We start from the raw sequence: 56,581 nt of genomic DNA, 5'->3' as shown, positions 1-56,581 counted from the left end.
TCGGGTTCCGAGACGCGCAGGGCGCCGATGACACCGCGCTGGAGCATGCCGTTGCCGTCCTGCTGTTCGTACACGTACAGGCCCGGCTCGGGGTCGGCGGTGAGGATGCCCTCCCGCAGCCAGCGGCGCAGGGTGTCGGCGGCCTGTTCGGTGCGGGCGCTGGGGGTGCCGGCCTGGGGCAGGATCAGCCGGACGATGTTGTGCGGGTCGGCCGACTGGAGGTGGTGCACCCCGTCGGGGCGCACGACGACGTCGTACGGCGGAGAGGTGACGGAGGCCAGGCTGCCGACCCGGTCGGGGTCGTAACGAAGGCCGCGGAACGGGGTGAGTTCCAGGCCCCGGCGCGCCATTGCTTCCGAGTGACCTGCAGTGTTCATCCCGGCATCGTACGTGTGTGAGCGGCATGCGGGATGATCGGGGGAAAGGCGAGTCGACGAGGAGCGATGCGGAAATGAGCCAAGGCGTCAGGACGAGGCCCGAGGGCAGTGGGCAGCCCCTGAGCGAGGCGTACGACACGGCGCTGCTCGATCTGGACGGGGTGGTGTACGCGGGCGGGAACGCCATCGCGCACGCGGTGGACTCGCTGGCGGTGGCGCGGGCGGGCGGTATGCGGCTGGCGTACGTCACCAACAACGCGCTGCGGACGCCGGACGCCGTGGCCGGGCATCTGACCGAGCTGGGCATACCGACGGGGGCCGAGGACGTCATCACCTCCGCGCAGGCCGTCGCGCGGCTGATCAGCGAACAGGTGCCGGCGGGGGCGCGGGTGCTGGTCGTGGGTGGTGAGGGGCTGCGGGTGGCGCTGCGCGAGCGGGGGCTGACCCCGGTCGAGTCGGCGGACGACGATCCGGCGGCGGTGGTGCAGGGGTACGGCGGTCCCGAGCTGCCCTGGGGGCGGTTCGCGGAGGCCTCGTACGCGGTGGCGCGCGGGGTGCCGTGGTTCGCGTCCAACACCGATCTGACGATCCCGAGCGGGCGGGGCATCGCGCCGGGCAACGGGGCGGCCGTGCAGGTCGTACGGATCGCGACCGGCGCCGAGCCGCAGGTGGCGGGCAAGCCGCTGCCGCCCATGCACAAGGAGACGATCATCCGGACGGGTGCGGAGCGGCCGCTGGTCGTCGGCGACCGGCTGGACACGGACATCGAGGGCGCGTTCAACGGCGGGGTCGACTCGCTGCTGGTGCTGACCGGCGTCACCGACGGGGCCCTGCTGCTCGCCGCGCCGCCGCAGCACCGGCCGACGTACGTGGACGCGGATCTGCGCGGGCTGCTCACCGGGCAGCCGGAAGTCACCGGAAAGGGTGACGGGTTCCGCTGCGGCGGGTGGACGGCGAGCGCCGGCGCGGACCGGCTGGAGCTGGACGGGGACGGCGAGACGCCGGACGGGCTGCGGGCGCTGTGTGCGGCGGCCTGGACGGCGGCCGGGGAGGGCTCCTGCGAGCTGGACGGGGGGAAGGCGCTGGCCCGGCTCGGACTCTGAACCGGGCCTGTGGGACCCGGGGATCGAGAAAGTATGCGAGGGTAGGCTAACCTAACCTCGTGTTGGTCGACAGTCCTCCGGAACAGCGCGCGGCTACCGCCCCCGCGCCCCCAACCCGCCGGGCGGCCAGGGCCTTTGGGCTCCTGCTCGCCGTCACGATCCTGGTGCTCGTCGCTCTGGCGAGCATCGCGGTCGGGGCGAAAGCGCTGCCGTTGGACCAGGTCTGGCACGGCCTGTTCCACGACACGGGGACGTACGGCGACGTCGTCGTGGACGAGCGGCTCTCGCGCACGGTCCTCGGCCTGCTGGTCGGTGCCGCGCTCGGCCTGGCCGGGGCGGTGCTGCAGGCGCTCACCCGGAACCCGCTGGCCGATCCCGGACTGCTCGGGATCAACGCCGGCGCCTCGGCGGCCGTCGTCACCGCCATCACCTTCTTCGGCGTCACCAGCCTCACCGGGTATGTGTGGTTCGCCTTCCTGGGCGCCGCGGCGGTCGGCGCGCTGGTGTGGTTCCTCGGCGGCAGCCGGGGCGCCACCCCGGTGCGGCTCGCGCTCGCCGGTACGGCGATCAGCGCGGCGCTCTACGGCTATCTCCAGGCCGTGATGATCCTGGACGACGCGGCGCTGGGCAAGATGCGCTTCTGGACGGTGGGTTCGCTGGCCTCGGCCACGAACTCGACCATCACGCAGGTGCTGCCGTTCCTCGCGGTCGGCACGCTCCTCGCGCTCGTGCTGGCCCGGCCGCTGAACGCGGTGGAGATGGGCGACGACACCGCACGCGCCCTCGGCGCCGACCTCAACCGCACCCGCGCCCTGGCCATGCTGGCCGCCACCGTGCTGTGCGGTGCCGCCACCGCCGCCTGCGGGCCGATCATGTTCGTCGGTCTGATGGTCCCGCACGTGGTGCGCTCCTTCACCGGCCCCGACCTGCGCTGGATCCTGCCCTACGCCACGGTCCTGTCGCCTGTGCTGCTGCTCGGCGCCGACGTCATCGGCCGGGTCGTGGTCCGCCCCGCGGAACTCCAGGTCGGCATCGTCACCGCGATCATCGGCGGCCCGGTCTTCATCTTTCTCGTACGACGGCGGAGGACGGCCCAGCTGTGAAGACACACTCCAGGAGCCGTGCCGTACGCGCCCCCGGTGGGCTCTCCCTGCGTCTGGACCCGCGGGCCCTGATCGTCGTCGTCCTCCTCCTGGCCGCCGCGCTCGCCGCCGGAATCGCGCTGATCGGCACCGGCGACGCCCAGATCCCCGCGGCCGACGTGCTCAGGACGCTCGCCGGGAACGGCACCGCGTACCAGGACTTCATCGTCAACGAGCTGCGGCTGCCGCGCGTCCTCGTCGGCCTGCTGGTCGGCGCCTCGCTGGGCCTCGGCGGGGCGCTGTTCCAGGCCATCTCCCGCAATCCGCTGGGCAGTCCGGACGTGCTCGGCCTGTCGCAGGGCTCGACGGCCGGCGCGCTGATCGTGATCGTGCTGATGTCCGGCAGTTCCACGCAGGTCACGGTCGGCGCGCTGGTCGGCGGACTGGCGACCGGTCTCGCGATCTATCTGCTCGCCTGGAGACAGGGGGTGCACGGCTACCGGCTGGTCCTGGTCGGCATCGGCGTCTCCGCCGTCGTCACCGCGGTCAACGGCTATCTGCTCACCAAGGCCGACCTGGTCGACGCGGCCCGCGCGGTCGTGTGGATGACCGGCTCGCTCAACGGCCGTGACTGGTCCCAGGTCTGGCCCCTGCTCGGCCTGTGCGCGGTCCTCGTCCCGCTGGTCCTAGCCAACGCGCGCGGCCTCAGGATGATGGAGATGGGCGACGACGTCGCGGGCGCCCTCGGCGTGCGCGTCCAGCGCGTCCGGCTGCTGCTGATGGTCTGCGCCGTGCTGCTGACCGCGGCCGCCACCGCCGCCGCCGGACCCGTCAGCTTCGTGGCCCTCACCGCCCCGCAGCTCGCCCGGCGCCTGACCCGCTCGCCGGGACCGAACCTGGTGCCCTCCCTCTGCATGGGCGCCGCCCTGCTCGTCGCCGCGGACTGGGCCTCGCAGCGCGCCTTCGGCGCCGACCAGCTGCCCGTCGGCGTGGTCACCGGCGTCCTCGGCGGCGGCTATCTGCTGTGGCTGCTGGTCACCGAGCGCAGGGCGGGCCGGATATGAGGCGCGCGCGGGGCGGGCCGGATGCGAGCGGCACGAACACGAACACGACGAGGAGCACTGTGAACCGCCTGTCCGCCGAGAACGTCACCCTCGCCTACGACCAGCGGGTGATCGCCGAGCAGCTGTCGGTGGAGATCCCCGACAACTCCTTCACCGTGATCGTCGGCCCGAACGCGTGCGGCAAGTCGACGCTGCTGCGGGCCCTGTCACGGATGCTCAAGCCCAGTCGGGGCCGGGTGCTGCTCGACGGGCAGGCCATCCAGTCGATGCCCGCGAAGAAGGTCGCCCGGACCCTCGGCCTGCTCCCGCAGTCGTCCGTCGCGCCCGACGGCATCACGGTCGCCGACCTCGTCGGCCGGGGCCGCTACCCGCACCAGGGCCTGCTGCGCCAGTGGTCCGCGGAGGACGAGCGCGTCGTCCAGGAGTCGATGCGGCAGACCGGGGTCGCCGAGCTGGCCGACCGGTACGTGGACGAGCTGTCCGGCGGGCAGCGGCAGCGCGTGTGGATCGCCATGGCGCTGGCCCAGCAGACCCCGCTGCTGCTCCTGGACGAGCCGACCACCTACCTCGACATCCAGCACCAGATCGACGTCCTGGACCTGTGCGCGGAGCTGCACGAGACCCAGGGCCGCACCCTGGTGGCCGTCCTGCACGACCTGAACCACGCCGCCCGCTACGCCACCCACCTCGTCGCCCTGCGCGGCGGCGAGGTGATCGCCGCGGGCGCGCCGAACGACATCGTGACGGCCGAACTGGTCGAGGAGGTGTTCGGGCTGCGCTGTCAGGTCATCGACGACCCGGAGACGGGGACCCCGCTCGTGGTGCCGGCCGCGCGCAAGGCACGGGCGCAGCGGGTCACAGCAGCTTCCTGAGCCGGAACAGGTCCAGCAGGCTCGCCTCCAGTCTCACGTGGCCCCTGCCCCAGGCGGTCGCGAAGTTCAGTGCGCCGTCCACCAGGGCCACCAGGTCGTCGCCGGTCAGGGCGAGCCTGATCTGCGCCTTCTCGCGCGGCGGCCCCGGACGGGTCTCGTCGACCTCGATCCGGCCGCCGGTCATCCGGCCCGCGAAGGTGATGTCGAGATCGGTGATGTGGCAGCTCACCGAGCGGTCCAGGGCGGCGGCCGCACGCACCTCGCCCTCGGTCCCCTGCATGTTGTCCGAAAGCTTTCCCAGTGCGGCGCGGCACTCCTCGATCGTGGCCATCGCCACCGACGGTACCCCAGGGGTTCGAGGTAGCGTCTGGGCATGAGCGAGTCCGTGTCCGAGGCCGTCCCGCAGGCCGCCGCGATCGTCACAGAGCCGGGGCCCGAGCCCGAGTACGATCCCGCCGCCCCGGCCCCCCTGAACGTCCCGCGTACCCCCACCGGCGACGCCGAGGTCGACGCCCGGCTGGAGCGGCTGGCCGACGCCGACCACCTCGCCACCGACGGGCATCTCGAGGTGTACGAGGATGTACACCGGGGGCTGCGCGACGCGCTCACCGCGCTCGACGCCCGCCCGGGACCTTCGGCTCCCACCCGTCACCCGGCCGCCCCTCAATGAGACCCTTCGGGTCACACCTTCAGATCGTCGTACCACCAGAGCAGGAGCTGAACCGAACGTGGCAGGAGTCGCACGCCGCCGTCTGGACGCGGAGCTGGTCCGCCGGAAGCTCGCGCGCTCGCGCGAGCACGCCAGCCAGCTGATCGCCGCCGGGCGGGTCACCGTCGGCAAGACCGTCGCGACCAAACCGGCCACGCAGGTGGAGACCGCCGCGGCGATCGAGGTGCAGTCCGACGACAGCGACCCGGACTACGTGTCCCGGGGCGGGCACAAGCTCGCCGGCGCGCTGCAGGCGTTCGTGCCGCAGGGGCTCGCCGTCGAGGGCCGGCGCGCGCTGGACGCCGGCGCGTCCACCGGTGGCTTCACCGATGTCCTGCTGCGCGCGGGCGCCGCCCACGTCGTCGCGGTGGACGTCGGATACGGACAGCTCGCCTGGTCTCTGCAGAGCGATGAACGCGTCACCGTCAAGGACCGTACGAACGTACGCGAGTTGACGCTTGAGGCGATCGATGGGGAACCTGTGGATCTTGTCGTGGGCGATCTGTCCTTCATCCCGCTCGGGCTGGTGCTGCCGGCCCTGAAGCGGTGCGTGAAACCGGACGCCGACCTGGTGATGATGGTCAAGCCGCAGTTCGAGGTGGGTAAGGAGCGGCTCGGCAGCGGGGGTGTCGTACGGAGTCCGCAGCTGCGGGCGGAGGCCGTGCGGGGAGTGGCCGAGAAGGCCTGGGAGCTGGGGCTCGGGGTGCGTGGCGTCACCGCGAGCCCGCTGCCCGGCCCCTCGGGGAACGTCGAGTACTTTCTCTGGCTGCGGGCGGGGGCACCCCAGGTGGACCCGGCCGACGTCGACCGTGCAGTGGCGGAGGGGCCGCGTTGACACAGAACCTGGCGCGTACTGTTTTCCTGCTCGCCCACACCGGGCGGCCCGCGGCGATCCGCAGTGCGGAACTCGTCGTCAAGGGCCTGCTGCGGCATGGCATCGGGGTGCGGGTGCTGGAGGAGGAGGCGCGCGACCTGCCGCTGCCGGACGAGGTGGGACTGGTCAAGGAGGCGACTCCCCAGTGCCTCGACGGCTGCGAGCTGCTGATCGTCCTCGGCGGCGACGGCACACTGCTGCGCGGGGCCGAGTTCGCGCGTGCCTCCGGGGTGCCGATGCTCGGCGTCAACCTCGGGCGCGTCGGGTTCCTCGCGGAGGCCGAGCGGGACGACCTCGACCGGGTGGTCGACCGGGTGGTGGCGCGGTCGTACGAGGTCGAGGAGCGGATGACCGTCGACGTCGTCGTGCACCGCAACGGGGACATCGTGCACACCGACTGGGCGCTGAACGAGGCGGCCGTGCAGAAGGCGGGCGCCGAGAAGCTGCTGGAAGTCGTGCTGGAGATCGACGGGCGGCCGGTGACGGGTTTCGGCTGCGACGGCGTCGTGCTCTCCACGCCGACCGGGTCCACCGCCTACGCGTTCTCCGCCGGGGGGCCTGTGGTGTGGCCCGAGGTGGAGGCGCTGCTGATGGTGCCGATCAGTGCGCACGCGCTGTTCGCGAAGCCGCTGGTGACCTCGCCGGACTCCGTGCTCGCCGTGGAGGTGCTGCCGCACATTCCGCCGGGTGTCCTGTGGTGCGACGGGCGGCGGACCGTCGAGCTGCCGCCCGGGGCGCGGGTGGAGGTGCGGAGGGGGGCTGTGCCGGTACGGCTGGCGCGGCTGCATCACTCGTCCTTCACCGACCGGATCGTGGCGAAATTCGCCCTGCCGACCACCGGGTGGCGGGGGGCGCCTCACTAGCGCCGCTCGTGGGGGTGGTTCCGTTTCGGCGGCGGGTGCGGGTGCTTCGTGGCCGGTCGCGCAGTTCCCCGCGCCCCTTCGGACGGGACCACTCGCCGGAGTGATAGGGGCGGCCTGTGTGCACTCCCCGCCCCGGACCTCGTATGGTCTGTTCCGTGTTGGAGGAGATGCGGATACGGTCGCTCGGGGTCATCGACGATGCTGTCGTCGAGCTGTCGCCGGGGTTCACAGCCGTCACCGGTGAGACGGGTGCGGGCAAGACCATGGTGGTCACCAGCCTGGGACTGCTGCTCGGTGGCCGGGCCGACCCGGCGCTCGTGCGGATCGGGGCCGAGAAGGCGGTCGTGGAGGGGCGGATCGCCGTGCCCGCGGACGCCGCCGCCGTCGTACGCGCGGAGGAGGCCGGGGCCGAACTGGACGACGGGGTCCTGCTGATCAGCCGTACCGTCTCCGCAGAGGGCCGCTCGCGGGCCCACCTGGGCGGTCGCGGGGTGCCCGTGGGGCTGCTCGCCGAGCTGGCCGACGAGCTGGTGGCCGTGCACGGGCAGACCGACCAGCAGGGACTGCTGAAGCTGTCGCGGCAGCGGCAGGCGCTCGACCGGTACGCCGGGGACGCGGTCGCCGTGCCGCTCGCCAAGTACACGGAGGCCTACCGGCGGCTGCGGGCCGTCTCCACCGAGCTGGAGGAGATCACCACGCGCGCGCGTGAGCGGGCGCAGGAAGCCGACATGCTGCGGTACGGGCTCGACGAGATCGCCGCCGTGGAGCCGCGGGCCGGGGAGGACGTCGAGCTGGCCGAGGAGGCGGAGCGGCTGGGGCACGCCGAGGCCCTGTCGTCCGCCGCGACGGCCGCGCACGCCGCTCTCGCGGGCAATCCCGAGGACCCCGAGGGGATCGACGCCTCCACCCTCGTCGCGGGCGCCCACCGGGCCCTGGAGGCCGTGCGGTCGCACGATCCGGCGCTGGCCGCGCTCGCCGACCGGATCGGCGAGGTCGGCATCCTGCTGGGCGATGTCGCGGGTGAGCTGGCGGGATACGCCGACGATCTCGACGCGGATCCGCTGCGGCTGGCCGCGGTGGAGGAGCGCAGGGCGGCGCTGGGCGGCCTCATGCGCAAGTACGGCAACAACGTGGATGCCGTCCTGGCCTGGGCCGAGCAGAGCGCCGCGCGGCTCACCGAGCTGGACGGCGACGACGAGCGGATCGAGGAGCTGACCGCCGAGCGGGACGCGCTGCGCGTCGAACTGGGCGGGCTCGCACAGGCGTTGACGGACGCGCGGACGGAGGCCGCCGAGCGGTTCGCCGCCGCCGTGACCGCCGAACTGGCCTCCCTCGCCATGCCCCACGCGCGCGTGTCCTTCGACCTCCGGCAGACCGAGGACGCCGAGGGCGTCGAGGTCGGCGGCCGTACGGTCGCCTACGGGCCCTCGGGCGTCGACGAGGTCGAGCTGCTGCTCGCCCCTCACCCGGGCGCCCCGCCCCGGCCCATCGCCAAGGGCGCGTCCGGCGGTGAGCTGTCCCGCGTGATGCTGGCCGTGGAGGTCGTGTTCGCGGGTACCGACCCCGTGCCGACGTACCTCTTCGACGAGGTCGACGCCGGTGTCGGCGGCAAGGCGGCGGTCGAGATCGGCCGGCGGCTGGCGAAGCTCGCCAGGACCGCGCAGGTCGTCGTGGTCACCCACCTGCCCCAGGTCGCCGCGTTCGCCGACCGGCAGCTGCTCGTCGAGAAGACCGACGACGGGTCCGTCACCCGGTCCGGTGTGAAGGTCCTGGAGGGCGAGGAACGCGTCCGGGAGCTGTCCCGCATGCTGGCCGGCCAGGAGGACTCCGAGACGGCCCGCGCCCATGCGGAGGAACTCCTGGCGGCGGCCCGGGCGGACGCCTAGGAGTGCGGTCGGGACGAAGGACCGGCTTCGCGCTGGCCGCCGGTGTGACGCGGGCGGGCATGGCGGTCCTGCGCAGGACCGCGCCCGGCGGGCGTGCGCGCTGGGAGCGGCGGAACCACGCCGGGCGGAGCGTCGGGATGTATGCCGGGCCGGCGTCGGCCGGGGCGGCGGTGGTGGGGGCCGCGCGGGTTCACCCCGGCGCCGGGCTCGCGGTGCTGGCGGCCGGGGTCTGCGGTGCGTACGACGACGTCGCCGGGGATCACCGGCGCGGGTTCCGGGCGCATCTCGGGGCGTTGCGGGACGGCGAAGTCACCAGCGGGGCCGTCAAACTGTTCGGGATCTCGGCCGCGGGGCTGGCCGCGGGGGCCCTGCTCAAGGAACGGCCGGCCGACAAGGTGCTGGCCGGTGTCGTGATCGCCGGGGCCGCGCATTTCGTCAATCTCGTCGACGTACGCCCCGGGCGGGCGGCTGGCGCGGTGCTCGCGTTCGGGGCGCCGGGCCTGCTGCGGAGGGGACCGGGCGGCGAACTGACCGCGGCCGTCATGGGGGCCGCAGCGGCCGTGCTCCCCGACGACCTGGGTGAGCGCGTGATGATCGGGGACACGGGGGCGCACGCGCTCGGGGCGGCGCTCGGTACCGCCGTGGTCGCGTGCAACCAGCGCGCGGGACTGCTCGCGCACGCCGCCGCCGTCGTGGCCGCCGCCGTCTACGGGGACCGGGTCACCGCGTGGGCACGGGCGCTGTGAGGCGCTGAGCCGGTCGCCCGCGCTGCCCTGCGGGGCGGAGCTGATCGCCTCCGGGGCCGCGGTCGGCCGACCGCGCCGGATCCGGTCCGTGCCGTTCGGCCGGGCCGGGGTTGCTTTCACCCGTGTGGGTGACGTGCTCCGGCGCATTGCCCCGGTTCGCCGCACGGTGCGCCCACCCACGTTTCCCGGAACAGGCGTACGTCCTGGCATGCTTGGCGGGGAACGCGGGGCGGGCGGCAGGCCGGGACGATCCGCGCCGCAGGCGCGCGGGGTACGTCCTTCCACCCCCCTGACCCCGCTACCTTCTGTACGTTTCCCCGTGACCACACCACGCCGAACCAGGAGCCCCGGCCGTGAGCCCCGTGAGCAGCAACGCACCGCACGGCCAGTCGCCGCTGCGCACCGTGCAGGTGCTGGGCGGAGGCAACGCCGGCAGCAGCGCGCACGTGCGTTCCCTCGCCGAGGGGCTCGTGGCGAGGGGCGTACAGGTCACGGTGTGCGCCCCCGCCGAAGCCGACCACGCCTACGACTTCACCGGGACCGGCGCCGAGCACGTCCACGTGCCACGCAGCAGCGACCCGGCCTCCGTGGCCGCGCTCCGATCGGCCTGCGCCGACGCCGACCTCGTGCACGCGCACGGACTGCACGCCTCCTTCCGCGCCGTGCTCGCACTCGGCGGACGCAGCACCCCTCTGGTGGTCACCTGGCACAACCGGGCGCGGGCCGAGGGGGCGCGGGCGCATCTGCTGCGGCTGCTGGAGCGGCGGGTGGTGAAGACGGCGGCCGTCGTCCTCGGCACCAGCTCCGACCTGGTCGACCGGGCGCGCCTATGCGGCGCGCGCGACGCCCGGCTCGCGGGCGTCGGCCTGCCGGGACAGCACCCGATCTCCGCCCCTCCCGGCCGCGCTCGGGCGGGGGGACCCGCCTCCCGGGACGACCTCGACCGGCTGCGCCCCAAGATCCGGGCCGAACTCGGCACCACCGGCCGCCCGATGCTCATCGCGGTCGGCTCACTCGACCGCCACCGCGGCTACGACGTCCTGCTCGACGCGGCCCGCGCCTGGCGGGACCTGGACCCCGTGCCGCTCGTCGTCGTCGCCGGGGAGGGCCCGCTGCGGCCGGTGCTGCAGCGGCGGATCGAGGACGAGGAGCTGCCGGTGCGGCTCATCGGCCGCCGCGAGGACGTGCCCGAGCTGCTCGCCGCCGCCGACCTGGCGTTGCTGACCAGCAGTTGGGAATCGCGGTCCGTCCTCGCCCAGGAGGCGCTGCACGCGCGCGTGCCGCTCGTCGCGACCCGCGTCGGCGGCATCCCGGACCTCGTCGGAGACGCGGCCGAACTCGTCCCGTACGGCGATGCGGAGGCGCTCGCCGACACCGTCGTACGCCTGCTCGTCGATCCGGAGCGGCGCGAACTGCTGCGGGAGCGGGGCCTGCGGCAGGCCGCCACCTGGCCGACGGAGGACGAGACCGTCGCCCAGGTGCTCAGCGTGTACGACGAGTTGACCCAGCCCCGGCCGCTCGCCTAGGGGACGTGGCGGCGGGCGCGGAGGGCCAGGCTCAACGCCAGGACCGTCTGCGGGTCGTCGAGGTCGGTGCCGAGCAACTCCCCGATGCGGGCGAGCCGGTTGTACAGGGTCTGGCGGTTGAGGTGCAGTTCGCGGGCCGTCTCGGCCTTGCGGCCGGTGTGCGCCAGATAGGTCTCCAGGGTCGGCAGCAGCGGCGGCCTGGAGCGGTGGTCGTGGTCGCGCAGCGGGCCGATCGCGCGGTCCACGAAGGCAGCCAGGTCCGGGTGGTCGCGCAGCCGCCACAGCAGCAGGTCGATGTCCAGGCGGCGGGCGTCGTACCAGGGGCGGTCGGTCAGTCCCTGGGCCGCCGCCGCCGTCTCCGCCGCGTGCCGCAGCCCCGCCGAGGCGGCCGCCCAGCCGCCCGCCACGCCGACCACCACCACCGGCGGGGGAGAGCCCGGCCGCCGCATCCCGGCCCGCTCCACGCCCGCGCGCAGCGCCGCCGCCACCCGGTCCGCGACCGCCGACCGCTCCGACTCCGAGCGCAGCCCCAGCAGCACCAGCACCCGGCCCTCCAGCGGCCGCACCCCCAGCAGCACCGGCACGCCCACCGCGGCCAGCTCCTCCGAGACCGCCCGGGCCAGCACCGCCCAGCCGCCGCCGGGAGACAGGGAGTCGCCGACCCGCATCACCACGGGCAGCAGCGGGCTGTCACCGGGCTTGAAGCCGAGGACCCGGGCCTGCGCCGGCGCGTCCTCCGCCGTGATGCGGCCCTCGGCGAGATCGGTGAGGAAGTCACCGCGTCCGCGCGCCGCCAGCTCCTCCTCCTGCCGGGCCTGCATCAGCACCACGGCCAGGATGCCCGCGGCCCGCTCGGCGGCGATCCGGTGCACCGGAGCCAGCGATGAGCGGACCGGCAGCAGCACGAGCCGGGCGCGCACCGAGCCCGCCGTACCGGGACCGCCGCCGGGGACGTCCACGAGCACCGAACCGGCCGGCGGCGGGACGTCCTTCTGCGGGCCGCGCAGCCCCTCCCACACCTGCAGCGGATCCGCACCTTCCGGACCGGACCCGGCGGCGTACAGCAGCCGGCCGTCCGCCGTCTCCAGGAACACCGGATTGGCGCTGAAGTCGGCCAGGATGCCCAGCACCTGCGGCACCCCGCCACCGCTCAGCAGGGCCTCCGTGCAGCGCCGGTGCACCTCCTCCGCCCGCTGCAGCAGCGCGTAGTGGCCGTTGACGATCTCCGTGTGGATCTCCTCGGTCACCGTCACGAACGGCACCTCGCGGTGCAGCTGGACCAGCGGGAGCCCGGCGCTGCGGGCGGTGTCCACCAGAGCGGCGGGCAGCCGGGCGAAGCGCGGGCCCAGCTCCACCACCAGGGCGGCGATCCCGCGCTCGGCGAGGGTCCGTACGAAGGCCCGCTGCTCGGCGGGGCGGGTGCCGAGGCCGTAGCCGGTGGTGAGCAGCAGTTCGCCGCCCTTGAGCAGCGAGGCGATGTTCGGCACCTCGCCGGCGTGCACCCAGCGCACGGTCCGCCCCAGCCGGTCGGCGCCCGCCAGGATCTCCGGCAACCCGCTGCGCAGGCCGGGCAGCTCCAGGGCCCGCTGCACGGTGATGCCGGCGCCCTGGGTGTCGAATCGGTTGTCCGTACGGCTGTCCATGCAGCGGACGCTACCCGCGCACACGTTCCGGCGACATCTCCGCGCGGTCACGAAGACGATCTTGGCGCCCTCGCGCGCGTCACGAGGTCACCGGTGGGCGGTGGGGTCAGACGGGCCTGATGTTGTGGTTGAAGCGGAACACGTTGTCCGGGTCGTACCGCCGCTTCACCTTCTCCAGGCGCAGGGTGTTCCCCTCGCCCAGACCCGCCCTGACCCGCTCCGGGCCCTCGTCCCCGATGAAGTTCAGGTAGACGGCGCCGGTGCTCCAGGGCCGGACGTCGGCGCGGACGTCCCGCACCCACGTGATCGCCCGCTCGTCGTCGGCCGGATCCGTCCAGATGGCGAACGGGTGCGCGGCCCAGGCCGCGTCCCGGTACGGCACCGGGTACTCGTGCGGACCGGAGGCGATCGCCCCGCCCTGCGGGAACAGCAGATGCTGGGTGCTGGTCGGCACCGGCATGCTGTCCGCGCGGGCGCAGAAGACCCGCACCAGGTCGTCCGGGAGAGCGGTCAGGTACTCCGCCGACCAGTAGTTCCGCTGCCCAGGCGGATCATCGAGCATGCACTGCACGTCGGCGTACGGCATGTCACCGGCCAGCTCCACCTCGTGCGGCAGCGCGAGCAGCGGCTCGGCGAGCTTGCGCAGCTCGTCCTCGCCGCCCGCATACGTCAGCAGCGCGGCGCAGACCAGCTTGCCCACCAGCTCCGCGGGCATGAAGTCCTCGGGCGGACCGGTCAGGTACAGCACCGCACCGCTCACCTCGTCCGGCCCGGTACGGATGATCTCGCGGAAGGTGCGGGTCACATCCGGTCCGGACTGCGGCAGGAACATCAGCAGGACGATCGAGAACTCCGGCAGCTCGTACAGCCGCAGGGTCAGCGCGGTGGCGATGCCGAAGTTGCCGCCCCCGCCGTGCAGGGCCCAGAACAGCTCGGGGTTCTCATCGGCGTTCGCGTGCACCCGCTCGGCGTCCGCGGTCACCAGTTCCACGCCCAGCAGATTGTCGGCGGCGAGCCCGAAGGCCCGGTCCAGCCAGCCGGTGCCACCGCCCAGGACGAAGCCGCCGACACCGGTGGTGGACGCCCGACCGCCGGTGGTCGCGAGACCGTAGGGCTCGGTGGCCCGGTCCAGATGGCTCATCGTGGCGCCGCCCTCCACCCGGGCCGCCTCGGCCGCCGGGTCCACGGTCACCTGATGCATCCGGCGCAGGTCCACCACGAGCGCACCGTCGCCCAGCGCCGTCCCGGCCACGCTGTGACCGCCGCCGCGCACCGCGATGTGCAGGTCCAGCTCCCTGCCGAAACGCACGGCCCGCACCACGTCGGTGGCGTCCGCGCACTGGGCGATCACGGCCGGCCGCCGGTCGATCATCGCGTTGAAGACGGTCCGGGCCTCGTCGTAGCCCGGGTCCCCCGGGGCGAACACGTCGCCGACCAGATCCTCGCGGAGCGCGGCGAGGGCCGCGCCCGCCTTCGACGGGGGAGCCATGGCCGCCCCCTTCCGTGCAGGGGCTGGGTGACTCTCCCAGCGTAGGCGCGCGCGGCCCGCCGCTCCTGCCGTGGGCCGCAGGATCCGGCTCAGACGACCTCTGTCCCGCCGGCGTCCGTCACGGTGAGGCCCGTGTGAGGGCGGTCCCGGCATGATCCCTGGTGTGCGAGGGTGGCAAAGCATCGGTGTCCGCTCGTCCACTCGTCGGTGATGCCGAGGGCAAGGTCGGCGGCAGTCCTGTGGAGCGCTCGTCGTCCGAGCCGTGCCCAGGGAAAGAACGGACCGCTCTGGCCCTGGAGGTTCTCGAACCTGGCAGTGCACTGCTCTTCGACGTCGTCGATGTCGACCTCGACGACGAGACGTCCGGTGGGGGCGATGAGCCGACCGCAGCGGCGCAGCAGGCCATGAGGATCGCCTCCGATGCCGATGTTGCCGTCGATGAGGAGGACCGTCTGCCAGCCTGTCTCAGCCGGCAGCCGGTCGAACACCGATCGGCAGAGTGCGAGTCCGCCCAGGGCGGTGGTCAGGGCGATCGCACGAGGCGCGATGTCGACCCCGAGGGCGAAGACGCCCCGGCCCAAGAGTGCCCTGCACATGCGGCCCGGGCCGCAGCCGACATCGAGGACAGGACCGATGCAGCGTTCCAGCACTGTCTTGTCGGTCGCCGTGGGCTGCTCGTGCCACCGGTGGACCGGCACCCGGATTCGGCGCCCATCGGCCAGCCGCAGGTACACCGGTTCCCGGCCGGGGCGCAGGGCGAGCGCGTAAGGATCCTCGTCGGCGTCGTACAGCTCGTCCTCGTCCGTCGTCACGGTGCTGCGCCATGTCCTGCGGCGGGTCGGCTCTCGTCGCCGTGGCCGGCCCGCCTCACGCGGCGCAGTCTCATCGCGAAGGCCAGCGCGGAGGTCGCGAAGAGTACACCGGTGATCGCCAGCCATCGGCCGAGGTAGACGCTGTCGGACAGCCCGGTGTCACCGGGGTAGGGGACCGCCAGACGGAAGATGAGGGGAAACCAGACCAGCAGGAGCAGACCCGAGAGGAAGGCGGGGACACGCAGGTGGTTGATCCACGGCACCGACGGTCCGTCGGCGGCTCGGTGCCGCAGTACGGAGAGGGCCGACAGGTCGGCCACCGAGTACAGGGGCAGCAGGATGAGGTCGTGGAGGATCGCCGCGCCGACGAACCAGATCGCCACCTCCCAGGGCTGGACCGCGAAGAGGCGCACCATGGCGTAGCCGGCCAGTGCGAAGGAGGCGATCAGGACGAGCAGGTGCAGAGGACCGGAGCCGTACCAGCGGACGAATCGTGCCATGGTCACGCCCTGAAGGTGAGCCGGTGCACCCACTTGGTGTTGTTCACGCCGGGGTTGGCCGGGACGATGATGCGGGCCGGGTAGCCGTGGTCGAGCGAGAGGTCCGCGCCGTTGACGCGTAGGGCGAGCAGCGCTCGGGGGTCGTGGATCTGGTTGCCCCGCAGCACCACCTGGGTGAAGGGGCCGGGCGGCTGGATGGACTTGACCAGAACGCTTCCCGCGTCGGGCATTCCGGCCAGCGCGGCGAGGTCGGCCAGCCGTAGGCCGCTCCAGTGCTGGTCTTCGGTGGACCATCCCTCCACGCAGGCGATCGGCAGTGCGGCGGCGTGCTGGGACATCGCCAGAAGCTGATCGCGGGTGAAGATCCGCGGCGCTCCGCGCCCGAGAACCTCCAGCCGCCAGTTCGGTCCGACGAGCGCGGGGGTGACGCCCACTTTCGCCGCCGTCTTGTTGATCTGGAAGCTGTTCGGGCCGCTCCCCGGATCGCGGTTGTGCGGCGCGAGCAGCGCTGTGCCGCGCAGCCGCCCGCCGATGCTCTGTCCGGCCGTCACGACGAGGAGGAGCAGCGATCCCGCTCCCACCATGCCCACCGCGCCGCGGCGGGTCATCGTCGGCGGGCCGGGAGCCGCTGCCACCAGGCCGTCGGGATCGGGTGGTTCGGGCACGGTGTGGGCAAGGTCGGTGCGCAGTTCGGCGCCCAGGCCGCGCGAGCGCAGCGCCCGTGTCATCCGGCCGAGTCTGAGGCACACGTGGACGATGAAGGCGGCGATGAACACCCAGGCGCCGTAGAAGTGCAGGCGGTAGAACGAGCCTGGGAAGACGTAGTAGAGCTGGATGTTGAAGATGCCGGTGACGAATTCGAAGATGACGCCGCCGACCAGCATCAGCAGGGACAGCCTCTCCAGGCCGTGGGCGATGGAGCGTACCGGCAGCCATTCGAACAGCTTCGGGATCACCGACCACAGCTTGGCCAGCAACACCGGCACCAGCACCACGCCCAGCGTCACGTGCACGCCCTGGAGCAGCCGGTACAACCAGTAGGGATGCGTGGGCCAGCTGAAGAGGTAGAAGCCCAGGACGCCCTTGTCGGGGGTCTCGTCGTTGATGGGGCTCAGCCCGGGGTTGTAGGAGGCGTAGGAGAGCAGTCCGGTGATGAAGAGCAGCGGAATGCCGATCAGGAGGACCAGTCCGAACACCGATGTCAGCCATGGCCCGCGGATCGGACTGCGCCAGAATCCGGGACGGAACGGCCCCGGGGGCGGGGGAAGCCGCCCGATGCGCTGTGCCGTTGCACGAGTCCGGGCACGGCCCGCGGCAGCGGCGGCAACCGCAGTGCCACGTAGGCGCTTCAGTCGCTTCTGCGGTGGCTTCTCTTGCGACCTGCGGCGTCGAGACCCACCGGTCGGGGCCGGACCCGACGGCCGTTCGCCACTTGCCATCGGCCCGTCTCCTCCAGTCTTCGAGTCGTGCTCGCATGGTCCGCGACGCGTCCGGGCCGGGATTGCCGCGCTTGTCGCGTCCACGGGCCCCTGCTCCCGGCGGACGCAGCCGTCCGGGTTGGTGTCCCTACCGGTGTTCGGGGTTCTCGTAGTCGCGGCGGCAGCCGGCATCCCAGGCGGTGCGCTGGTTGCCGTAGGCGGGGATGCCGCCGAGGTCCTTCAGTGCCCGGGCCAGGTGCAGGAGGTTCCAGGTCATGAAGGTGGTGTTGCGGTTGGTGAAGTCGTTCTCCGGGCCGCCCGAGCCGGGGTCGAGGTAGGAGGGGCCGGGGCCCGCCTCGCCGATCCATCCGGCGTCCGCCTGGGGCGGGATGGTGTAGCCCAGGTGCTGCAGGCTGTAGAGGACGTTCATGGCGCAGTGCTTGACGCCGTCCTCGTTGCCGGTGATCAGACAGCCGCCTACGCGGCCGTAGTAGGCGTACTGGCCCGCCTCGTTGAGCAGGCTGGAACAGGCGTAGAGGCGCTCGATCACCTGCTTCGTCACGGAGCTGTTGTCGCCCAGCCAGATGGGGCCCGCGAGGACGAGGATGTCGGCGGCCAGGACCTGCTGGTAGAGGTCGGGCCAGGCGTCCCTCTCCCAGCCGTGCTCCGTCATGTCGGGCCACACACCGGTGGCGATGTCGTGGTCCACCGCCCGTACGACATCGACGTGCACCCCCTGTGCGCCCATGATGGCGGTGCTCCGGTCGATCAGACCCTGGGTGTTGCTCGTCTCCGGCGAGCGTTTGAGGGTGCAGTTGATCACCAGGGCCCGCAGGTCGTCGTATCGGGCCGGCGGTGTGTCGGTGGCGGGCGACGAAACGGTCACACGGTCCTCCAGAACCCCTCTGCGCAGCACGATGCTCGGCGGCGCGCGTCCACATCCGGCTCCAGCCTGCGGGCAGCCCGCGGCAGCCGCCATCACAGTGCCGCCGAACGGCCTCGGCATGCTTGATGCATCGGTATCCGCACGGCCACCATGGTCGGCGGCCGATCAGTGGCCGGGGCCGGTGGGCGTGCCTACGTTCGGCGCTCAAGCCACCGGGAACGGGCGAACCGGCAGGAGCGAGGTATGAAGCACCGAATCAGCGTCCTCGGCGCCGGCTATGCCGGGGCCTACGTGGCCGGGACCCTGGCCCGCCGGCTGTCCCCAGCGGACGCAGAGGTCACCGCCGTCGGCCCCGAGCGCCATGTCGTCCGCGTGGCCGACGCCGACGGCGGCGGCGAACCCGGCTACGACACGCTTCTCTGCGCGCTCGGCAGCCACGGCGACGACCGCAGTCCCCGGTGCGGCCGAGCACGCCTTCGACGTCGCCGCCAGGCCCTCGGCCCTGCGCCTGCGCGAGCGTCTGGACAGGCTGGACGGCCTGTTCCTCGCCGCCGCCTCCTCGGGCCGCACCGAGCGGCTGGTGGCGCTGGGCCGGCTTCAAACCCACACCCGCGAAACGGCGCCTTGCCGGCGGCACGCCCTCCGCCCACTACGCGCTCGTCAACGGCGCCCCCGCCATCCTCTACGGCAAGATCGCAACCGTGCGCGGCATCGCCGCCCCCAACCCGCCTCGTCCGCCTCACCGAAGCCTGGCGGCAGCACGAACCGGACACGCCGCTCATCACCCAGTGGTGACCACGACGCCGACCGGGGCCACGCGCAGTACACGCGACTGCACCAGCCGTATGCGGACAGCGAGGTCAGGCGCCTTACTCCCGCACCCGCTCAGCCGCCGTAGGCCCCGGAGGCCGTCAGCCGCAGCGCGGTGTCGATCAGCGGAACGTGGCTGAAGGCCTGCGGGAAGTTGCCGACCTGGCGCTGCAGGCGCGGGTCCCACTCCTCGGCGAGCAGACCGAGGTCGTTACGCAGCGCGAGGAGCTTCTCGAACAGCTTGCGGGCCTCGTCCACCCGACCGATCATCGCCAGGTCGTCCGCCATCCAGAACGAGCAGGCCAGGAAGGCGCCCTCGTCGCCGGGCAGGCCGTCGACGCCCTCGTCCTCGCCCTCCGTCGGGTAGCGCAGGATGAACCCGTCCGGGGTGGACAGCTCGCGCTGGATGGCCTCGATCGTGCCGATCACGCGCTTGTCGTCCGGCGGCAGGAAGCCCATCTGCGGGATCAGCAGCAGCGAGGCGTCCAGTTCCTGGGAGCCGTAGGACTGGGTGAAGGTGTTGCGCTCCTTGTCGTAGCCCTTCTCGCACACGTCCCGGTGGATGTCGTCGCGCAGCTCCTTCCAGCGCTCCAGCGGGCCGTCCGCGTCACCGGACTCGATCAGCTTGATGGTGCGGTCCACCGCGACCCAGGCCATCACCTTCGAGTGCACGAAGTGCCGGCGCGGGCCGCGCACCTCCCAGATGCCCTCGTCCGGCTCCTGCCAGTGGTCCTCCAGGTAGCGGATCAGCTTCAGCTGGAGGAGGGAGGCGTAGTCGTTGCGGGCGAGCCCGGTCATGTGGCCCAGGTGCAGGGCCTCGGTGACCTCGCCGTAGACGTCCAGCTGCAGCTGGTGCGCGGCGCCGTTGCCGACCCGGACCGGGGCGGAGTTCTCGTAGCCCGGCAGCCAGTCCAGCTCGGCCTCGCCCAGTTCGCGCTCGCCGGCGATGCCGTACATGATCTGCAGGTTCTCCGGGTCGCCGGCGACCGCGCGCAGCAGCCACTCGCGCCAGGCGCGGGCTTCCTCGCGGTAGCCGGTGCGCAGCAGCGAGGACAGGGTGATCGCCGCGTCCCGCAGCCAGGTGTAGCGGTAGTCCCAGTTGCGGACGCCGCCGATGTCCTCCGGCAGGGAGGTGGTGGGGGCCGCGACGATGCCGCCGGTGGGGGCGTACGTCAGCGCCTTCAGGGTGATCAGCGAGCGGATCACCGCCTCGCGGTACGGACCGTGGTACGTACAGTGCTCGACCCACTCGCGCCAGAAGTCCTCCGTCGCCTCCAGCGAGGTCTCCGGCTCCGGCAGCGGCGGCGGCTCCTTGTGCGAGGGCTGCCACGAGATGGTGAACGCGATCCGGTCACCCGGGGCGACCGTGAAGTCGGCGTAGGTGGTCAGCGCCTTGCCGTAGGTCTCCGCCTGCGTGTCGAACCACACGGAGTCGGGACCGGCGACCGCCACCGTCCGGCCCTCGTGCTTGTGCACCCACGGCACGACCCGGCCGTAGGAGAACCGCATCCTGAGGGCCGAGCGCATCGGCACCCGGCCGGTGACGCCCTCCACGATCCGGATCAGCTGCGGGGCGCCGTCACGCGGCGGCATGAAATCGGTCACGCGGACCGTGCCGCGCGGGGTGTCCCACTCCGACTCGAGGATCAGCGAGTCGCCGCGGTAGCTGCGCCGGGCGGCGGTGGGGGGCTTGGCGTCGGCGGCGTGCGCCGGGCCGAGCCGCCAGAAGCCGTGCTCCTCGGTGCCCAGCAGGCCGGCGAAGATGGCATGCGAGTCGAAGCGGGGCAGGCACAGCCAGTCCACCGTGCCGTCCCGGCAGACCAGTGCGGCGGTCTGCATGTCTCCGATGAGTGCGTAGTCTTCGATGCGCCCGGCCACGTGCAACTCCAGTCGAACGGCCACGTCACCCCCGCGCAGGGGGGCTGTCGCTAGTGCGGTCAAGGGGTCGTTGTTATGCGTCGTTGAGCGGTGAAGCAAAGCAGCCCGCCGAGCCCTGAGGCAACACGACAGTCTTAGCTCAACGAACTGCCGCGCTCTCGTTGTTCCGGGTGATGGTGGCGGGGGTGTGCCGTCGTTCCGGCCGGGCTCGGCAGCGAATGTCCGAGCAGGATACGACGCACGTAGATGATCTGCGTGCTGCTCCGGACAACCTGTGTGAGCCGAACGAGTGAGCAGGGGGTGACGGCGGTGTGACCGGAGCGCGCCACGGTGACAGGTGTGGCGTCGTCGCGTGCCCGGCCGAGCGCGGAGCGTGGCCGGAAGCCATCTCCTCCGGGCGCTGATACCCTGGTAGCCCGTGGACCGGTGGGCCTGAAGCCCCCGAACCGCAGCGACGGCACCCCCGGAAACCTCCGGGCGGAAGCCGCCCCGCATCACCGCCAGCGACCACGGGAGCCCCCTCTTGGCCATGCCGCCCCCTGTTTTTCGAAACAGCACAGCCACGACGACCAAGCACATCTTCGTCACCGGGGGTGTCGCCTCCTCTCTCGGCAAGGGCCTGACGGCCTCCAGCCTGGGCATGCTGCTCAAGGCCCGCGGTCTGCGCGTCGTGATGCAGAAGCTCGACCCGTACCTGAACGTCGACCCGGGCACGATGAACCCCTTCCAGCATGGTGAGGTGTTCGTCACCAACGACGGCGCCGAGACCGACCTGGACATCGGCCACTACGAGCGCTTCCTCGACCGGGACCTGGACGGCTCCGCCAACGTCACCACCGGTCAGGTGTACTCCACCGTGATCGCCAAGGAGCGGCGCGGCGAGTACCTGGGCGACACCGTGCAGGTCATCCCGCACATCACCAACGAGATCAAGCACCGCATCCGGCGCATGGCCACCGACGAGGTGGACGTCGTCATCACCGAGGTCGGCGGCACGGTCGGCGACATCGAGTCGCTGCCGTTCCTGGAGACCGTTCGCCAGGTCCGCCACGAGGTGGGCCGGGACAACGTCTTCGTGGTGCACATCTCGCTGCTGCCGTACATCGGCCCCTCCGGCGAGCTGAAGACCAAGCCGACCCAGCACTCCGTCGCCGCCCTGCGCAACATCGGCATCCAGCCCGACGCGATCGTGCTGCGCTGCGACCGCGAGGTCCCGACCGCCATCAAGCGCAAGATCTCGCTGATGTGCGACGTCGACGAGGCCGCGGTCGTGGCCTGCCCGGACGCCCGTTCCATCTACGACATCCCGAAGGTCGTGCACACCGAGGGCCTGGACGCCTACGTGGTGCGCAAGCTGGACCTGCCCTTCCGGGACGTCGACTGGACGACCTGGGACGACCTGCTCGACCGCGTCCACAACCCCGACCACGAGATCACCCTCGCCCTGGTCGGCAAGTACATCGACCTGCCCGACGCCTACCTGTCGGTCACCGAGGCGCTGCGCGCCGGCGGCTTCGCCAACAAGGCCCGCGTCAAGATCAAGTGGGTCACCTCCGACGACTGCAAGACCCCGGCCGGCGCCAAGGCCCAGCTCGGTGACGTCGACGGCATCTGCATCCCCGGCGGCTTCGGCGAGCGGGGCGTGACCGGCAAGGTCGGTGCGATCCGCTACGCCCGCGAGAACAAGGTCCCGCTGCTGGGCCTCTGCCTCGGCCTGCAGTGCATCGTCGTCGAGGCCGCCCGCAACCTGGCCGACATCCCGGACGCCAACTCCACCGAGTTCGACCCCGCCACCGCCCACCCGGTCATCTCCACCATGGCCGAGCAGATGGACATCGTCTCCGGCGAGGGCGACATGGGCGGAACGATGCGCCTGGGCATGTACCCCGCCAAGCTGGCCGAGGGCTCCATCGTCCGCGAGGTCTACGACGGCAAGGAGTACGTCGAGGAGCGGCACCGCCACCGCTACGAGGTGAACAACGCCTACCGCGCGGAGCTGGAGAAGAAGGCCGGCATCCTCTTCTCGGGCACCTCCCCGGACGGCAAGCTCGTCGAGTACGTGGAGTACCCGCGCGACGTCCACCCCTACCTGGTCGCCACGCAGGCGCACCCGGAGCTGCGCTCGCGTCCGACCCGGCCGCACCCGCTGTTCGCCGGGCTCGTGAAGGCCGCCGTCGAGCGGAAGAATTCGAAGTAGCACACCAGTTGTACGGTGGCCGGGGTGCATACCTTCAAAGGTGGGCACCCCGGCTTCCGTATGAGGCCGGTTCTTTACCTGCACGTGTGGAAGGACAGGGCATGACGATCAAGGACACCCCCGAGGAGTGGGAGATCCGGGCGACGGAGACCCCCTTCACGGGCAACAAGACCTCCGTCCGCACGGACGACGTGGTCATGCCCGACGGCTCCGTGGTCCGCCGCGACTACCAGGTGCACCCCGGTTCGGTCGCCGTCCTCGCCCTGGACGAGGAGGACCGGGTCCTGCTGATCAACCAGTACCGCCACCCCGTGCGGCACAAGCTGTGGGAGATCCCGGCCGGCCTGCTCGACGTGCCCGGCGAGAACCCGCTGCACGCGGCCCAGCGGGAGCTGTACGAGGAGGCCCACGTCAAGGCCGAGGACTGGCGGGTGCTGACCGACGTGTACACCACCCCCGGCGGCTGCGACGAGGCCGTACGGGTCTTCCTCGCCCGTGATCTGTCCGAGGCCGAGGGGGAGCGCTTCGAGGCGGAGCACGAGGAGACCGACATGGAGTACGCGCGCGTGCCGGTCGACGAGCTGGTGCGCCGGGTCCTGGCCGGTGACCTGCACAACAACTGCCTGGTGGTGGGCGTCCTGTCGCTGGTCGCCGCCCGCGCCGGGGACGGGCTGGACGCTCTGCGGCCGGCCGGCGCGCCCTGGCCGGCGCGCCCCTTCGAGTCCTGAGCCGAGCCCGTCCGGCGTACTGGTGTGACCATCGCCTGATCCGATCGGGCGATGTGTCCGCCGTGCTCCTCACGGAACGTCGCAGAGAGTGAACTAGGCTCTGGCAACGCCCGTACCGGAAGATCCGGCGGGCTTGCGCGTGCGGTGGGACGGGAGTGTGGCCCGTGACGGATCAGGCGGTGGACACAGACGATGCGCGACTGTCCGCGCACCCGGCCGTGGACGGTCATTTCCTGGGCCGTACGCGGGAGTTGAAGGAGCTGCGCGCCGACATCGAGCGCGCGGGGCTGGACACCCTCTCCGGCCGCAAGGCGCCTCGCGCGCGCGTGCTGCTCATCGCCGGCCGCCCCGGATCGGGCCGGACCGCACTCGCCGAGGAACTCGTCCGGCAGGTCGCCGAGCGTTACCCCGACGGGGTGCTGCGGGCCCGGCTCAGCGAACCCGACGGCACCCCCGTCCCGGTCGAGCGGACCGCCCGCGAGCTGCTGGCCGCGCTGGAGCTGCCCGCCCCGGCCGGAGCCGCCGAGGACGACCTGACCGAGGCGCTGCGCTCGGCCCTCGCCGACCGGCGGGCGCTGCTCCTGCTGGACGACGCGGCCGGCGCCGACCAGGTCGACGCGCTGCTCCCGGAGGCCCCCGGCTGCCTGGTGGTGGCCGTCTCCGGCGGCCCGCTCACCGGGATCGCCGACGTCCGCCCCTGCACCCTCGGCGGCCTCGACACCAAGTCCGCGGTGGAACTGCTCACCGGCTTCACCGGCTCGGTCCGCGTCACCGTCGACCCGCGCTCCGCGGAGAGCCTGGTCGAGGCCTGCCAGGGCCACCCGGCCGCACTGGTCCTGGCCGGCGGCTGGCTCGCCGCGCGTCCCCAGGCCGCCGTCTCCGACCTCGCCAAACGGCTGCACGGCGGCACCGACGACAGCGCCGACGCCAGCCCCCTGGCCCGCGTCCTGCGGCTCGTGTACGCCCAGCTGCCCGGCGCGGCCTCCCGGATGGTGCGCCTGCTCTCCCTCGCCCCGGCCGGCCTGGTCGACCCGCACACCGCCTCCTCCCTCGCCGGCTGCTCGGTCGACGCGGCCCGCGCCGTCCTGGACGACCTCGTCGCCCTCGGCCTGCTGCGCGCGACGGACTCCCCGCTGCCCCAGTACGACGTCCCCGGCTGCCTGCACCCCCTGCTGCGCGCCCTCGCCCAGAGCCAGGAGCGGCCCGCGGAGCTGCAGCTGGCCCGGGCCCGGATGCTGGAGCGGACGGTGCGGCTGCTGCAGTCCTGCCGGGCGATCACCGAGACGGACAGCCCGCAGTCCCGGGAGAAGCTGAGCGCCATGCCCCGCGAGGTGCGCTTCCCGAACCCCCGGGCCGCCGCCGACTGGCTGCGCATCCGGCGGCCCGCCCTGCTGGCCTCCGCGCGCCTGGCGGTGGCCGACGGGGAGCTGGACACCCTGGCCAGGAGGCTGCTGTCCCAGCTGGTCAGGGCCATCGTGGCGCATGAGGGCACCCAGGCCGCGGCTCCCGACCTGTACGGCGTCCACGGCCTCGTCCTGGATGTCGCCGAGCGGCGCGAGCTGCCCCGGGAGAAGGCCGCGGCCCTGCTGAACCTGGGCGATCTGGACGCGCAGACCGGCCGCACCCGGGACGCGCTGGCCCGCTACCGGGCCGCGCTGGACGCCGGACGCGAGGCGAACGACCCGTACGCGACCGGCCGGGCGATGGAATCCGTAGGCGGGGCGTACCAGGAGCTGGGGGACTACGACCGCGCCGCCGACTGGTTCGGCCGGGCCCTGGCCGAGCGGCTGGCCCGGGGCGAGCGCGAGCCGGCCGCCCGGCTGTACGGCCGGATCGCCACGGCCCACACCTACGCGGGCCGCTACGGCGAGGCGCTCAGGAACTGGCGGGCCGCCGTCGCAGGCCATCGCAAGAGCGGCGATGTCCCCGCCCACGCCCGGGCGTTGAGCGAACTGGCCCGGGTGCAGGAGTACGCGGGGCGGCCCGAGGAGTCGCTGCGCACCTGCCAGGAGGCGGTGGAGTGGGCGCGGCGCGCCGAGGACGTCCGGTTGCAGGCCGCGCTGCAGCTGCGGCTGGCCGACACCCTGGAGCGCCTCGGCGACCCCGCCTCGGCCCACCTGCACCGCGCCGCGGCCGAGCGCATGCTGGTGGAGGAGCCATCGGAGAGCGAGGAACGGCCGGAAGTCGACGTGAGTGCCTGCGAAATCCGCAGTGCATCCGGCGAAGATTGATGCAATGAAAGGCTAGACAGTCGGAACACCTTCATTAAACTGGCTCTGCCGCACGTTCTCCTGCGGTGTCTCCCGGTGTGCCCCCGCATGCCTGGGTATGTCATGTAATGCACCCCCCATACCCTCTGAGCCAAGGACCGTGATCCACGTGAAGGTCGGCATCCCCCGCGAGGTCAAGAACAACGAGTTCCGGGTGGCCATCACCCCCGCCGGTGTGCACGAGCTGGTGCGCAACGGCCACCAGGTCGTCATCGAGCGGGGCGCCGGCCTCGGCTCCTCGATCACGAACGAGGAGTACGTCGCCGCCGGTGCCACGCTGCTCGACACCGCCGACGAGGTGTGGGCCACGGCCGACCTGCTGCTGAAGGTCAAGGAGCCCATCGCGGAGGAGTACCACCGCCTCCGCAAGGACCAGACGCTCTTCACCTACCTGCACCTGGCCGCCTCCAAGGAGTGCACGGACGCGCTCATCGAGTCCGGCACCACGGCCATCGCCTACGAGACGGTGGAGCTGCCGAACCGCGCGCTGCCGCTGCTCGCCCCGATGTCCGAGGTCGCGGGCCGCCTGGCCCCGCAGGTCGGCGCCTACCACCTGATGCGCGCGGCCGGCGGCCGTGGCGTGCTGCCGGGCGGTGTCCCGGGCGTGACCCCGGCCAAGGCCGTGGTCATCGGCGGCGGTGTCTCCGGCTGGAACGCCACCCAGGTCGCCGTCGGCATGGGCTTCGACGTGACCCTGCTCGACCGCGACATCAACAAGCTGCGCGAGGCCGACAAGATCTTCGGTTCGAAGGTCAAGGCGATCATGTCCAACTCCTTCGAGCTGGAGAAGGCCGTCCTCGACGCGGACCTCGTCATCGGCGCGGTCCTCATCCCGGGCGCCAAGGCCCCGAAGCTGGTCACCAACGAGCTGGTGTCCCGCATGAAGCCCGGAAGTGTCCTTGTCGACATCGCGATCGACCAGGGCGGCTGCTTCGAGGACTCCCGCCCCACCACGCACGCCGAGCCGACCTTCCGCGTGCACAACTCGGTCTTCTACTGCGTCGCCAACATGCCGGGCGCGGTGCCGAACACCTCCACCAACGCCCTCACCAACGCGACGCTGCCGTACATCGTCTCGCTCGCCAACAACGGCTGGGTGGAGGCGCTGCGCCGCGACGCCGCGCTCGCCAAGGGTCTCAACACCCATGACGGCAAGGTCGTTTACAAGGAGGTCGCCGAGGCGCACGGCCTGGACCACGTCGAGCTGGAGTCCCTGCTCGGCTGACGCCCGACCGACCCCCGCGACCTGGTGGGTCGCTAAGTCACCCACAGGTAAAAGGCGATTCGTCAACACGTCTCGTCAACATCGCGCACCCGGCCGGACCTTGCCCGACAAGGTCCGGCCGGATGTGTGTATGGTCACTTTGCGACTCTCGGTCAACTCGCCTCGAACGTAACCCTTCGACCGATTCGCACACCGGTGAAACCTGCTGTGCGACGGCCGTACGCCCTTGACAGCGAGATGTTTCATTGCCGACACATCCTGCCGGGTCCGGCGGATTGTGTTGCTGCGGACCGCCGACACGCCATAGAGTCGCCAACCGTCGGCATGGTGCCACGCTGACCTTGTCTAGAAGTTTCCTGGTCACCAAGGAGGTAAGACGACTTGTGAATGAGTCGACATTTTCTCCCGGGGGTGGTCAACCAGGAATGCCGGTACGGGGCCAGGGCCCCACGGGATTCGAGGCTGTCGGCTCCGTAGCTGTGCGCACCTTCGCAGCCCACCAGAGTCCGGTACCGCAACCGGTCCGGACAGCACACCAGAGCATGGATGGCCATCACGTGAACGCCATGGCCGGCGACGGAAGTGGCGCGCCCCACAACCACTTCGCCGACTACGACGAACTGCCCGAGGGGCACTTCTACGACCCCGACGCCGAGTACGAGCCCGATCCGGAGTACGCGGCGACGCTGGCGCCCGACGCGGCCCGCCAGCGCCGTGAGCGCGTCGGTCCGACCGGCCGCCCGCTGCCGTACTTCCCGATCCCGGGCCCGCTGACCGACCACGGCCCCGCGAAGATCATCGCGATGTGCAACCAGAAGGGCGGCGTCGGCAAGACGACGTCGACCATCAACCTGGGTGCCGCGCTCGCGGAGTACGGCCGGCGTGTGCTGCTCGTGGACTTCGACCCGCAGGGCGCGCTGTCGGTCGGTCTCGGCGTCAACCCCATGGAGCTGGACCTCACCGTCTACAACCTGCTCATGGAGCGGGGCATGTCCGCGGACGAGGTGCTCCTGAAGACGGCGGTCCCCAACATGGACCTGCTGCCCAGCAACATCGACCTGTCGGCCGCCGAGGTGCAGCTGGTCTCCGAGGTCGCGCGCGAGTCGACGCTCCAGCGCGCCCTGAAGCCGCTGCTGCCCGACTACGACTACATCGTGATCGACTGTCAGCCCTCGCTCGGGCTGCTCACGGTCAACGCCCTGACGGCCGCTCACAAGGTGATAGTGCCGCTGGAGTGCGAGTTCTTCGCGCTGCGCGGTGTGGCCCTGCTGACCGAGACCATCGAGAAGGTCCAGGAGCGGCTCAACCCCGACCTGGAGCTGGACGGCATCCTCGCCACGATGTACGACTCGCGCACCGTGCACAGCCGTGAGGTGCTCGCGCGGGTCGTCGAGGCGTTCGACGACCACGTCTACCACACGGTCATCGGGCGCACGGTCCGCTTCCCGGAGACCACGGTCGCCGGTGAGCCGATCACCACCTACGCCTCCAACTCCGTCGGTGCCGCCGCCTATCGCCAGCTCGCCAGGGAGGTGCTCGCCCGGTGTCACGCCGAGTGAGTCTGCCCGGGGCCGACGAACTGTTCCGTACGACAGGGGGAATGGCGCTCCAGCCGTCCAGTCCCCGGCGCGGGACCAACGGTGAGGCCCGGGTGCCGGCTCCCGCGGGGGAGAGCGACGAGGTGGCCGCCACCGAGGACGCACCGCAGGCGGTGCCGGTCCAGAGCGGTGACGGAGAGGGCGCGGAGCATGTCGCGGCGGAGGCCGAGCAGGCCGAGGCCGGCGAGTCCCGCACCCGTCCGGCCAGGCGGCAGGCGGCGCAGGAAGGTTCTGCCGCCGCACAGCCGCGCAAGCGCGGGCGGGCGGCGAACCGGCGGCCCAGCGGGCGTGAGCGGCACGACGAGAAGATCACGGTGTACGTGTCGGCCGAGGAACTGATGGACCTGGAGCACGCTCGTCTCGTGCTCCGCGGCGAGCACGGTCTCGCCGTCGACCGCGGGCGGATCGTCCGCGAGGCGGTGGCCGTGGTCCTGGCCGACCTGGAGTCCCGTGGGGACGCGAGCATCCTCGTACGACGGCTGCGCGGACGGTAGCGGTAGCCTTCGGGGGCCATGACCTCGAACGAATCCGGCTCCGCCGGGCGCCGCCGGGTCCTCGGGCGGGGTCCGGGGGCTGTGGTTCCGCCTGCGCCGGACGGCCCGTCCGTGGCCGGGCCCGAGGCTCCCGCGCCTGCCGGTGGGGCGTTGCGCCCGCCCTCACCGCGCCCACCCTCACCCGCTCCCGGCCCCGCCCGAGCGGAGGAGCCCCCCGCGCCCGGTGGAACGGTCGTCCACGACGCCGGCGAGCCCGAGGAGGCGCCCGCAGCCGCCGTACCCCCAGAACCCGCGGCCACCGGGCCCGACGAGCCTCGTGACGGCGTCTTCAAGGTCCGCCTCGCCAACTTCGAGGGCCCCTTCGACCTGCTCCTCCAGCTGATCTCCAAGCACAAGATGGACGTCACCGAGGTCGCCCTGTCGAAGGTCACCGACGAGTTCATGGCGCACATCCGGGCTATGGGGCCGGACTGGGACCTGGACCAGACGACCGAGTTCCTGGTCGTGGCGGCCACCCTGCTCGACCTGAAGGCGGCCCGGCTGCTGCCGGCCGCCGAGGTGGAGGACGAGGCCGACCTCGCGCTGCTGGAGGCGCGGGACCTGCTGTTCGCGCGGCTGCTGCAGTACCGCGCCTACAAACAGATCGCGGACATCTTCAACGAGCGCCTCGACGAGGAGGCCCGCCGCCGGCCCCGTACCGTCGGCCTGGAGCCCGAGCACGCCGAGCTGCTGCCCGAGGTCGTCATCAGCATCGGCCCCGAGGGCTTCGCCAGGCTCGCGGTCAAGGCCATGCAGCCCAAGCCCAGGCCGCAGGTGTACGTCGACCACATCCACGCCCCGCTGGTCAGCGTCCAGGAGCAGGCGGGGATCGTGGTGGCGCGGCTGAAGGAGCTGGGCGAGGCGAGCTTCCGGGCCCTCGTGGCGGACACCGACGACACCCTGACGGTCGTGGCGCGGTTCCTCGCCCTGCTGGAGCTGTACCGCGAGAAGGCCGTCGCCCTGGAGCAGGAGGCCGCGCTCGGAGAGCTGACCGTGCGCTGGACGGGCGGGGACACGGACGCGGCGCCGATGGTCACCGACGAGTTCGACCGGCCGCCCGAGGCGCCCGGGGAGGAGAAGAAGGCATGAGCGAGGAGACCGCGGAACTCCCGGCGGGGCTGCGCGGCGTCGCCGACCTCGAGCTGAAGCCCGCCCTGGAGGCGATGCTCATGGTCGTGGACGAGCCCGCGACCGAGGAGCACCTGGCCAGGATCCTCGACCGGCCCAGGCGGCAGATCGCGGACGCGCTGCGCGAGCTGGCCGACGAGTACACCGTGCAGGGCCGCGGCTTCGAGCTGCGCTTCGTCGCCGGCGGCTGGCGCTTCTACACCCGTGCCGCGTACGCGCCGGCCGTCGAGCGGCTGGTGCTGGACGGCCAGACGGCCCGGCTGACCCAGGCGGCGCTGGAGACCCTGGCGGTCGTCGCCTACCGCCAGCCGGTCAGCCGCAGCCGCGTCTCCGCCGTGCGCGGAGTCAACTGCGACGGCGTCATGCGCACCCTCCTGCAACGGGGTCTGGTCGAGGAGGCGGGCGCGGAACCCGAAACAGGTGCGATCCTGTACAGGACGACGAACTACTTCCTGGAGCGGATGGGCCTGCGCGGCCTGGACGAACTTCCCGAGCTGGCGCCCTTCCTCCCGGAGGCTGAGGCGATCGAGGCCGAGACCCAGGAGGGAGTCCCGTCGTTCGACCCGGACGCGCCGGACGCGCCCGGCGGTCAGGACGCAGACGACTAAGACGGAAACCTTGATGCGAAGCAGCGGCAGCGGTAAGAGCGGCGGGCGCGGTAACTACCGCGGTGCCGGCAACGACAGGGACCAGAAGCAGGGGCAGGGCCGGCCCCGCAAGCCCCGCCCCGAGGAGCGCCGCTACGACGTGGGCCCCGGGGCCACCCAGGACGGCCCCAAGTCCGGGCGCGGCGGCGCGGCCCGCGGCGGCGCCAAGGGCGGCCCGAAGAAGCCCCAGCAGGGCGGCCGTACGGCCCCCGCACGCTCCCGCGAGTACGAGACGCGGGTCGAGGAGCGCAACCGGGAGCGGTACGCGGGCAAGAAGGACGTCAAGCTGCCCAAGACCTTCCCCGGCGCCGAGCAGGAGGGCGAGCGGCTGCAGAAGGTGCTCGCGCGCGCGGGCTACGGCTCCCGGCGTGCCTGCGAGGAGCTGATCGAGCAGGCCCGGGTGGAGATCAACGGCGAGATCGTGCTGGAGCAGGGCCGCCGCGTGGACCCGGAGAAGGACGAGGTCAAGGTCGACGGCCTGACGGTCGCGACCCAGTCGTACCAGTTCTTCTCGCTGAACAAGCCCGCCGGTGTGGTCTCCACCATGGAGGACCCCGAGGGCCGGCAGTGCCTCGGTGACTACGTCACCAACCGGGAGACGCGGCTCTTCCACGTCGGCCGGCTGGACACCGAGACCGAGGGTGTCATCCTGCTCACCAACCACGGCGAGCTGGCGCACCGCCTCACGCACCCGAAGTACGGCGTGAAGAAGACCTACCTCGCCGCCATCGTCGGCCCGATCCCGCGCGACCTCGGCAAGCGCCTGAAGGACGGCATCCAGCTGGAGGACGGCTACGCGCGCGCGGACCACTTCCGGGTCGTGGAGCAGACCGGCAAGAACTACCTGGTCGAGGTGACCCTGCACGAGGGCCGCAAGCACATCGTGCGGCGCATGCTCGCCGAGGCCGGCTTCCCGGTCGAGAAGCTGGTGCGCACCTCCTTCGGTCCGATCACCCTGGGCGACCAGAAGTCCGGCTGGCTGCGGCGCCTGTCGAACACCGAGGTCGGCATGCTGATGAAGGAAGTCGATCTCTAGAACGGACTTGCCGTGATCACCATCCCCTTTTATTGTCAGAGTGACGATAAAAGGGGATGGTGAATCGCGTGTCCAAACGTGCCGCAACGGGAGCACTTCTCGGTCTCGCCCTCGGGGACGCCCTCGGCTACCCGACCGAGTTCAAGACCGTGCCGTTGATCCACACGATGTTCGGGCCCTGGCGGGAGATGGAGCTGCCGCAGCGCGCCCGGGTGTCCGACGACACGCAGATGACCCTCGCTCTCGGACGGGGGCTCCGGACGGCCATGGAGCGCGGACTCCTCGCGCCGAAGCGGCTGGAGCGGCCGCTGCGCGAGGAGTTCGTGGACTGGTACCGGTCGCCGGAGAACAACCGGGCCCCGGGCAACACCTGCCTGACCGCGTGCGACCTCCTGACGGAGGAGGGGCGCCTCTGGCAGGACGCCAGTCAGGTCGGCTCCAAGGGATGCGGCGCCAACATGCGCGTCGCCCCCATCGGGCTCGCCCCGGGCCTGAGCGACGAACAGCGCGCCGGCGCCGCCCAGTTGCAGTCCGGGCTCACCCACGGCCACCCCACCGCGCTGGCCGCCTCCGACCTCACCGTCCGCGCCGTCCACCTGCTCGCGCAGGGCGTCGACCCGGCCGGTCTGGTCGGCCGGTTGCGCTCGTACGCGCTGGACCACCGCACCCGCTACGACCACACCTGGCTCGGCGACCTGTGGACCCGCTCCCAGGACCCCAGCCCCGAGCACTTCATCGCGCGCGGCTGGGACGAGTGCCTGGAGATCCTGGACCGCCTCCAGGAGGCCGTACGGACCGCCTCCCCGGAGGCCGACCCGTGCCTGGCCACCGGAGAGGGCTGGATCGCCGAGGAGGCCTTCGCCACCGGGCTGCTGTGCTTCCTGCTCTTCCCGGACGAGCCGGTCACGGCCCTGCGCCGGGCCGCGTGCACCGCCGGCGACTCCGACTCCATCGCCTGCCTCACCGGCGCCTTCGCGGGCGCCTGGCTGGGCGCGGACGCCTGGCCTGCCGACTGGACCGGGCGGATCGAGTACCGAGGCGACCTGTTGGCCCTGGGCGCGCTCTGGGACGCTTAGGCCCATGATCGAAGACCTCGACGTCGACCTCGCACCCGTGGTCGCGGAACAGCCCGACCCCCTGCTGTTCGCGACCGTCTCCGGAGCCCACCTGTACGGCTTCCCCTCGCAGGACTCGGACGTGGACCTGCGCGGCGTCCATCTGCTGCCGGCGGCCGAACTCGTCGGGCTGCGCGAACCGGAGGAGACCCGGTCACGGGCCTGGGTGCGGTTCGGTGTCGAGCTGGACCTCGTCACCCACGACCTGCGCAAGTTCGTACGGCTGATGCTCCGCCGCAACGGCTACGTCCTGGAACAGCTGCTCTCCCCCCTGGTCGTGCACAGCAGCGAGGCGCACCGGGAACTGGCCTCGCTCGTGCCGGGCGTCCTCACCGGCCACCACGCCCACCACTACCGCGGATTCGCCGTCACCCAGTGGCGGCTGTTCGAGAAGACCGGCGAACTCAAGCCGCTGCTCTACACGTTCCGGGTGCTGCTCACCGGCATCCACCTCATGCGCAGCGGCCAGGTCGAGGCCCATCTGCCCACGCTCCTGGAGCAGGTGGACGCCCCCGGCTACCTGCCCGAGCTGATAGCCGCCAAGGCGCAGCGGGAGCACGGGGCGGCCGAGGTCGTCCACGCGCGCGTGGAGGCCGACGTGGAGCGGCTGCACGCGCTGCTCGACGAGGCGCAGGACGCCTCAGCCCTCCCCGACGCGCCCACCGCGTACGACGCCCTGCACGACCTGGTCGTACGGCTGCGCCTGCAGGGCTGAGGCGCGGCGCACCCGGAAGAGGAAGTCCGCCACGCGCGCGTGGTCCGGCTCCGGCGGCAGCGGGGTGGCCCGCACGGCCTCCTCGGTCTCGGCCGCCAGCCGGACCATCCACGCCTCGGCCCGCGCCCACGGCACCTCGCCGCGCTTCACCGCGAGCAGGGGCTCCCGCTGGTCGCTCACGTCGATGCGCAGCTGCCCGGTCCGCAGCAGGTCGCGGGCGCTCATCAGGAGCCGCAGCAGGTGCATCGCGTGCTTCCAGCGCGGTGCACCCGTCGTGCGGACGTCCGCGTCGAGCTTCTTGCGCTGGCCGAGGGCGTAGCGGGTGAAGGTGGTGTGGACCTGGCGGGAGAGGAAGGCGCCGCGCAGGGACAGCAGCTCGCGGCCGGTGTCGTCCAGCTGCTCCACCAGCGGGGAGTGCAGGCACTCCAGGATGTTCGGGTTGCCGCGCAGCGCCAGCTCGCAGAACCGCTCCAGCTCCCAGGAGAACCGCTCCTCGCCCGGCCCCTCCACATGGGTCGGCGGCTTCTCGAACCGCCAGAAGAGGGGAGTGGGAGCGAGGAACACGCCCCGCCGGTCGGTGTCGCTCCCGTCCGTCGCCAGGCCGAAGGCCCGGGAACCCATGACACAGGTGTAGATCGTGTGGTCGCGTACCAGGTGCTCGGGCTGCATGCCCGGAGCGTACGCGGGCGCCTCACACCAGGCGGATCGAATTTCCCTCCACCGTGATCTCCCTGGTGGGCAGCGGCTTGGACGCCGGGCCGTGGGCCACCGCGCCGTCGGCGATCTGGAACTTGCTGCCGTGGCAGGGGCAGTCGATGGTGCCGTCCGCCACCCGGTTCACCGTGCAGCCCTGGTGCGTGCAGATCGCCGAGAACGCCTTGAACTCCCCCTTCTTCGGCTGGGTGACCACGACCTTCTGGGGCTTGAAGACCTTGCCGCCGCCTTCCGGGATGTCCGTGGTCTTCGCCAGCTCCTGCCCCTCGGGGGAGCCGGACGCCGAGGAGGCGGACGCTGAGGAGGCGGACGCCGGGGAGACGGACGCCGAGGAACTCTGGTCGTTGTTGCCGCCGCATCCCACGCAGGGCGCGGCGAGCGCCGCAGCGCCCGTCGCCAGAACCGTGCGCCGCGTCGCTGGCTGGGTCATGTCACCACTCCGTACAGACGATGAAGAACAAGGGGTCAAACCGGTGCATACCGGAACGATCGCATCGTCTCAGTCATCGGGCGCCGCGCGCCCCGTCCGCGCGGGCTGACTACGCTGGACGGGCCAGCACAGACACACCTGTCAGCGAGGAGCAGCGCCGTGGCGGTACGAGCGGTCCGGGGGGCCGTCCAACTCGAACGGGACGAGGCCGGACACATGGACGAGCAGGTCGGAGCACTGCTCACCGCCATCCTGGAACGGAACGGACTGACCGCCGACGACCTGATCAGCATCTGGTTCACGGCCACCCCCGACCTGCACAGCGACTTCCCGGCCGCCGCCGCCCGCAAGCTCGGCATCGTCGACGTCCCCCTGATCTGCGCCCAGGAACTCGACATCGAGGGCGCCATGCCCCGCGTCGTGCGCGTCCTCGCGCACGTCGACTCGGACCGGCCCCGCACCGGCATCTCCCACGTCTACCTCGGCGCCGCGGCCGCCCTGCGCAAGGACATCGCCCAGTGAGAACCGCACTCGTCATCGGAACCGGGCTGATCGGCACCTCCGCCGCCCTCGCCCTCGCCCAGCGCGGGGTCACCGTCCACCTCGCCGACCACGACCCCGAGCAGGCCCGGACGGCCGCCGCGCTGGGCGCGGGCACCGACGAGGCCCCCGAGGGACCCGTCGACCTGGCGATCGTGGCCGCCCCGCCCGCGCACGTGGCCGGCGTGCTCGCCGACGCCATGCGCCGGGGCGTGGCCCGCGGCTACCTGGACGTGGCCAGCGTCAAGGGCGGCCCGCGCCGCGAGCTGGAGGCGCTCGGCCTGGACCTCACGGCCTACATCGGCACGCACCCCATGTCCGGCCGCGAGAAGTCCGGCCCGCTGGCCGCCACCGGCGACCTCTTCGAGGGCCGCCCCTGGGTGCTCACCCCGACCCGCGACACCGACACCGAGGTGCTGAACCTCGCCCTGGAGCTGGTCTCGCACTGCCGGGCCGTCCCGGTCGTCATGGACGCCGACGCCCACGACCGTGCCGTCGCCCTCGTCTCGCACATGCCCCACCTGGTGTCCAACATGGTCGCCGCGCGCCTGGAGCACGCCGAGGAGGCGGCCGTACGGCTGTGCGGACAGGGCATCCGGGACGTGACCCGGATCGCCGCCTCCGACCCGGGTATGTGGATCGACATCCTGTCCGCGAACCCGGGCCCGGTCGCCGACCTGCTCTCCGACGTCGCCACCGACCTGGACGAGACCGTGCGGGCCCTGCGCGCCCTGCAGTCCTCCGACGAGGACAAGCGGCGCGAGGGCGGCATCGGCATCGAGGACGTGCTGCGCCGCGGGAACGCGGGCCAGGTGCGGGTACCCGGCAAGCACGGCAGCGCGCCGCGGGTGTACGAGACCGTCGTCGTGCTCATCGACGACCAGCCCGGCCAGCTGGCCCGCATCTTCGCCGACGCGGGACGGGCCGGGGTCAACGTCGAGGACGTACGCATCGAGCATGCGACCGGTCAGCAGGCCGGCCTCGTCCAGCTCATGGTCGAGCCGAAGGCGGCGGCGGCGCTGACGCAGGCACTGCGCGAGCGGGGCTGGGCCCTGCGCCGGTAATGCCCGGTGAGGGCGCCTCCCGCGAGCCAGTAACCTTGTGCGGGGCGCCCTCGCGTCCCGCACCCCGCCCACCACCCTTCACCAGGAAGGTGCCCTCCCGTGGAAAACGGCGCCGCCCCGACCGCCAAGCCCGTGATCGTCGCCATCGACGGTCCCTCCGGCACGGGCAAGTCGAGCACGTCGAAGGCCGTGGCCGCGCAGCTCGGCCTCAGCTACCTGGACACCGGTGCCCAGTACCGGGCGATCACCTGGTGGATGGTGACCAACGGCATCGACCTCGAGGACCCCACCGCCATCGCCGCCGTGGCGGGCAAGCCGGAGATCGTCTCCGGCACCGACCCGGCCGCCCCGACCATCACGGTCGACGGCGTGGACGTGGCCGCACCGATCCGCACCCAGGAGGTCACCTCCCAGGTCAGCGCGGTCAGCGCGGTGCCCGACGTGCGCGCCCGGATCACCGAACTGCAGCGCTCGCTGGCCACCGGCGCGGAGAACGGCATCGTGGTCGAGGGCCGGGACATCGGTACCACCGTCCTGCCGGACGCCGACCTGAAGATCTTCCTCACCGCCTCCCCGGAGGCCCGCGCGGCCCGCCGCAGCGGCGAGCTGAAGGGTGCCGACATACACGCCACCCGCGAGGCCCTGATCAAGCGCGACGCGGCCGACTCCAGCCGCAAGACCTCGCCGCTCGCCAAGGCCGGCGACGCGGTCGAGGTGGACACCACCGAGCTGACCCTCGCCCAGGTCATCGAGTGCGTCGTCACGCTGGTCGAGGAGAAGCGGGCCGGGAAGTGACCCAGCCGTCGATCCCCTCGGAGCGGGGTGCCGAGGTCGGGCGGCGCATCGGCGTCGGCCTGATGTTCGGGCTGTGGAAGCCGCGCGTGCTCGGCGCCTGGAAGGTGCCCGCGACCGGACCGGTGATCTTCGCGGTCAACCACTCCCACAACATCGACGGCCCGATGGTCATGGGCGTGGCGCCCCGGCCGACGCACTTCCTGATCAAGAAGGAGGCGTTCGTCGGCCCGCTGGACCCGTTCCTGACCGGCATCGGCCAGCTGAAGGTGGACCGCACGTCCGCCGACCGCACCGCCATCACCCAGGCCCTCGGCCTGCTCGAGGCCGGGGGAGTGCTCGGCATCTTCCCGGAGGGCACCCGGGGCGAGGGCGACTTCGCCTCCCTGCGCGCCGGGCTCGCCTACTTCGCGGTCCGCAGCGGGGCGCCGATCGTGCCCATCGCCGTACTGGGAAGTTCCGAGCGGCGCGGACGGTTGATAAAGGGGCTTCCGCCCCTGCGCTCCCGCGTCGACGTCGTCTTCGGCGACCCCTTCGACGCGGGCGACGGCAGCGGGCGGCGCACGCGCAGGGCGCTGGACGAGGCGACCGAGCGCATCCAGAAGCAGCTCACCAGCCACCTGGAAAACGCCAGGCGCCTGACCGGGCGCTAGGCGACACTTGAGTAGTGGATCAGCCCACGCGGGGCCGTTCCACCGATCACCACGAATGAACGACGAGGTACGGACTTCATGAACGACCAGAACCAGCCCGGCGGCTCGGCTGAGCACGAGTACGACCACGGGGCTCTCGGCGACGCCGAGTACGCGGAGTTCATGGAGCTAGCCGCGGAAGAGGGCTTCGACATCGAGGACGTCGAGGGCGCCATCGAGGCGGCGGGCCACGGTCCGCTGCCCGTGCTCGCCGTCGTCGGCCGCCCCAATGTCGGCAAGTCGACGCTGGTCAACCGGTTCATCGGCCGCCGCGAGGCGGTCGTGGAGGACCGGCCCGGTGTCACCCGCGACCGCGTCACCTACGAGGCCGAGTGGGCCGGCCGCCGCTTCAAGGTCGTCGACACCGGCGGCTGGGAGCAGGACGTCCTCGGCATCGACGCCTCCGTGGCCGCCCAGGCCGAGTACGCGATCGAGGCCGCCGACGCGGTCGTCTTCGTCGTCGACGCCAAGGTCGGCGCGACCGACACCGACGAGGCGGTCGTACGGCTGCTGCGCAAGGCCGGCAAGCCGGTCGTGCTGTGCGCCAACAAGGTCGACGGCCCGAGCGGCGAGGCCGACGCGGCCTACCTCTGGAACCTCGGCCTCGGCGAGCCCCATCCGGTCTCCGCCCTGCACGGCCGCGGCACCGGCGACATGCTGGACGCCGTCCTGGAGGCGCTGCCCGAGGCACCCGAGCAGAGCTTCGGCACGGCCGTCGGCGGCCCGCGCCGCATCGCCCTGATCGGCCGCCCGAACGTCGGCAAGTCCTCCCTGCTGAACAAGGTCGCCGGCGAGGAGCGCGTCGTCGTCAACGAGCTGGCGGGCACCACCCGCGACCCGGTCGACGAGATGATCGAACTCGGCGGCAAGACCTGGAAGTTCGTCGACACCGCCGGTATCCGCAAGCGCGTCCACCTCCAGCAGGGCGCCGACTACTACGCCTCCCTGCGCACGGCCGCCGCCGTGGAGAAGGCCGAGGTCGCGGTCGTCCTGATCGACGCCTCCGAGAACATCTCCGTACAGGACCAGCGGATCGTCACCATGGCCGTCGAGGCGGGCCGCGCGATGGTCGTCGCCTTCAACAAGTGGGACACCCTCGACGAGGAGCGCCGCTACTACCTGGAGCGGGAGATCGAGACCGAGCTGGGCCAGGTCGCCTGGGCCCCGCGCGTCAACGTCTCGGCCCAGACCGGCCGGCACATGGAGAAGCTGGTCCCGGCGATCGAGACCGCCCTCGCCGGCTGGGAGACCCGCGTCCCCACCGGCCGCCTCAACGCCTTCCTCGGCGAGCTGGTCTCGGCCCACCCCCACCCGGTCCGGGGCGGCAAGCAGCCGCGCATCCTCTTCGGCACCCAGGCCGGCACCAAGCCCCCGCGGTTCGTGCTCTTCGCCTCCGGCTTCATCGAGGCGGGCTACCGGCGCTTCATCGAGCGCCGGCTGCGCGAGGAGTTCGGTTTCGCGGGCACCCCGATCCACATCTCGGTGCGGGTGCGCGAGAAGCGCGGCGCCAAGAAGAAGTAGCAGCCGTACGACGTGAAGGGCGGCTCCCGGAGATCCGGGGGCCGCCCTTCACCGTCCGTCCGTCACGTCCCTCGGCGCGGTCCCGGGGGCAGCGGCAGCGCCGCCGGGACATGGTGCATCCCGGTGTCCTGCTGCCGCCCGAGCGTGCCGACCCGCTGCCACTGCGGGTGGGAGTGCGACTGCTGCCGCGCGCTGTACGCCCCGGCGCTGTAGGCGCTGTACGAGCTGGTGAACGACCCCGCCCGGTGCCCGCCGTACGACCCGAGACCGTCCGGGAAGTCCCCGAAGGCGCTGAACCGCAGGTTCTCCTCGCCGCTGCGGTCACCCGGCAGCGTACGAAAGCTCTTGACCCATTCCGCGTAGAGCGAGTCGTAGATCGGCGTGGCCGATGGCCCGCCGGACCCCTCCTGCCCCGCGCGAGCGGACGGAACGGAGGCGAACGAGGACCGGCGGGGAGGGGGAGTGTCGTATGCGTGCACGTATGTCCAAACGACCGGAACCTCGAAGGGATGCGGTCACCGCGTCAGGGGCGCGGGGAGCCACGCGAGAAACCACGGACGGCCCGCGCCCGCCGGATCACGCGCAACCCCCCACCCGCCGGGCTACTGTCAGGTCCCGGCAAGGGGAAGCGCCGCCGCGACCAACTGCCCGTTCGCGGCGGCCTTGTCCAGCGCCTCCCGCAGCAGGTCCTCCCGCGGCTGCCGCCCGATCGACCCCACCGGCGCCGCGAACATCAGTACCTGCTGGTGCTTGTTGGCCGCCGCCCGCCAGCTGTCCGTCACCTGCAGCGGCTGATGCGCCTGCCACCAGGCGACCGGCTGCCCCCCGTGGGCGCCGGGCTGGAGCACCGCGTGCAGCTGGCCCACGGCGAGCAGCACCGACCAGCCGTGCAGCACCGGCGGCACCGAGGTCAGCTCGGTCACCGGCATGTAGCCCTGCTCGATGAGCAGCGGGAGGAAGTCGTCGCCGGCCCCGAGGGTGCCCGGGCGCACGATCGGCGAGGTCGGCTCGACGACGAGCGCCGGGTGCAACTCGCCCTCGACCAGGATCAGCCCGCTCGTCACGCCGAGCACCGCCTGCTCGGGCGCCGCCTGCTGCTGGGCGGCGCCGCCGAAGCCGCCACCGGCGCCGCCGATGGAACGAACGGCACCCTGCAGCTGCTCCTCGGTGACCTGGACGACCTGCGAGGGCAGGCAGCCGGCGTGGGCGAAGGCGAGGACGGCGGTCTCGTCGCCGATGAACAGAACGGTGCTGGTGCGCTCCTGCTCGGAGTCGCCCGGGGTGCGACAGGACGTGCAGTCGTAACTGCCCGGGGCGTTCTCTCCGGCGAGCAGCCGGTCGGCTTCTTCGTCGCCGATCTCGGCGCGTACGGCGTCGCTGACGTCGAGCATGCGCGGCACGGGTGGCTCCCTCGGGATGCGGTGCTGGGTCGGCCGGGTGGCTCCCGGCCGATGAGCCCCGGGGTTGCGGGCTCATGAAGAAGACAACGGACGTCCTGTGGTGGGAGTCACGCCCCGAGCCGAACCGGTTCGAACCATCCACCGCCGAGTGTCACCTTCGGTGCGGAATCGGCCACTCCCCGTCAACTCTCCGGCCAGTCAAGGGACTTGAGCGAGTGAAGTGGGTCACAGATCGCTTGAGCGGTTGGTCGACATATCACGAAATCAGCGGATGAAATGGGTGGCGTAAAATCGCCGCTACTTGCGGTAACAAGCAACTGGCCTGGAGCGAAGGGCAGTTGGTTGATTCCGGTCGCTCGTCCTCCATACATTCCTCCGCCGTGTGCAACGAGCACCGCTCGGGTACGTCCGCCGGCCGGCACAGGCAGCACGATCGCCGACACCGGCCGCGGCGGACGGGGCGGGCGCGTGGAACCGCGGTCGTCCGCGGTGAGGCGCGCTCCGCCTGGGGGAGCCCGGGTTCGTGGAGAGGGATTCACATGTCCGAATGTGCCGATACCACCCGCAACACCGCCCGTCCCGACAGCGCCCGCAAGGGCCGTACGACGGCCGCGCTCGCCGGAGCCGCACTGCTGGCCCCGCTGGGACTGCTGGCCGCGACCGGCAACGCCGCCGCGGCGGACAACGGAGTGTGGGACCGCATCGCCCAGTGCGAGAGCGGCGGCAACTGGCACATCAACACCGGCAACGGCTACTACGGCGGACTCCAGTTCTCCGCCGGCACCTGGCGCGCGTACGGCGGCACCGCCTACGCCCCGACGGCCGACCAGGCCTCCAGGAGCGCGCAGATCGCCGTCGCCACCAAGGTTCAGCGGGCCCAGGGCTGGGGCGCCTGGCCGGTCTGTTCGGCCCGCGCCGGAGCCTTCGGCGCGGCACCCTCGGCCGCTTCCCCGGGTTCCTCCGGCAGCGCCGCCTCCAAGGGCGTGACGACGAAGTCCGCCCCGGCGAGGACGAAGACGACGACGAAGACGACGACGCGGCAGCGTCCCCCGGCGCACACCGGCCGCAGCGCGTCCCGCGGTGACTACACCGTCCGCGAAGGCGACACGCTGAGCACCATCGCGGCCCGGCACGGGACCACCTGGCAGCGGATCTACGCCGCCAACAAGGCCGTCATCGGCGGTGACCCCGACCTGATCGTGCCCGGCCAGCGCCTGGCTCTCTGAGCGGCGAACGTCCGGCGCAGGACAGCCGCTGTCCCGATGAGGACAGCGGCTGTCCGCATCCGCTGGCAGACTCGGCCCCATGTTGGAGACCTCGGCACGACTGCTGCGCCTGCTCTCACTGCTCCAGGCCCACCGCGAATGGTCCGGCGCGGAACTCGCCGACCGGCTCGGCGTCACGGCGCGCACGGTCCGCCGGGACGTGGACCGGCTGCGCGAGCTGGGCTACCCGGTCAACGCCAGCCCCGGCACCGGCGGCGGCTACCAGCTGGGCGCCGGCGCCGAACTCCCGCCGCTGCTGCTGGACGACGACGAGGCCGTCGCGGTGGCCGTGGGCCTGCGCACGGCCGCCGGGCACGGCATCGAGGGCATCGGCGAGACCTCCGTACGCGCCCTCGCCAAGCTGGAGCAGGTGCTGCCGGACCGGCTGCGCCGCCGGGTGAGCGCCCTCAACGCCTTCACCGTGCCGATGCTGCGCGGCGGCCCGCCGGTGTCCCCCGTCGACCCGGCCCTGCTCACCGAACTCGCCCACCTGTGCCGGGACGCCGAGCGGCTGCGGTTCGCGTACGAGAGTCACGAGGGCGCCGCGAGCCGCCGTACCGTCGAGCCGTACCGGCTGGTGTGCACCGAGCGGCGCTGGTACCTGGTCGCCTGGGACGTAGACCGGGCGGACTGGCGCACCTTCCGCGTCGACCGCATCACCCCCAAGCCGCCGCACGGGCCGCGCTTCACCCCGCGCGAGCCGCCCGCCGAGGACCTCGCCGCCTATGTGTCGCAGGGCGTCTCCACGCGCGCGTACGCCACGCACTCCGCCGTCCGGCTGCCGGTGCCGCTGCACGAGGCCGCCGAGCGGGTCTCGCCGTCCGCCGGGACGCTGGAGGCCGACGGGGAGGACGCGTGCATCCTGCGCAGCGGGGCCGCGAGCCTGGACGTGATGGTCATCCACATCATGATGCTGGGCCTGCCCTTCGAGGTGCTGGAGCCCGTCGAACTGACCGACGCGGTCAGGAGGATCCGGGACCGGCTCGACGACGCTCTGGCCCGGGCCGGGGAGCGGCCGTAGCCCCCCAGGGGGCATCGGGCGGGGTACGGCGGTCATGTGCCGAATCCGTGAAATTCCTATGCGGCGTCAGCTGCCGGGACACCGCGGCGGATTGCCGGAGGAATCGCGCCCCCGGGCCCGCCCCGATCGCCATTGCGGCACTTTCGGCCGGGTATTTCGAGGACGCATCGCGACACGCGTTAATTCTGTTCGATTACCCCGGTAAGCCGTAGGGAAACCCCCGTACGTGTGACGCCCGCTGCGGTGGCGGTCGATGTCACCGCGAGGGAAACACGGGCCGGGAAGCTGTGACAGAAGTGTGACCGGGGGCGGATGCTTCTCTTACCCGGCCGTGCCCGGCTCTTACCCGGCGGTGCCCGGCTTCCGTCGCCGCCGGATGCGGCCTAGCGTGGCGGCATGGCACCGATTCCCACTCCGTCAGCGGAGCCCCAGGACAGTCCGGACGGGTACGTCGGCCTCGACGCCGCGCACGCCGAGCGGCTCGCTCGGCAGCGGGGGTGGCAGACGGTACGGTCGCTGCCGCCGGGCGCGATCATCACCATGGAGTACCGGGTCGGGCGGCTGAACTTCGAGGTGCGCGACGGCCGGGTGGCCCGCGCCTGGAAGGGCTGAGCCCGGCACTCGGACGCGAGCACGACGAAGGCCCCGTCTCCCTCCCGGGTGCGGGGCCTTCATCAACGGCGCGGGCTGGCTGTGCGTACCGGGCCCGCCGCCTCCTGCGTCGTCAGCCGCCGGTCAGGGGGCGGGCCGGCTGGGAGGTGCCGCGCGGGAGCCGGTCCGTGTGCGGCAGACGGTCGGCGTGCGGTGGGCGGCGGCTGCCCACGGGGGTGACCGGGGTGCGCTCGGAGCGGGCCGTGTGCGGTCCGGGGGCCAGGTGCATCGCGCCCCGGGAGACGCGTGTCGAGGAGACCGGCTCGCGCACCGGCGCCGCCTCGGCGGGCACGCCGCGCGGTCTGAGCACCACCGGCGTGACGGGCACGACCGGTTCGGCGAGAGGCCGGCTGCGGCGGGCGCGCCAGCGGTCGCGCAGGTCGAAGAGCCATCCTTCCGCCCCGGCGATCAGCGGCTCGACCCACGGCAGGGCCAGCAGGATCAGCAGGCCGGCGGCCCAGCCCAGCAGCACGTCGCTCAGCCAGTGCGTACCGAGGTAGACGGTGGTGAGGCCGACGCCGAGGGAGGTGACCGCCGAGAGCGCCGACAGCCAGCGCCGCGCTCGCGGGGTGGAGGCCAGATACGCCAGGATGCCCCAGGTGACCACGGCGTTGGCGGTGTGGCCGCTGGGAAATATATCGCCGCCGAGACCCATCTCGTTCGAGCCGATCACGGTGGCGTAGTGCGGACCGAGCCGCCCCATGCCGATCTTGGCGGCGCCGACCGTGATGTTCAGCAGCAGCAGCGAGGCGGCCAGGGTCAGCAGGGGGCGGATGGTGTGCTGCCGCCAGGAGCGCCAGCCGAGCCAGGCCGCGACCATCACGGCGGTGGGGCCGCGCTGGCCGAGCACCACGTAGTAGTCGAGGAACGCGTGGATCTGCGGCCACTGCTGGTACGGCCGGAAGAACATGACCTGCCAGTCCAGCCGGACCAGCCAGGAGGTGGTCACCACGGCCCACACGATCGCCAGGTAGAAAGCCAGGGTCGCCGAGAACAGAACGACCCGGTGCCGGCTCATCCTCGGCACATCGATGTGGGCCGGTCGTTCCGGCTCACGGTCCAGCCTGGCGAACACCCGGTCCAGACGCCGGGTGAGGTTTCGTTCGGTACGCACCCAATCGACGTTACAGCGAGTGAGGTGTGTTCCCGGTCGAAACAGGGGCTTTGTGATGACGATGTGATGTGGCAAACCTCTCAAGGGCGGTGCGAATTCCCGGGATTCCGCAATCCTGTGAGGTCCCTCTCTTCAATTCCTTTGATCATGCCGGGTGTTGTTTATATGGCGCTTATGAATGTGTTAACCCGGTCCTGGTGCGGAATTCTCCGGAGCGTCATCGGGCGAAGAAGTCGATCATGGTGGGCCGGAGCCGTTCAGCCAGAACGCCCCGTAGACCGCCGACGCGACCGCCAACCCCGCCATGACCAGCACGGATCGGGACGTGCGCAGCCGGGCGAGGGCGCAGGCGAGCGGCAGCAGCACCGGGAAGGCGGGCATCAGCAGCCGCGGCTTGGAGCCGAAGTAGCTTGACGCGCACAGGGCGAGGGCGAGCACGACACCCGTGTACACGAGCAGTTCGACCGGCTGGCGCCCGCGTGCGCCGGTGACGTACAGCCAGAGCAGCAGGGCGACCCCGACGATCAGGCCGACGCCGGCCGGAGCGGACGGGAATGACGTGAACTTGTCGGCTACGAAACGGGCGAAGGCGTACCCGCCGTCGAATCCGTTGCGCCATCCGGCCTGGACGTCAAGGTATCCGAGTGGCCCCTTGCTCGTGCGGCGGCCGACCCAGAGGACATATCCGGCGGCGCCCAGCGGAGCGAGCGCCATCCCGAGCGCGCGAGGCCAGACAGGGGCGTAGACCTTGCAGTGGGCGCCGTCCGCTGGATGCACGCTCCCCGCGCGTGCGCTGTGCTCCTGCGCCGGGGCGTGTCCTTCGGGGTGCGCGCCAGGCGCGCGCCGCGCGCTTCGCTCTCGCACGAACGAGACCACGGCCGCCACCCACACCGCGGCGACCACCGCCGCCCCCACCGGCCGGGTCAGTCCCGCGAGCGCCGCCAGCAGGCCCGCGCTCACCCACCGCCCGGTGAGCACCGCGTACAGCGACCAGGCCGCGCACGCCGTGAACAGCGACTCGCTGTACGCCATCGACTGCACGATCCCGACCGGCAGCACCGCCCACAGCAGCACCGCGCAGCAGCCCGCCCGGGGGCCGTACACCCGGTCGGCGACGGCGAAGATCCCGGCCGCCGCGGCCAGTGAGGCGAGCAGACTCACCACAAGTCCGGCATCCGCGTACGACAGCGGCGCCACCGCGTGCAGCAGCCGCTCCAGCCACGGCAGCAGCGGGAAGAACGCCAGGTTGGAGTGGACGTCGCCGTTCGGCAGCCGCACCTCGTAGCCGTACCCCAGTTCGGCGACCCGCGTGTACCACAGCGAGTCCCAGCGCGCGGTCAGCAAGGTGTACGCGCTCTTGCCGCGCGCGGCGCTCCACGCCGCCAGTACGAGCAGCCCCAGGGCGCGGACCGCTGCGTAGCCCAGGAGGGCCGGCGCCGCCCGGCGCAGGAGGGGGGCGTGGGAGGGGGCCACGCGCGTGTCAAGATCGGTCACGGGCTCGATTATCGACCGGACGGGGAACCGAACAGCCCGCCGGGTCGTGGTCAAGAGGGGGTGACGTGGTGTACGCCACACGGGTTCCCTCACGCGTGTGAGAGGTCCGCCACGTGTCCCCGCGGCGAACTCGCGTACGCTGACGAGCCACCCGCGTGGGTTTGCGCGGGCCGGAGACACCGCTCCTCTCCGGCCTTACGACAGGGAGTCCCCACCCCGTCGCTCCGCCCCGCCCGCGGGATCATCTGGGAGGTACGTACATGTCCGGGACGACCACGGCTGCCGTACGGCCGCGCCGTCGGGCGGCCGGGGCCGGTGCCGACCGCTGGGTCGTCCTCGTCGTCCTCTGCATGAGCCTGCTGCTCGTCGCCCTCGACGCGACCGTGCTGCACGTGGCGGTCCCCGCCGTCACCGAGGACCTCAGGCCCGGCGCCATAGAGCTGCTCTGGATCGTCGACGTCTACCCGCTGGTCTGCGCCTCGCTGCTGATCCTCTTCGGCACCCTGGGCGACCGCGTCGGCCGCAGACGCGTGCTGCTGCTCGGCTACGCCCTCTTCGGCGTCGCCTCCGCCGTGGCCGCCTTCGCGCCCAGCGCGCAGACGCTGATCCTCGCCCGCGCGCTGCTCGGCGTCGGCGGCGCGATGATCATGCCCGCGACCCTGTCGATCCTCCGGCAGGTCTTCCCCGACCGGCGCGAGCGCGCACTGGCCATCGGCATCTGGAGCGCGGTCGCCGCCGTCGGCGCGGCCGTCGGCCCGCTGCTGGGGGGCTTCCTGCTGGAGCACTTCTGGTGGGGCGCGGTCTTCCTGGTCAACATCCCGCTGATGCTGGTCAGTCTGCCGGTGGGCCGGATCCTGCTGCCCGAGTCCCGCGGCGACGGCACCGGTCCCTGGGACGTGACCGGCGCGCTGATGGCGGCGGGCGGACTCTTCGGCGTCGTCCTCGGGGTGAAGCGGCTGGGCGGCGGCGAGGGCGCGGGGAGCCCCTTCACCGTCCTGCCGTTGCTGGCCGGCGCGGCCCTCCTCTTCTTCTTCGTACGGCGCCAGCGCCGGCTCCCGCACCCGCTGGTGGACCTGCGGATGTTCCGCCGGCCCGCCTTCAGCACCTCCGTGGGCTGCATCGTGCTGGCGATGCTCGCGCTGGTCGGCCTGGAACTGATCGCCGCCCAGTACCTGCAACTCGTGCTCGGCCTCTCGCCGCTGCAGACCGGCCTCAGACTGCTGCCCCTGACCATCGCCGCGATGGCGGCGGGCCTGGCGGGCGCACGGATGCTGCGCCGCTTCGGACCGCGCCGCATGGTGTGCTTCGGCTTCTGCCTGACGGCGGCCGCGGTGCTGACCCTGACGGCGATGGGCGACACCGACGACGCCCCGCTGCTGCTGGCCGGTTTCGTGCTGCTGGGCTTCGGCCTGGAGACCACGCTCTTCGGCGCCTACGAGTCGATGCTCAGCGAGGCCCCGGCGGACCAGGCCGGTGGCGCGGCGGCGATCGGCGAGACCTCGTACCAGCTCGGCGCCGGCATCGGCATCGCGCTGCTCGGCAGCGTGATGAACGCGGCCTACGCGCCGGGGCTGCGATCGGTTCCGGGCGTTCCGCGGCGCGCGTCGGACGCGGCGGGGCACTCGCTCGGCGAGGCCTACGAGATCGCCGGACGCCTCGGCGGCTCCGCCGGGGACGCGCTGCGCCGGGCGGCACGGGACTCCTTCGTGCACGGGCTGCATGTGACGCTCCTGGTGAGCGCGGGGCTGTTGCTGCTGGGCGCGGTGATGGCGCTGCGGCTGCCGTGGATCATGCAGTGCGGCGAGGAGCCGGACGGGGCCGAGGTGGGGCTGCCGGCGCCGCGGGAGGCGGAGTCGGCTGCCGAGAAGCCGCGGGTCTCCGCCTGACCTCCTCTGGACGTGCGGGACACTGCACCGTAACGTCGGCCGGAGAGCCGTAACTAGCGCTGCTAGTTTTTCCGAGTCCCGTGTCCGGAGGGTGTTCCATGTCCGCGTCCGCGAAGCTGCCCCCGTTCGACCCCGCCGATCCGCTCGGGATCGACGACCTGCTGGACCCGGAGGACCTGGCCGTCCGGGACACCGTCCGCAGCTGGGCGGCCGACCGCGTGCTGCCGTACGTCGCCGACTGGTACGAGAAGGGCGAGCTGCCGCAGATCCGGGAACTCGCGCGGGAGCTGGGCGGCATCGGCGCCCTCGGCATGTCGCTCACCGGGTACGGCTGCGCGGGCGCGACGGCCGTGCAGTACGGCCTGGCCTGCCTGGAACTGGAGGCGGCCGACTCGGGCATCCGGTCGCTGGTCTCCGTGCAGGGCTCCCTCGCCATGTACGCGATCCACCGGTTCGGCAGCGAGGAGCAGAAGCAGGAGTGGCTGCCGGGCATGGCCGCCGGCGAGGTGATCGGCTGTTTCGGCCTGACCGAACCCGACCACGGCTCCGACCCGGCCTCCATGCGCACCTACGCCAAGCGCGACGGCGACGACTGGGTCCTCAACGGCCGCAAGATGTGGATCACCAACGGGTCGGTCGCCGGGGTGGCCGTCGTCTGGGCGCAGACCGAGGAGGGCATCCGCGGCTTCGTCGTCCCCACCGGCACCCCCGGCTTCTCGGCGCCCGAGATCAAGCACAAGTGGTCCCTGCGCGCCTCCGTCACCAGCGAACTCGTCCTCGACGACGTACGACTGCCCGCCACGGCGGTCCTCCCCGAGGGCACCGGCCTGCGCGGACCGCTCAGCTGCCTGTCCCACGCCCGCTACGGCATCGTCTGGGGCGCGATGGGCGCCGCGCGCAGCAGCTTCGAGGCGGCCGTGGACTACGCGAAGACGCGGGAGCAGTTCGGCCGGCCCATCGGCGGCTTCCAGCTCACCCAGGCCAAGCTCGCCGACATGGCGGTCGAGCTGCACAAGGGGATCCTGCTCGCCCACCATCTGGGGCGGCGGATGGACGCCGGCCGCCTGCGTCCCGAGCAGGTCAGCTTCGGCAAGCTCAACAACGTCCGTGAGGCCATCGAGATCTGCCGCACGGCGCGCACGATCCTCGGCGCCAACGGCATCTCCCTCGAATACCCCGTGATGCGGCACGCGACCAACCTGGAGTCCGTGCTCACCTACGAGGGCACCGTCGAGATGCACCAGCTCGTGCTGGGCAAGGCGCTCACCGGGCTCGACGCCTTCCGGTGAGCCCCCGAGGGAGGCAGGGCCGGCGCGCGGCCCTGCCTCAGCTCTGATTGAAGAAGCCGTCCTCGCGGCGTGCGGCCGGCTCGCCGCTGATGATCTCCGTGTTCGCGGGGGTCAGCAGGAAGACCCGGTTCGCGACCCGCTCGATGGTGCCCCGCAGGCCGAAGGTGAGCCCCGCCGCGAAGTCCACGACGCGCTTGGCGTCGGCGGGCTCCATCGCCGTGAGGTTCATGATGACCGGGACCCCGTCCCGGAACAGCTCGCCGATGGCGCGGGCGTCCCGGAAGCTGTCCGGGGTGACCGTGCCGATCCGGCGGCCCTTCTCCTCGGCCGTGTCCGTGGCCACCTTCACCCGGGGGTCCGTGACCCAGGCGTCCCCGGACTCGGTGCCCTCGGAGTAGTCGTCGTCGTAGTAGCGCTCGTCATCGTTGTCGTCGACGAGGCCGAGCCACGCACTCGCCTTGCGTACCGATCCCATGGACGCCTCCTCTCACAGCAGTCCTTCTTGCTTTCCGCATCCCTATGGTCATCCATGATGCGGACGGCGCGCCAAGTGGATAGACGCCGCGCGGGGGGTTTGTGACGGTACTGGTGCACAGCCGATCCGTCGAGAGTCCTTGTGCCCCAAGGGTCGCGACTCATACGGCTGCTGACTGAGAGTGAAATATGATTGTCGTCGGCAGACGGGTGACGCACGGTGCGTACGGGTGAACGTCAACGTCGTACCACAGTACGGGGGATCGGTGTGTTCGGAATTGTCAGACCCTGCTCTCATCGGCTCGGCGAGAGCCTGAAGGCCGAGTGGATGGCGCACTTGTGCGGGCTCTGTCTCGCGCTGCGCCGCGACCACGGACAGTTCGCACGTATTGTGACGAACTATGACGGTCTTCTCATCTCGGTCCTGACGGAGGCTCAGGCCGGAGTGGTGGCCGGCGCCCGGCGCACGGCCGGGCCCTGCGCGCTGCGCGGGATGCGTACGGCGTCCGTCGCGCAAGGAGAAGGAGCGCGGCTCGCCGCAGCGGTCTCGCTGGTGCTCGCCTCGGCGAAGGTGCGTGACCATGTCGCCGACCGGGACGGGCTGCTGGCGCGCCGGCCCGTGGCGGCGGCCGCCCGCCGGGTCGCGGCGGGCTGGGGCCGGGCCGGTACCTCCGGCGGAGCTGCGGTCGGGTTCGACACCGGTGTGCTGGTCGAGGCCGTCGACCGGCAACTGGGCATCGAGACGCTGGCCGGGCCCGGCACCCCGATCCTGACGGTCACGGAGCCGACCGAGACCGCGACCGCCGCGGCCTTCGCCCACACCGCGGTGCTGGCGGGGCGGCCGGGCAACGCGGAGCCGCTGACCGAGGCGGGCCGTCTGTTCGGACGGCTGGCGCACCTGCTGGACGCCGTGGAGGACCGGCATGCTGACGCCCTGTCGGGTGCCTGGAACCCCCTCACCGCCACCGGCACCTCCCTGGCGGAGGCCCGCCGGCTCGCCGACGACGCCCTGCACGGCATCCGGCTGGCGCTGCGGGAGACGGAGTTCGCCGACGGCAAGCTGGTGCACCTGTTGCTGGCGCACGAGCTGCGGCGGTCGGTGGACCGGGCGTTCGGAACGGTGCCGGTGTGCTCGGCGCACCAGCCGGGGCCGGGCGCGGGTCCGTACGGGCCGCCGCAGCAGGGAGCGCCGCAGGGGCCGTACGCCGGTGGGAACGCGTATGCGGGAGGCAACCCGTACGCCGGTGGCGGCTTCGGCGCCGGTGGCGGTGGCGGTGGCTTCGGCGGTGGGGGCGGTGGCTTCGGACCCCCGATGCCCGTGCCTCCCAAGGGCCGGCGCGGTTTCTGGGCGGGCTGCGGGGTGTTCCTGACGCTGTGCTGCACCTGCAAGATGTGCTGCGCCGAGGAGTACGAGGGGCCGTGGTCCCGGAAGAAGCGCAACGGATGCTGCCAGTACTGCGACTGCTCCTGCCCGGGCTGCTGCGACGGCTGCGACTGCTGCTGCCCCTGCGACGGGTGCTGAGCGTTCCCTAGAGCAGGCGGAGCCCGCCGGCAGAAAAGAGCAAAGCGAAACCCCACCAGCACAAGGCTGGTGGGGTTCGGCGCGAACGCCGTTGCGATCATCGCTCCCTGGAATCCGGGTTGTCGATGTGCGCGCGAAGACGCTCGCGCATCATCCTCCGGTATTCCCGGGGATCCGCGTCGTACAGTGCGCAGTTGGTGCGCCAGGACTGCAGTTCATTCTGGATCTCACCCAGCGACCAGACGTATTCCTGTCCGCCGCCATGGCGAACCACGCCAGGCCTGTCGGGATCCGCTACCAGATCGAATCCGTGCAGCCGCTGCATCGCGGAGCGAACCATGGGGTCATGGATCCTCTCCTCCTCGTCCATGACCCACGGCTCTGCCCAGTCATGCACGTCGTCCCTGGTGGCCGTGCCCGCGAGCAAGGCCAGCCAGCGGTCTTCGACGTCTGTGCGACCAGGACTCGGACCTTCTCCGGCAAACCCTTCAGTCACGCCTTTTCTCCCTAGGACCAACGGCCGTCCTCGAGCCTACGCTCGATCGAAGCGTCCGACATTCTCTCGATGACCGTGGTGGGCCTGCCGCTCGGATTCGACGGGTCGCGGATCACGACCCGGCTCGTGCCGTCGCCATTGCTCAGCGTCTTGGCGATCTGCCCGTCCTCTTGGATGTACATATCGCCCTTCGACCACACCTCGTCCACGTCGACATCGCGATGTGCCTGCCGGAAATTGCCGTGGATGTCGCGACCGGAAGTCGAGCCGGACGGGCAGTTGTGCACCAGAACCGGAGTCCGGCCCGCCAGCACATAGTACGTGTGGACTTCGCTGACGCTCAGGTCGTGGGTGATCTGCTGCTTGGTGAAGTGGCGGACGGCCGTGACCTTGACCTGACGGCCCTCGTCGGTGCGCAGGGTCATGCCGGGCCGCAGGTCGCCGGCGTCCACCCAGATCCGCTCCGAGGGGGACCAGAACGGGTGAGTGACGGTGGCGATCAGCGACTCACCGGGGCGGTCGCCCTCGGCGGCTTTGAGTGTGAGGCCGACGAACTTCTTGTCGTCCTTCGTGAGGATGGTGTCGACGACCTTGTGAGCGGTCGTCCGCCCGCTCTTCGGATCGGTGGTGAGGGCCTTGTCCCCGACCTTCATGTCCTCGATGCGCTTGGTGCTGCCGTCTGCCAGCAGGACCCGTGTCCCGTCCAGGAAGCTGTGGGTACAGCCCGCCGCCCTGCGGACTCCTTGCAGTGCCGTGGCCGCCTCGCCGGCGAGGAGGATCGGAACGAGTTCCGACGTCTCCTTCATGGCCGCGTAGGCGCCCGCGTCGACGTTGCACTCCTTGCTGTGGGTGATGCAGTACGTCGCCGCTACCTTCTTGGCCTCCGCGAGGTCCTTCGTGTTCATGTACACCGCGTAGGCCTTCCGGCATGCGGTGCGTCCGAAGCACGCCATGGCGGTGCGGTCACCGTCACCGACCGGCGCGTCCCAGTAGCCGCCGCCCTGGGTGGTCCCGCCGTAGTGCGTCCACACCTGGACCAGCCGGAACTCGTCCCAGCCGTTCTTGGGCCGCGGCAGGTAGGACATGAGTTCCGCGGTGGTCGTCACGGTCGAACCGTGGCCGACGGTGCCGTTGCTGTGCGACTTGCTGCTTCCGCTGTCCGCCTTGTGCACAGGGTCGGGGTTGCAACCGCCGGTCTGGTAGCGGCAGTCACCGCCTCCATCGAGCATCAGGCCACTGGGATCACTGTAGGTGACCGGGTTGTTGGCCGAGTAGGAGTAGGAGTTGAGGTTCTGTGGGGCGTACGGCGTGCTCAGCGGGTCGGGGCTGAGGAACCGGCCCAGCTTCGCGTCGTACATGCGGGCGCCCAGGATCGACAGGCCCGTCGCGTCGTCCTCGGTCTTGCCCAGGAAGCCCCGGTCCGTACCCGCGGGGAGGGAGGTGCCGCCGCGCTGGGCCCCGAAGGGCAGGTAACGGCGGCGCTGCGCGGTGCCCGTGGCCGCGTCGACGATCAACTGGGTCGACGCCTGGCTGTCGGACATGATCCAGCTCAACTTGCTGCTGGTCTTGTCCACCGCGGTGCGCGAGGCCACGGCCACCGAGCCGTCGCTGTAGTAACGAGTGGCCTTCGGGTCGGCGCCAGGCGCCTTGTGAACCTCCTGACCCGAGAGGTACAGGACGACGTCGTCGGCGGACTTGCGCAGCAGGAGGCTGCCGGAGCCGTCGTAGACGTAGCCGGTGGTGCCGGCGCCGCTCGTCGAGACGACCTGGTGCAGCGCGTTCCACACGAAGTCCGTCTTCGCGCCGTTCACGGTGCGGCTCTTCATCTGGCCGGCGTCGTCGTAGGTGTAGCTGTCGGTGCCGGTGGCGGTCTTCACCGTGCTGACGGCGTGCGGGCGGGCGGCGCCTGCGGTGTACGTCGACTGGTCGGCGGAGTAGCCGGGGTAGACGTAGTCGCGGACGCTGCTGCCGGTGGCCGTGGTGCTGGTGACCTTCTGCAGGTTGCCGATGCCGTCGTAGCTGTAGTCGAGCTGATAGGGGTCCTGTCCGGTGGCCAGATCGGGCGTGAAGGGACCGGCGCAGCCGGTGGGCGCCGCCGAGGTCCAGGCGCGGCTGATCCGGTTCAGCTCGTCATAGGTGTAGCACTGGTGCTGTCCGGTGACCCGGTCCGCCAGGTCGGTGGTCTGGCCGAGGTTGTCGCGGAGGTAGTCGTCGTTCTGGACGGTTCCCTTCGTGCTGGTGGTGGCGGTGATGTTCTTCAGCCAGCCGGTGCCGTTGGCGTCGTCGTACGTGTACGAGCGGCGTGCCGTGCTGCCGGTCGTGGCCGCGGTGCCGTAGGTGCGGTCGGCCAGGCGGCCCAGGCTGTCGAATCCGGTGGAGTCGACGTAGACCGTGTTGGCGAGGTCGCTGGTGACCTTCTCGGGATTGCCGACGGCGTCGTACTGGGTGGTGACGGTCTCCTGCGGGAGGTCCCCGATGGCCGGGTAGGTCACGCTGGTCTGATCACCCGCGGCGTTGTAGGCGAACTGCGACTTGTACGTGCCCGCGAAGCCGGTGCCGTCGGCCGGGACGGTGGTCTGGGCCTCGGTGACGTTGCCGTCGGCGTTGTAGGAGTTGATCGCCTTGGTGTACGCGTAACCGTTCACGTACGAGGTCGAGGTGGCCAGTTCACCGATGCCACCCGCAGCGGTGTCGTAGGTGTTCCGGGTCAGCACGGTGCTGCCGTTCTGCACGGTCAGCGGCCGGTTGAGGTGGTCGTAGGTGTAGGTCAGGACGGTGCCGTTGCCGTCCTCGGTCGACTGGACGTTGCCGTTGGTGTCGTACGTGGTGGTGGCGATGCTGTTCGGATCGGTGTCGAGGTCCTTGCCGCCGGTGCGTTCGCCGAGCCAGTTGTAGCGGTAGCTGGTGACGTTGCCCTTGGCGTCCGTGATCTGCGAGAGCCGGCCGCTGCGGGTGTACTCGTACGACGTCGTGTACGTGGAGGGCCCGAACTCGACGACCTTGCTGACCTGCCCGAACACATCGGTGTAGGTGTTGGTGCGCTCGCCGGTGGCGGGCATGGTGGTGGTGTAGTCGCCGTGGTAGTGGGTGATCGCCTGGCCCTGGGCCTGCGGGTCGCCGTTCACCATGATCCGGGACTCGGTGGTGCGGCCGGCGTAGTCGATGACCAGGTCGGTGTAGGAGGGCAGGCTGTCCACGGTCGGCAGCACCATGCCGCCCGTCCGGGGATCCCCGGAGTTGTAGAAGGCGGCGCTGGTGCCGGTCACGTTGCCGGAGGTGTCGTACCGCGTGGACACGACGGTGCGCCCGGTCCCGGTGGCCGCGGGGGTCTGCTTCTCCCGGGTACGGCCGAGACCGTCGAGGTACTCGTAGCTCGCCAGGCTCGTTCCGGTGGACTGCAGCGTCGTCGTCGTGATCTTCGGCGGCACGGTGGAGACGAGGTCGGGAACGCCCTCGCTGTTGTCCGTGGCCGTGAGCGTGTACGTGTACTCGATCGAGGGCGTGCTGCTGTCGATCTGAGAGGGCTTGAACACCTTCCAGATGCGCCCCACCGCGTCGAGGTCGATGCGGGTGGTCTGGTTGTTGGCGTCCAGCACCTTGGTGGGAGCGCCCCACAGCCTGGAGTACCAGGTGGTGGTGGACTGCGGCTTGGCCGGCCCGCTGTCGTCAGGGTCGGGCGTGGTCACCTTGACGCCGTCGACGGGCCAGGAAGTGGCCGGCTGGTACGTCGTGGTGGTGGTGTTCTGCCTGCCGTCGGTCACGGAGATCTGCCGACCGGCCTGGTCGAACGTGGCGGTCGTCTCACGGTGGTGAGTGGCGTCCGTATAGGCGCGCACCTTGGTGGGATGACCGTCGGTGGGCTTGTCGGTGTCGACCGAGGTGGCGTTGTCGTAGAGGGTGACCGAGTACGCGTCCTGGTTGTCGTCGGCGCGGGAGGCGCAGTCGGCGGCGTAGTGGCGGGTCTCGTCGGGCAGCACCATCCAGCGCTGCACCGGGGAGTCGGTGAAGTAGTCGGTGTTGTAGGCGCGCCCGTAGGTGGTGCACCGGTTGTCGTCGGTCGCCGAGAGCCCCCAGTCGTTGGTGCGCATCGGCAGGCCGTACTTGGTGCTGGCCGGCTCGGTGTCGTCGTACTCGTCCTTGACGGTGTGCTCGCGCCAGCCGCTGGAGGTCAGTTCCTGCGTGGTGGTCTTGGAGTCGCGGACGAACCGGGCGTCGGGCAGGCCCTCGTACTGGGCGGTGTCGTGGGTCCAGTACTCGTGCCAGACGCGCTTGTGCGACTGGCCGGAGCCGTCGCGGTCGCTCGTCTCCAGGGTCTTGCCGTTCAGCCAGGCGGAGTCGGGCACCGCCGCGCTGCCGCTGTCACCGTCGTCGACGGTCACGGAACGCGTGGCGGACGGGTCGTCCTTGCTCGTGCGGTCGCCGTCCATGCCGCGGTACAGCCAGTAGTAGGTGGAGGCCGCGTTGGACTTGGTGCCGGTGTGGACCT

Annotated in this window: 50 protein-coding genes and 2 pseudogenes; 34 read left to right on the top strand and 18 right to left on the bottom strand. The window is 71.8% G+C overall.

Translation table 11 applies throughout. The features are described from left to right. Positions 1–377 (bottom strand): DUF1015 family protein (locus ACZ5CW_RS39015; protein WP_468610178.1); only part of this gene is annotated, 377 nt, incomplete at its 3' end. Positions 378–451: 74 nt separating this feature from the next. Here ACZ5CW_RS39015 and ACZ5CW_RS39010 point away from each other — a divergent pair. The 4 genes from ACZ5CW_RS39010 to ACZ5CW_RS38995 are packed head-to-tail and all read left to right on the top strand — an operon-like array spanning position 452 to position 4,498. Then, positions 452–1,480, top strand: coding sequence for an HAD hydrolase-like protein (locus ACZ5CW_RS39010; RefSeq protein ID WP_468610176.1), 1,029 nt, complete (start codon positions 452–454; stop codon positions 1,478–1,480). Positions 1,481–1,539: 59 nt separating this feature from the next. Next, positions 1,540–2,583 carry a FecCD family ABC transporter permease gene (locus tag ACZ5CW_RS39005; RefSeq protein WP_468610174.1) on the top strand — a complete coding sequence of 348 codons (1,044 nt, stop codon included), beginning with the start codon at positions 1,540–1,542 and terminating at the stop codon, positions 2,581–2,583. Beyond that, positions 2,580–3,626 (top strand): FecCD family ABC transporter permease, encoded by a 1,047-nt coding sequence (locus ACZ5CW_RS39000; protein ID WP_468610172.1) that lies wholly within the window; start codon positions 2,580–2,582, stop codon positions 3,624–3,626. The genes ACZ5CW_RS39005 and ACZ5CW_RS39000 overlap by 4 nt, the downstream gene beginning before the upstream one ends. Before the next feature lie 59 nt (positions 3,627–3,685). Then, positions 3,686–4,498, top strand: a complete 813-nt coding sequence (locus ACZ5CW_RS38995) for an ABC transporter ATP-binding protein (RefSeq protein WP_468610170.1) — start codon at positions 3,686–3,688, stop codon at positions 4,496–4,498. Here the strand turns inward: ACZ5CW_RS38995 and ACZ5CW_RS38990 are convergent. After that, positions 4,482–4,829 carry a sterol-binding protein gene (locus ACZ5CW_RS38990; protein WP_468610168.1) on the bottom strand — a complete coding sequence of 116 codons (348 nt, stop codon included), beginning with the start codon at positions 4,827–4,829 and terminating at the stop codon, positions 4,482–4,484. The two genes, ACZ5CW_RS38995 and ACZ5CW_RS38990, sit on opposite strands and share 17 nt — an antisense overlap. 42 nt (positions 4,830–4,871) lie before the next feature. On the opposite strand from ACZ5CW_RS38990, the gene ACZ5CW_RS38985 reads away from it, so the two are divergent. The 6 genes from ACZ5CW_RS38985 (at position 4,872) to ACZ5CW_RS38960 (ending at position 11,102) form a co-directional block, all read left to right on the top strand. Next, positions 4,872–5,168, top strand: a complete 297-nt coding sequence (locus ACZ5CW_RS38985; protein WP_468610166.1) for a hypothetical protein — start codon at positions 4,872–4,874, stop codon at positions 5,166–5,168. Positions 5,169–5,226: 58 nt separating this feature from the next. Next, positions 5,227–6,042 carry a TlyA family RNA methyltransferase gene (locus ACZ5CW_RS38980; RefSeq protein WP_468610164.1) on the top strand — a complete coding sequence of 272 codons (816 nt, stop codon included), beginning with the start codon at positions 5,227–5,229 and terminating at the stop codon, positions 6,040–6,042. Beyond that, on the top strand, positions 6,039–6,944 hold the full coding sequence (locus ACZ5CW_RS38975) for an NAD kinase (RefSeq protein WP_201842339.1): 906 nt from the start codon (positions 6,039–6,041) through the stop codon (positions 6,942–6,944). The genes ACZ5CW_RS38980 and ACZ5CW_RS38975 overlap by 4 nt, the downstream gene beginning before the upstream one ends. A 143-nt stretch (positions 6,945–7,087) precedes the next feature. Then, positions 7,088–8,830 (top strand): DNA repair protein RecN, encoded by a 1,743-nt coding sequence (recN, locus tag ACZ5CW_RS38970; protein ID WP_468610162.1) that lies wholly within the window; start codon positions 7,088–7,090, stop codon positions 8,828–8,830. Positions 8,831–8,889: 59 nt separating this feature from the next. Continuing rightward, positions 8,890–9,576, top strand: coding sequence for a hypothetical protein (locus ACZ5CW_RS38965; RefSeq protein WP_468610190.1), 687 nt, complete (start codon positions 8,890–8,892; stop codon positions 9,574–9,576). Between the two features lie 353 nt (positions 9,577–9,929). Next, positions 9,930–11,102, top strand: coding sequence for a glycosyltransferase family 4 protein (locus ACZ5CW_RS38960; protein WP_468610160.1), 1,173 nt, complete (start codon positions 9,930–9,932; stop codon positions 11,100–11,102). On the opposite strand, the gene ACZ5CW_RS38955 is transcribed toward ACZ5CW_RS38960, so the two are convergent. The 6 genes from ACZ5CW_RS38955 to ACZ5CW_RS38930 all read right to left on the bottom strand — a co-directional run bounded on the left by ACZ5CW_RS38955 (position 11,099) and on the right by ACZ5CW_RS38930 (position 17,850). Then, positions 11,099–12,745, bottom strand: coding sequence for a PucR family transcriptional regulator (locus ACZ5CW_RS38955; protein WP_468610158.1), 1,647 nt, complete (start codon positions 12,743–12,745; stop codon positions 11,099–11,101). The genes ACZ5CW_RS38960 and ACZ5CW_RS38955 overlap by 4 nt on opposite strands. A 106-nt stretch (positions 12,746–12,851) precedes the next feature. Next, the gene (locus ACZ5CW_RS38950; RefSeq protein ID WP_468610156.1) at positions 12,852–14,234 is read right to left on the bottom strand and encodes an FAD-binding protein; all 1,383 of its coding nucleotides are present in this window, start codon (positions 14,232–14,234) and stop codon (positions 12,852–12,854) included. An 89-nt stretch (positions 14,235–14,323) separates the two neighbouring features. Further along, entirely contained in the window at positions 14,324–15,046 is a 723-nt protein-coding gene (locus ACZ5CW_RS38945; protein WP_468610154.1) for a class I SAM-dependent methyltransferase, read from the bottom strand. Next, positions 15,043–15,546, bottom strand: coding sequence for a hypothetical protein (locus ACZ5CW_RS38940; protein ID WP_468610188.1), 504 nt, complete (start codon positions 15,544–15,546; stop codon positions 15,043–15,045). The genes ACZ5CW_RS38945 and ACZ5CW_RS38940 overlap by 4 nt, the downstream gene beginning before the upstream one ends. Positions 15,547–15,548: 2 nt before the next feature. Further along, positions 15,549–16,742 (bottom strand): molybdopterin-dependent oxidoreductase, encoded by a 1,194-nt coding sequence (locus ACZ5CW_RS38935; protein ID WP_468610152.1) that lies wholly within the window; start codon positions 16,740–16,742, stop codon positions 15,549–15,551. A gap of 370 nt (positions 16,743–17,112) precedes the next feature. Next, positions 17,113–17,850 (bottom strand): flavodoxin family protein, encoded by a 738-nt coding sequence (locus ACZ5CW_RS38930; RefSeq protein WP_468610150.1) that lies wholly within the window; start codon positions 17,848–17,850, stop codon positions 17,113–17,115. Between the two features lie 243 nt (positions 17,851–18,093). Between ACZ5CW_RS38930 and ACZ5CW_RS38925 the strand changes: the two are divergent. Together ACZ5CW_RS38925 and ACZ5CW_RS38920 are read left to right on the top strand one after the other, a co-directional pair. After that, a pseudogene (locus tag ACZ5CW_RS38925) lies at positions 18,094–18,382 on the top strand (oxidoreductase); the annotation flags it as partial. A gap of 9 nt (positions 18,383–18,391) precedes the next feature. Then, a pseudogene (locus tag ACZ5CW_RS38920) lies at positions 18,392–18,645 on the top strand (RNA polymerase subunit sigma-70); the annotation flags it as partial. A 90-nt stretch (positions 18,646–18,735) separates the two neighbouring features. On the opposite strand, the gene ACZ5CW_RS38915 reads toward ACZ5CW_RS38920, so the two are convergent. Then, a complete protein-coding gene (locus tag ACZ5CW_RS38915; protein WP_468610186.1) occupies positions 18,736–20,538 on the bottom strand; it encodes a glycoside hydrolase family 15 protein in 1,803 nt (600 codons plus the stop codon). Between the two features lie 529 nt (positions 20,539–21,067). Here ACZ5CW_RS38915 and ACZ5CW_RS38910 point away from each other — a divergent pair. From ACZ5CW_RS38910 to ACZ5CW_RS38860, 11 genes are all read left to right on the top strand, one after another. Next, a complete protein-coding gene (locus ACZ5CW_RS38910; protein WP_468610184.1) occupies positions 21,068–22,735 on the top strand; it encodes a CTP synthase in 1,668 nt (555 codons plus the stop codon). 101 nt (positions 22,736–22,836) lie between these two features. Further along, a complete protein-coding gene (locus ACZ5CW_RS38905; protein ID WP_468610148.1) occupies positions 22,837–23,463 on the top strand; it encodes an NUDIX domain-containing protein in 627 nt (208 codons plus the stop codon). A 164-nt stretch (positions 23,464–23,627) separates the two neighbouring features. Next, a complete protein-coding gene (locus tag ACZ5CW_RS38900; RefSeq protein ID WP_468610146.1) occupies positions 23,628–25,694 on the top strand; it encodes a tetratricopeptide repeat protein in 2,067 nt (688 codons plus the stop codon). 148 nt (positions 25,695–25,842) lie between these two features. Beyond that, positions 25,843–26,958 carry an alanine dehydrogenase gene (gene ald, locus ACZ5CW_RS38895; protein ID WP_468610182.1) on the top strand — a complete coding sequence of 372 codons (1,116 nt, stop codon included), beginning with the start codon at positions 25,843–25,845 and terminating at the stop codon, positions 26,956–26,958. Between the two features lie 425 nt (positions 26,959–27,383). Continuing rightward, on the top strand, positions 27,384–28,517 hold the full coding sequence (locus ACZ5CW_RS38890) for a ParA family protein (protein WP_468610144.1): 1,134 nt from the start codon (positions 27,384–27,386) through the stop codon (positions 28,515–28,517). Beyond that, complete coding sequence (locus ACZ5CW_RS38885) at positions 28,502–29,050, top strand: hypothetical protein (protein WP_468610142.1); 549 nt, start codon at positions 28,502–28,504, stop codon at positions 29,048–29,050. Before ACZ5CW_RS38890 ends, ACZ5CW_RS38885 begins: the two co-directional genes overlap by 16 nt. Positions 29,051–29,068: 18 nt before the next feature. Then, positions 29,069–30,178, top strand: a complete 1,110-nt coding sequence (locus ACZ5CW_RS38880; protein ID WP_468610140.1) for a segregation and condensation protein A — start codon at positions 29,069–29,071, stop codon at positions 30,176–30,178. Beyond that, positions 30,175–30,825 carry an SMC-Scp complex subunit ScpB gene (gene scpB, locus ACZ5CW_RS38875; RefSeq protein WP_468610138.1) on the top strand — a complete coding sequence of 217 codons (651 nt, stop codon included), beginning with the start codon at positions 30,175–30,177 and terminating at the stop codon, positions 30,823–30,825. The genes ACZ5CW_RS38880 and scpB overlap by 4 nt, the downstream gene beginning before the upstream one ends. A 13-nt stretch (positions 30,826–30,838) precedes the next feature. After that, positions 30,839–31,900, top strand: a complete 1,062-nt coding sequence (locus ACZ5CW_RS38870) for a pseudouridine synthase (protein WP_468610136.1) — start codon at positions 30,839–30,841, stop codon at positions 31,898–31,900. Positions 31,901–31,956: 56 nt separating this feature from the next. Next, positions 31,957–32,976, top strand: a complete 1,020-nt coding sequence (locus tag ACZ5CW_RS38865) for an ADP-ribosylglycohydrolase family protein (protein WP_468610134.1) — start codon at positions 31,957–31,959, stop codon at positions 32,974–32,976. Between the two features lie 4 nt (positions 32,977–32,980). Next, complete coding sequence (locus ACZ5CW_RS38860; RefSeq protein WP_468610132.1) at positions 32,981–33,730, top strand: nucleotidyltransferase domain-containing protein; 750 nt, start codon at positions 32,981–32,983, stop codon at positions 33,728–33,730. Here the strand turns inward: ACZ5CW_RS38860 and ACZ5CW_RS38855 are convergent. Both ACZ5CW_RS38855 and ACZ5CW_RS38850 read right to left on the bottom strand, forming a co-directional pair. Beyond that, positions 33,656–34,399, bottom strand: coding sequence for a nucleotidyltransferase domain-containing protein (locus tag ACZ5CW_RS38855; RefSeq protein ID WP_468610130.1), 744 nt, complete (start codon positions 34,397–34,399; stop codon positions 33,656–33,658). The genes ACZ5CW_RS38860 and ACZ5CW_RS38855 overlap by 75 nt on opposite strands. Before the next feature lie 22 nt (positions 34,400–34,421). Then, complete coding sequence (locus ACZ5CW_RS38850; RefSeq protein ID WP_468610128.1) at positions 34,422–34,874, bottom strand: Rieske (2Fe-2S) protein; 453 nt, start codon at positions 34,872–34,874, stop codon at positions 34,422–34,424. A gap of 159 nt (positions 34,875–35,033) precedes the next feature. On the opposite strand from ACZ5CW_RS38850, the gene aroH reads away from it, so the two are divergent. From aroH to der, 5 genes are all read left to right on the top strand, one after another. Then, the gene (aroH, locus tag ACZ5CW_RS38845) at positions 35,034–35,396 is read left to right on the top strand and encodes a chorismate mutase (protein ID WP_468610126.1); all 363 of its coding nucleotides are present in this window, start codon (positions 35,034–35,036) and stop codon (positions 35,394–35,396) included. Further along, complete coding sequence (locus ACZ5CW_RS38840) at positions 35,393–36,478, top strand: prephenate dehydrogenase (protein ID WP_468610124.1); 1,086 nt, start codon at positions 35,393–35,395, stop codon at positions 36,476–36,478. The genes aroH and ACZ5CW_RS38840 overlap by 4 nt, the downstream gene beginning before the upstream one ends. Positions 36,479–36,577: 99 nt before the next feature. Next, positions 36,578–37,273 (top strand): (d)CMP kinase, encoded by a 696-nt coding sequence (gene cmk / locus ACZ5CW_RS38835; protein WP_468610122.1) that lies wholly within the window; start codon positions 36,578–36,580, stop codon positions 37,271–37,273. Between the two features lie 62 nt (positions 37,274–37,335). Beyond that, positions 37,336–37,923 carry a lysophospholipid acyltransferase family protein gene (locus ACZ5CW_RS38830; RefSeq protein WP_468610180.1) on the top strand — a complete coding sequence of 196 codons (588 nt, stop codon included), beginning with the start codon at positions 37,336–37,338 and terminating at the stop codon, positions 37,921–37,923. A gap of 78 nt (positions 37,924–38,001) precedes the next feature. Then, on the top strand, positions 38,002–39,483 hold the full coding sequence (der, locus tag ACZ5CW_RS38825; RefSeq protein ID WP_468610120.1) for a ribosome biogenesis GTPase Der: 1,482 nt from the start codon (positions 38,002–38,004) through the stop codon (positions 39,481–39,483). Between the two features lie 62 nt (positions 39,484–39,545). On the opposite strand, the gene ACZ5CW_RS38820 is transcribed toward der, so the two are convergent. Together ACZ5CW_RS38820 and ACZ5CW_RS38815 are read right to left on the bottom strand one after the other, a co-directional pair. After that, entirely contained in the window at positions 39,546–39,962 is a 417-nt protein-coding gene (locus ACZ5CW_RS38820; protein WP_468610118.1) for a hypothetical protein, read from the bottom strand. 129 nt (positions 39,963–40,091) lie between these two features. Next, entirely contained in the window at positions 40,092–40,883 is a 792-nt protein-coding gene (locus ACZ5CW_RS38815; protein WP_468610116.1) for a hypothetical protein, read from the bottom strand. A gap of 539 nt (positions 40,884–41,422) precedes the next feature. Here ACZ5CW_RS38815 and ACZ5CW_RS38810 point away from each other — a divergent pair. The 3 genes from ACZ5CW_RS38810 (at position 41,423) to ACZ5CW_RS38800 (ending at position 43,781) form a co-directional block, all read left to right on the top strand. Next, positions 41,423–42,109: a LysM peptidoglycan-binding domain-containing protein gene (locus ACZ5CW_RS38810; protein ID WP_468610114.1), complete on the top strand. Its 687-nt coding sequence runs from the start codon at positions 41,423–41,425 to the stop codon at positions 42,107–42,109. 79 nt (positions 42,110–42,188) lie between these two features. Then, complete coding sequence (locus ACZ5CW_RS38805) at positions 42,189–43,169, top strand: helix-turn-helix transcriptional regulator (RefSeq protein WP_468610112.1); 981 nt, start codon at positions 42,189–42,191, stop codon at positions 43,167–43,169. A gap of 396 nt (positions 43,170–43,565) precedes the next feature. Then, entirely contained in the window at positions 43,566–43,781 is a 216-nt protein-coding gene (locus tag ACZ5CW_RS38800) for an I78 family peptidase inhibitor (protein WP_468610110.1), read from the top strand. Between the two features lie 112 nt (positions 43,782–43,893). On the opposite strand, the gene ACZ5CW_RS38795 is transcribed toward ACZ5CW_RS38800, so the two are convergent. After that, positions 43,894–44,934: a phosphatase PAP2 family protein gene (locus ACZ5CW_RS38795; protein ID WP_468610108.1), complete on the bottom strand. Its 1,041-nt coding sequence runs from the start codon at positions 44,932–44,934 to the stop codon at positions 43,894–43,896. A gap of 237 nt (positions 44,935–45,171) precedes the next feature. Next, complete coding sequence (locus tag ACZ5CW_RS38790) at positions 45,172–46,428, bottom strand: glycosyltransferase family 39 protein (RefSeq protein WP_468610106.1); 1,257 nt, start codon at positions 46,426–46,428, stop codon at positions 45,172–45,174. Positions 46,429–46,688: 260 nt separating this feature from the next. Here ACZ5CW_RS38790 and ACZ5CW_RS38785 point away from each other — a divergent pair, with 260 nt between their 5' ends. Both ACZ5CW_RS38785 and ACZ5CW_RS38780 read left to right on the top strand, forming a co-directional pair. Then, on the top strand, positions 46,689–48,314 hold the full coding sequence (locus tag ACZ5CW_RS38785) for an MFS transporter (RefSeq protein ID WP_468610104.1): 1,626 nt from the start codon (positions 46,689–46,691) through the stop codon (positions 48,312–48,314). Between the two features lie 98 nt (positions 48,315–48,412). Continuing rightward, entirely contained in the window at positions 48,413–49,603 is a 1,191-nt protein-coding gene (locus ACZ5CW_RS38780; protein WP_468610102.1) for an acyl-CoA dehydrogenase family protein, read from the top strand. Between the two features lie 37 nt (positions 49,604–49,640). Here the strand turns inward: ACZ5CW_RS38780 and ACZ5CW_RS38775 are convergent, their stop codons facing one another. Then, positions 49,641–50,078 carry a cell division protein SepF gene (locus tag ACZ5CW_RS38775; RefSeq protein WP_468610100.1) on the bottom strand — a complete coding sequence of 146 codons (438 nt, stop codon included), beginning with the start codon at positions 50,076–50,078 and terminating at the stop codon, positions 49,641–49,643. A gap of 267 nt (positions 50,079–50,345) precedes the next feature. On the opposite strand from ACZ5CW_RS38775, the gene ACZ5CW_RS38770 reads away from it, so the two are divergent. Next, positions 50,346–51,599, top strand: a complete 1,254-nt coding sequence (locus ACZ5CW_RS38770; RefSeq protein ID WP_468610098.1) for a DUF5685 family protein — start codon at positions 50,346–50,348, stop codon at positions 51,597–51,599. A gap of 97 nt (positions 51,600–51,696) precedes the next feature. Here ACZ5CW_RS38770 and ACZ5CW_RS38765 read toward each other — a convergent pair whose 3' ends face one another. Continuing rightward, a complete protein-coding gene (locus ACZ5CW_RS38765) occupies positions 51,697–52,095 on the bottom strand; it encodes a hypothetical protein (RefSeq protein WP_468610096.1) in 399 nt (132 codons plus the stop codon). 11 nt (positions 52,096–52,106) lie between these two features. Then, positions 52,107–56,581 (bottom strand): RHS repeat-associated core domain-containing protein (locus tag ACZ5CW_RS38760; RefSeq protein ID WP_468610094.1); only part of this gene is annotated, 4,475 nt, incomplete at its 5' end.

The organism is Streptomyces sp. NPDC031379 (assembly GCF_055569615.1).
Note: the sequence above shows the minus strand (reverse complement) of the source record. Positions and strands in the feature narration are given on the sequence as shown.

What these genes read in the sequence shown, in the direction of transcription:
- ACZ5CW_RS38805 (WP_468610112.1), top strand. Translation starts at nt 42,189, where the DNA reads ATGTTGGAGACCTCGGCACGACTGCTGCGCCTGCTCTCACTGCTCCAG.
- ACZ5CW_RS38985 (WP_468610166.1), top strand. Translation starts at nt 4,872, where the DNA reads ATGAGCGAGTCCGTGTCCGAGGCCGTCCCGCAGGCCGCCGCGATCGTC.
- ACZ5CW_RS38800 (WP_468610110.1), top strand. Translation starts at nt 43,566, where the DNA reads ATGGCACCGATTCCCACTCCGTCAGCGGAGCCCCAGGACAGTCCGGAC.
- ACZ5CW_RS38940 (WP_468610188.1), bottom strand. Translation starts at nt 15,546, where the DNA reads ATGGCACGATTCGTCCGCTGGTACGGCTCCGGTCCTCTGCACCTGCTC.
- ACZ5CW_RS38965 (WP_468610190.1), top strand. Translation starts at nt 8,890, where the DNA reads ATGGCGGTCCTGCGCAGGACCGCGCCCGGCGGGCGTGCGCGCTGGGAG.
- ACZ5CW_RS38870 (WP_468610136.1), top strand. Translation starts at nt 30,839, where the DNA reads ATGCGAAGCAGCGGCAGCGGTAAGAGCGGCGGGCGCGGTAACTACCGC.
- ACZ5CW_RS38865 (WP_468610134.1), top strand. Translation starts at nt 31,957, where the DNA reads ATGGTGAATCGCGTGTCCAAACGTGCCGCAACGGGAGCACTTCTCGGT.
- ACZ5CW_RS38955 (WP_468610158.1), bottom strand. Translation starts at nt 12,745, where the DNA reads ATGGACAGCCGTACGGACAACCGATTCGACACCCAGGGCGCCGGCATC.
- ACZ5CW_RS38990 (WP_468610168.1), bottom strand. Translation starts at nt 4,829, where the DNA reads ATGGCCACGATCGAGGAGTGCCGCGCCGCACTGGGAAAGCTTTCGGAC.
- ACZ5CW_RS39010 (WP_468610176.1), top strand. Translation starts at nt 452, where the DNA reads ATGAGCCAAGGCGTCAGGACGAGGCCCGAGGGCAGTGGGCAGCCCCTG.
- scpB (WP_468610138.1), top strand. Translation starts at nt 30,175, where the DNA reads ATGAGCGAGGAGACCGCGGAACTCCCGGCGGGGCTGCGCGGCGTCGCC.
- ACZ5CW_RS38880 (WP_468610140.1), top strand. Translation starts at nt 29,069, where the DNA reads ATGACCTCGAACGAATCCGGCTCCGCCGGGCGCCGCCGGGTCCTCGGG.
- ACZ5CW_RS38860 (WP_468610132.1), top strand. Translation starts at nt 32,981, where the DNA reads ATGATCGAAGACCTCGACGTCGACCTCGCACCCGTGGTCGCGGAACAG.
- ACZ5CW_RS38810 (WP_468610114.1), top strand. Translation starts at nt 41,423, where the DNA reads ATGTCCGAATGTGCCGATACCACCCGCAACACCGCCCGTCCCGACAGC.
- ACZ5CW_RS38780 (WP_468610102.1), top strand. Translation starts at nt 48,413, where the DNA reads ATGTCCGCGTCCGCGAAGCTGCCCCCGTTCGACCCCGCCGATCCGCTC.
- ACZ5CW_RS38855 (WP_468610130.1), bottom strand. Translation starts at nt 34,399, where the DNA reads ATGCAGCCCGAGCACCTGGTACGCGACCACACGATCTACACCTGTGTC.
- ACZ5CW_RS38850 (WP_468610128.1), bottom strand. Translation starts at nt 34,874, where the DNA reads ATGACCCAGCCAGCGACGCGGCGCACGGTTCTGGCGACGGGCGCTGCG.
- recN (WP_468610162.1), top strand. Translation starts at nt 7,088, where the DNA reads ATGGTCTGTTCCGTGTTGGAGGAGATGCGGATACGGTCGCTCGGGGTC.
- ACZ5CW_RS38890 (WP_468610144.1), top strand. Translation starts at nt 27,384, where the DNA reads ATGCCGGTACGGGGCCAGGGCCCCACGGGATTCGAGGCTGTCGGCTCC.
- ACZ5CW_RS38905 (WP_468610148.1), top strand. Translation starts at nt 22,837, where the DNA reads ATGACGATCAAGGACACCCCCGAGGAGTGGGAGATCCGGGCGACGGAG.
- der (WP_468610120.1), top strand. Translation starts at nt 38,002, where the DNA reads ATGAACGACCAGAACCAGCCCGGCGGCTCGGCTGAGCACGAGTACGAC.
- ACZ5CW_RS38910 (WP_468610184.1), top strand. Translation starts at nt 21,068, where the DNA reads ATGCCGCCCCCTGTTTTTCGAAACAGCACAGCCACGACGACCAAGCAC.
- ACZ5CW_RS38830 (WP_468610180.1), top strand. Translation starts at nt 37,336, where the DNA reads ATGTTCGGGCTGTGGAAGCCGCGCGTGCTCGGCGCCTGGAAGGTGCCC.
- ACZ5CW_RS38785 (WP_468610104.1), top strand. Translation starts at nt 46,689, where the DNA reads ATGTCCGGGACGACCACGGCTGCCGTACGGCCGCGCCGTCGGGCGGCC.
- ACZ5CW_RS38775 (WP_468610100.1), bottom strand. Translation starts at nt 50,078, where the DNA reads ATGGGATCGGTACGCAAGGCGAGTGCGTGGCTCGGCCTCGTCGACGAC.
- ACZ5CW_RS38950 (WP_468610156.1), bottom strand. Translation starts at nt 14,234, where the DNA reads ATGGCTCCCCCGTCGAAGGCGGGCGCGGCCCTCGCCGCGCTCCGCGAG.